Genomic DNA, 47,097 nt, shown 5'->3' on the forward strand with positions numbered 1-47,097 from the left:
ATACAACCTATGTTAATTCTTCAAACTGTCACAAATTTGTTATCTAAAGACATTTTATCGTAATTTTCATTTGGAAAACTAATCGGGTGATCAAAGGGATAAAATATTTCATTAATAAAAAAATACTCTTTGCGTTGGCATTATTATCGGCAATCTGTGTATCAGCTAATGCACAAGCAGCCAGCAGCCAAGGCACAACGCAAGTAGCGCCTATCTACTTCGCATCGGATAAAAAAGCTGTTAATCAATACCTGCGCAGAGCTAGTGATGCTGCAAGTAAGAAAATAAGAGATCAGCAGCAGGCTAAAGAGCAGGCCGCTAAAAAGGCCGCCGACGAGAAAAAAGCCGCTGATCAAAAACAGGCTGAGCAAGCAGCGTCTGCACCACGGCAGATAGCGTTTCATAACACAGCTGTAATGAACGGCAGCAACAATTACGTTTACGGCACTTGCACTTGGTACGTAAAAAATATGCTTCCCTGGGTGCCATCTAGCCTAGGAAACGCTTCTAATTGGGCAGCAAGTGCAGCTGTACGGGGATATTTAGTCGATAACTCCCCAGCTGCTGGGGCAGTCGTTGTGTTCGCCCCCGGACAAGCAGGAGCTAGTGTTTACGGCCATGTAGGCGTTGTCCTTTCAAATAATGGTGATGGCAGTATTACAATTTCCGAAGGGAATTTTTCAAGTGCTGGACCAGATATTCGCCGCGTGTATGCTGCAAGCAGCTATCTTTATATCCACCCCTGATAAAAAGCAATTTAAAAAAGATCTGCAATCGCAATGATTGCAGATCTTTTTTACTTAATCCTGGTCCTCAGAATCAAAACCGCTTTGCGTCGACTTACCAACTTCATAATCGCTATCAGTCAAATTTTCAACTTCACCCAAGCGATAACCATTACCCACCTGACTGAAGAAATCATGATTGGCAGTTGATGTAGAAATACCATTCATAACAACTGGGTTTACATCTTCAGCACCATCAGCAAACATAGGCTCCAAGCCAAGGTTCATTAAAGCTTTATTGCCGTTATAACGTAGAAATACCATTACATCGTCAAACCAATCAATATCGTCATACAGTTCGTGTGTATAGGCCTCTTCGTTGGCATACAAATCATAAAGCAGATCATAGGCCCACGCAGTTAAATCCTGCTGTTCTTTTTCTGTCAATTTTTTATAGGCAACTTGAAATTTATAACCAATATAAGTACCGTGGACCGATTCGTCACGAATAATCAATTTAATGATTTCAGCGACGTTAACCATCTTGTTATGCCCGGCAAAATAGAGTGGCGTATAGAAGCCCGAATAAAACAAAAATGTTTCCAAAAAGACAGAAGCGATTTTACGTTTTAATGGATTTGGATCATGATAAATTGAGTTGATTTTGTTCGCTTTATATTGCAAACGTTTATTTTGTGATGCCCAGTCAAAAATTTCATCAATCTCAACTGGTGTGTCTAATGTTTCAAAGATACTAGAATAACTCTTAGCATGGACTGATTCCATAAATTTAATATTATTCAGAACAGCTCTTTCATGCGGCGTAACAGCAGCTTCTAGCAAACTGGCCATACCATCTTGACTTTGCAAGGTATCCAGCATCGTCAAACCACCAAAAACATGATCGTAAAGCCTATGTTCTTTCTTACCAAGCGAACGCCAATCCTTCAAATCGTTAGAAATAGGAATTCGTGTATCCAACCAAAACTGTTCAGTCAGCTTTTCCCAAGTGGCTTTATCAATTGGGTCGATTACCTTGTTCCAATTGATCGCATCATAGTGTGTAAATTGATTTTTCTCTTCCGACATCTCTTACCTCTAAGTCTATTTTATGCTAGCAAGTCAAATGGAACATGATTCGCATTCGTTAACGCCCTGTTCGGTATTGTCATCCGTAAAAGTCCGGATGTAGTAAATTGATTTGATCCCCTTGCGAAAAGCGTAATGCCGAAGAATCGTCAGATCGCGCGTGGTCATCTTTTCTGTGTGACCTTTTTTCCAATCATAGATGCCATCAGGAATCGTGGAACGCATAAACAAAGTCATTGCCATCCCCTGGTCAATGTGTTCCTGAGCTGCTGCATAGGTGTCAATGACCTTTCTCTGGTCCAGATCGTAAGCAGAAACATAATAAGGCATCGTTTCGTTATTCAGACCACTGGCTGGATAGAAAACACGCCCCGTCATACCTTCAGCACGGGCCTCAACGCGGGATACGATTGGCTGCAGACTAGCGGTTGTGTCATTAACGTAAGAGATGGAACCTGTTGGCGCGACTGCTTGACGGTAAGCATTATACAGACCATCGGTCATGACTGATTCCTTTAATTGCTGCCAATCAGCAATCGTGGGGATGTGATAATTAGTAAAGAGGTTCTTAACTTTTTCAGTTTTTGGACCCCAATCTTTGGCTAAATACTTGTCAAAATAACTGCCATTAGCGTAATCTGATTTCTCAAACTCAAAGAAGGTCTGTTTTCTCTCTTTGGCAATTTTATTAGATGCCAGCAATGTGTAATAGTTCGTCATCAAAAAGAAAGTGTTGACGAAGTCCAAAGCAATATCATCACCGTAGTAGATCTTATTCTTAGCCAGAAAGGCTGCTAGCCCCATAGCTCCTAAACCGATCGCGTGTTTCTGCTGATTACCGTTTTGAACCGAAGGAACGACCGAAATATCAGAACTTTCGGACACAAAAGTCAAGGCACGCGTCATCGCTTCGATTGACTGAGCAAAATCAGGCGTATGCATCATATTATCAATGTTGATAGAACCTAAATTACAAGAAATGTCGGCTCCCAAAAGCGTATATTTCTGTTCGTTATTAATGTGCGAAATAGTCTGAGTCTGTAAGATCTCCGAGCATAAATTCGAAGAAACAACTTTACCAAAAATAGGATTGGCCTTGTTAACGGTATCCAAATTAATGATGTAGGGATAACCTGACTCTTGTTGAAGTTTTGAAATCTCCGTCTCTAAAGTACGGGCATCGATCCAGTGTTTGGTAATTCGATCGTCAGCCACCATGTTGTCATATTCTTTGGTTAAATCGACATAATTAAAAGGCACACCGTAGACTTTTTCAACATCTGCCGGTGAAAAGAGCGCCATCTGCTCGCCCTTTTCTGTCAATTCATAGAATTTATCCGGTACAGTTAGGCCAAGTGATAAAGTCTTAACACGAATTTTTTCATCCGCATTCTCTTTTTTTGTCGATAAGAAACGAACAATATCCGGATGAAAGATGGATAAATAGGCAACACCAGCGCCTTGTCGTGCGCCGGCTTGATTACTATATGTAAAGACATCCTCCATCAATTTCATAATCGGAATCACGCCGGCCGCCATGTTGGCAATGCCCATAAAAGCGGCACCTGCCTCACGAACATTCGACAAGTTAATGCCGACACCGCCGCCGATCTTAGATAACTGCATGGCAGAATTAATAACGCGGCCGATCGAATTCATGTCGTCGGTTGTTTGCAAAACAAAACAACTTACCAGTTCGCCACGGCGCGCACGACCAGCATTCAAAAAACTAGGTGTCGCCGGTTGGAAACGCTGATGAATCATTTCATCAGCAATGCGCATAGCCAAGGTTTCATTGCCATCGGCGTAATAAAGTGCATTGATCGCAATCCGATCCTCATAAGACTCGACGTAATAGTTGCCGTCATTTGTTTTCAGTGCATATTGCGTGTAAAACTTGTAAGCGGCCATAAAACTGTGAAACTGGAAATGAACCGCATCCAAAAAGTCATACAGTTTCTCAATAAATGAAAACTGATACTTATTGATGAATGTTGGATCAATAAAATCATTTTCAATCAGCCAATCAAAACGCTCTTTAAGCGAAGCAAATTTCAGGCGGTTCGGTTCAACGTTTTCTGTTAAAAATGCTTTGAGTGCTTCTTGGTCTTTTCCAACTTGAATTGTATTATTCTTCGGGATATTGACCTCATTATTCAAGTCATAATAATGCACTTTTTCAAGATCGATTTCTTTTAACGGCATAGAATCCTCCTAGTTATTTTGATTAAAAAACACCGAGAAAAACCCGATGCTTGCCTAGATTATTTTGTAAAAGACAGTTAAGCAGCGGCTGAAGAGGCGAGTGCTTTTTTCAAAACATTCGGACGAAAACCGGAGAAAGCATCAAGACCATCGATTTTGACAACCGGTGTTTGACGATAACCGGCTTCTTTCAACTGAGCAACAAATTCTGGATGCTGATCGATGTTGATTTCTCGGAAATCGGCTCCCATTGAAGTCAAAAACTTTTTAGTCATTTTGCACTGGACGCAATCATTTTTTGTATAAACCGTAATATCTGTCATCTTTTACCTCCTAATGTTTGTTTTTAGCGCTTTTTATTTATTGGATGTTTATTAATATAAACGCCTTGAAAACAAGATACAAGGGCAATTTCACATGCGAACAAGCGGTCGCTGCCCCAAAAGCTAGAACTGGTGCGGATCGAGCCGAAATATTACAATTTATTATCAGATCGTTGTCTTAAACAACTTGCAATAATTTAAAAAATGTTGCAAGCTTAATAGCGTCTAAATGCCTATTTAAGGGCATTTTTGAAAGATTAAGAATATTAAGAAAAGGTAATGTTAGGATTTTCGTTCAAATATCTGAGAAGAAAAAACCACGGAACGTTATTTCCTGATAAAGAGGTATTTTCCATGAAAAAAGTTCGTGTTTTATATGTATCTATTGAGGGAAATTCACGAAATTTTATGCAGCGTTTAGCAGCCTATGCAAAAACGCAAATACAGGAAAATCCGAACAATGTCGAAATTGAGGCCGTCGAAATTAGCGATTCTACTGATTTCGCTGAAGAAAAGGCACCATTTTTTATAAACGTCCCGACTTACCTAGAAGGAGGCACTGGTATCGGACCAGAAATTCACGAAATTTTTACTAACGCTTTAGGCGACTACCTTGACTACCATGAAAATTACAAAAAACTGCTTGGCGTTTTCGGGTCCGGCAATCGTAACTTTAACGTTCAATACGTGCTGACTGCCAAGCGTTATGCAGCCAAGTACAATAAGCCATTACTCTATAGTTACGAATTATCCGGCATTCAATCGGATTTACAAAAATTATACACAAGAATAATTGCTAATCTGTCTAAAGCTGGCCAATAAGTGTGTTTTCTGTACTCAAAGCTTGATATAATAGCAATTAGACTATTTAAGAAAGTAGATATCAAACATTAATGGACTCCGACCCCTCAATATTAGTTTCAGTGATTGCCTTACTCATTTCCCTTATCTTAGCTGTGATGTTCACACTCACAGAATACTCCCTTATCCGTTCGCGTCCATCCGCTCTAAAAGCGATTCAAAAAGATCAGAAAAAGCCAAATAAGCGGGTTGCCTTAGCAATTCACATGACAGATCATCTTAATGAATATCTGTCGACGGCACAGACTGGCGTTACACTCACTTCATTAATTATCGGGTGGTTAGGTGAAGGCGCGGCTTCCCAATTTTTACAGAATTCCGGTGCTTTTGCATTTCTGGGCAGGGAAAGTGAATTAGTAGTTTCATCTATCGTTGGTATCCTTATCTTTACCTTTGTGCATGCCGTATTTACCGATTTAGTACCAAAGAACATTGCGATTGATGAACCAATCAAGGTATTATTGAGCATCGCGCGCCCAGTGCGTTTTTTTCATGTTGTTCTTTTCCCTTTGATTTGGTTATTCGACCGTACGGCCGCAGCGGTATCTAATCTACTAGGTTTTAAGACTGCAACTGATGAGGATATTTATTCACCGACCGAGATCATTAGTTTAACGAAAAATTCGGCCTTGGCCAGCGACTCTGAGGTTGACGAAGAAGATGCCAACTTTATGCAGCGTGCTTTTGAGATGAATGATAAAGTCGCTAGCGATGTGATGGTAGATCGAACTTCCATGAGCGTGATCGACGTTGAAGACAAAATTGCCGATGCTTTAAAGCTCTATCTGGAAGAACAATATTCACGTTTTCCCGTAACGGCTGATAATGACAAAGATAAAATCATTGGTTATGCCTATAATTACGATATTGTTCGTCAGGCGAGAATTGACGACCAAGCTAAAGTTTCCACGATCATGCGTGATATCGTTTCTATTCCAGAGAATATGAAGGTTCCTGATGTCATGGACGAAATGAGCGCCCACCGTGTGCCGATGGCAATTGTCATTGATGAATACGGCGGAACTTCAGGTATCATTACTGATAAAGACATCTATGAAGAATTGTTCGGTAACTTAAAAGATGAACAAGATGATGAAGATGATGAGATGATTAAAAAACTTGGTAATAACCGTTATCAAGTGGTTGGCAAGATTTCATTGTATGACTTGGAAGATTTTTTCAAAACTAAAATTCCTGATTTTGATGAAGACGAGGCTGTCACTTTAACCGGATACATCCAAAATAATTACCCCGATACCAGAAAAGGCGATACCGTAACCGTTGAAAATGATGATTTTCGTTTCGATATCACTGCCAATGATTATGAAGATGCCTACATCAATTTTTTCACAGTTAAAAAGATAGAAAAAGAGTACCAGCCGAACGGTGATTTTGAAGAGAAAACAAGCGAAAAATAAAAGTCTGATTTATATCAGGCTTTTATTTTTTGATCTGCCAAAGATATAAACAACGCCATCAAGAATCAGCAACAAGAAAAAGCTGCTCATAAAAAGAGCAAAAATCCACCCCCGATCCATAAAAATGCCCGCGTAAACTGGCCCGATCGCACGTCCCAAGCTGATCATAGCGCTAATAAAAGCCATGCCTTGCCCTTGAAACTGTGCAGGCACCAAATGAGCAATCCAAGCTGTTGTTCCGGGCGAAAATAACATTTCGCCAACGACCAGCACGATTGTAATCAAGATCATTTGCCAAAAACGATTGGCCCAGATCAAAGGCGGAAAACTCAGAGCAAAAATAAAAGTACCAATGACTACCGTTTTCATAAAGGACCAATTTTTTGTTGCTTTCGTGACCAAATTTTGGAAAAAGATAATGACCAAGCCGTTAATTGTCCACAAATAACCATATTGTTCGATTGACATGCCCAAGCTGACCATGTGCGGGCTCATAACTGTTTCCCAAAACTGATAAGTTAAGTAGGTCATCATCGTCAAGGCGCCAATCGCAATTAATAAGCGTGAAAAAGCCAAACGGCTCGGTTGTTTTGCGGCAAGCACCATAGACGCAGGCCGGATTTGGACGCGAAAAAATAAAATAGCCAGCCCAAGCATTTCCAGATAAAAAACGATAGCAAGGAGCATCATGCCCTGGATTTTCATTTTGTCAAAGATCCAGGTACCGAAAAAAGTGCCAATGACTGTGCCGATATTCAAAGTAATGGCCATGTTCGAGAAAAAGTGCTTTGGATTATCTGTTGAGAGGTAGGCACCATATGAGTTTATCAGCGTTTGAAGCATGCCAATACCAATATTCAGAATCATGAGCCATGGAACATATATTGGCCAGTCATGAAAACAGAGCATCATCAATGATCCAAACAAGCAAATGGATAAAGCAATAATAAAGCTGTGGTAAGGCCGCCAGCGATCAAATAAAAGTCCCGCTCCCCAAGCGGCCAGCATTGAAACGAGGGATCCCAGCATTAAAATCACGCCAATAATTAAAAAAGACTGATGCAGATAATTATGCAGATACAAAGAGGTCACCGGCCAGGTCATTGCAGCAGCCGCGTTGCTGATTAAATTTTCTGCATAAACGTAAATTGGGCGGATCGTGCTCGTTTGAACATGCAAAGGCGGTCTGCGACGCGGTTTTTTGTCTTCCGAATATTGATCCATATGAAAATAGTAACATCTTCACAAACTTAACTAATCCGATAGGTTATACTTTTATATGTAAAAGTTTGGAGTGAATATGGATAATAAACCTACTGAATTACCTTTAGTTCTGCTGCTGTTTGGCGGCACCGGGGATCTTGCCAAGCGTAAGTTATACCCCTCATTGTTCAATTTATTTAAAAAGGGCTACCTGCAGGATCGTTTCGCCGTGATCGGGACTGCGCGTCATGATTTAGATGATGAAAAATTCCAGGAAATAGTTCGCCAATCTATCGCCAATAACGGTACAGAGGGGCAGTTTAAGGCTTTTGCCGCTCACTTCCGTTACCGCAGTCATGATGTGACCGACTTAAAGGATTATGGCAAGCTGAAAGATCTTCTGGCTCAACTGGATCAACAATACAATGCCAATGGCAACCGCATTTTCTATATGTCAGTTGCGCCACGCTTCTTTGGACAGATTGCACAAGCAATCAAGTCTGAGGGCTTAATGTCAGATAATGGCTATAACCGTTTAATGGTTGAAAAACCCTTCGGTACGAGTTTTGACACAGCACAAGAATTACAAAACCAGCTCGAATCAGGTTTTTCTGATGACCAAATATTCAGAATCGATCATTATCTTGGCAAGGAAATGGTTCAAAATATCCCAGCGCTGCGTTTTGGCAATGCCTTTATTGATGCAACTTGGAATAATAAATACATTAAAAATATTCAAGTAACACTAGCTGAGGAGTTGGGTGTTGAAGAGCGCGCCGGCTACTATAATACAGCCGGAGCTTTGCTTGATATGATTCAAAATCATACCTTCCAAATTGTCGGTTGGCTCGCTATGGAAGAACCAGCTTCATTTTCAGACAAAGATATCCGTGCCGCTAAGAACGCTGCTTTTTCAAAACTCAAGATGTACAAGGGTGAGGAAGTTGCCGCGAACTTTGTGCGTGGTCAATATGGCCGCGGCCGTGAAGTTTGGCAAAAGGCCTATACTGAAGAACCAGATGTGCCGGCCGATTCCAAAAATGATACTTACGTAGCTGGCCGTCTGCAATTCGACACAGACCGCTGGCAAGGTGTTCCTTTCTACATTAGAACCGGTAAGCGTTTGGCTGCTAAGCAGACGCGTGTCGATGTGGTCTATAAGAAATCCACTTTCGATTTTGGTACTACGAATGATGACAAACTGACCGAGCCTGTCCTAAGTATTTTGATTGATCCAGTCGGCGGCATTCAATTCTCTTTGAACGGCAAAGATGTCACAACCGAATTCAGTACCCGTTCTGACTTGCTGGCTTGGTCCATTTCTGATAAAGATAAAGCCCAGACGCCGGATCCTTACGAAAGAATGCTGCATGACGCGATGAATGGAGACGGTTCGAACTTTGCCGATTGGACTGGTGTTTCCATTTCTTGGAAATTCGTTGATCAGATTGCTAAAGTCTGGGCTGAAGATAAAGCGCCCCTTGAAAGTTACGAGTCCGCTACTATGGGGCCGGTTGCTTCCGACCGTCTATTGGCTGAGACTGGTGACCGGTGGATTTACCGCGGTTAAAAAATTAATCCGTGTTTTCAAACACAGCAGACGCTGTGTTTTTTTGTCTAATAGCAAAGGAATTGTTTTTAATCTGAAAGATCGAGCACTTTTCTTATATCATGGAAAGTATGGAAAAAAAACAAAAGAGTCAAGCTAGAAATATAACACTTATCGGCGTTGTTGCCGCTTTATACATTCTAATCGGTATGATCCCGCCTTTTAATCTGCGTGGCGGTGCCATTCAGATCCGTCTTGGGGAAGGCTTCAACAACCTAGCCATTTTCAATAAACGTTATATCATCGCCCAAACAATTGGTGTTTTCGTCTTTAATCTATTTTTTGGTTTGGGAATCGTTGATGCAATTATCGGTGGTTTGCAGACTTTAACCATGACTTGGGTAGTTTATCAGGTTACGCGGCGCATTCCTAACACAATTCTCAAATTCGTTGCTTCAACATTGATTGTCAGCATATTTATGTTTTGGATCGCAGCTGAATTAATTATTTTTTATCCTAAATTTGCTGATGGCGGCTTTTGGCTGACATACGGCATGCTCTTTATCAGTGAACTTGCTTCAATGATTGTCGGATCGATTGTCATTTACGCTGTTTCCAAGGGCATTAATTTAAAAAAATAATGAGATACTAGAGACATGAAATTTACATCCTTTCTCCATCGGGTCATTATTGGAAAAAACGACCGCGCCGAACAACAATTACAGCCTAAGCCTGTTTCACCTTCACGTGTGCAAATTTCTCTTCCGGAAAATAAGACGACTCCTGCTGCAGCTACGAAGCCAGATCTTGTCACTAATTTAAAAGCTGAAACACCCATAGAGCAAAATGACAATTCTGTACCATACAAGTCAACGCCAACCGACAATGGCACAGCTGCCTCGCTGTCTCATTTAGACATGATGATCAGCCAATTAAACCCTAGCCAAAAAATCTTGTTAGAAAATTTCGCCCAACAGTTGATTAATCGGCAGCATACCACTGACGCGGTCCCTAACGTTTCCTCAAGCAGTCCAAATAGTTTGCCATCATCACTCCGATCCGAGGCCGCCAGCATTCAAGCAGAGGATCAAACTTCTCAGGCCGCACTAGAAGAAGATAGTCGGCAAAGGGTCGCGCAAGCCAGCGAGTTCATCAATTCATTAGCACAAGATGAAGAGAAACAGACCTATTCCAGAGCAAACATCGATTTCTACAAGAAAGAATCTGCTCAAGAAGAGATTCGTATTCCGGAACGGGACGTCCGTCTAGACAATCTGCGACAGTTACTAGCTTCATCCGTCAAAGATCCTCGCGGTTTAGGCCGGATTCTTGCATCAAATCATTTTTAGATAAAAAAATCCACTTGATTTCTAACGATCAAGTGGATTTTTTAAATTACTTAGCAAGCAATTCTTTATTTGTAACTTTTAAATCCTTATCAAAATCATAAACGATTGGCTGCCCGTTGGCGATTTCAAGGCCCATGATATCAGCATCGGAAATGTTTTCAATATACTTGGACAAGGCACGCAACGAGTTTCCGTGAGCAGCAATGATCACGTTCTTGCCGGCGCGCAAATCTGGCGCAATTTTATCTTCCCAGAAAGGCATAACGCGTGTCAGAGTTACTTTTAAGTTCTCACCCAAAGGCAGCGTCTTAGGATCCAACTCAGCATAACGACGATCTAAGGCAGGATAAGTCCGACCATCTACAGTAATTGATTTCTGAATTGAGTCTTGCAATGGCGGCAAAACATCATAGGAACGGCGCCAAATATGCACCTGATCATCACCCCATTTTTCAGCTGAAGCCTTCTTATTCAGCCCTTGCAAAGCGCCATAATGGCGCTCGTTCAAGCGCCATGATTTTTCTTCAGGAATCCAAAGCTGGCCGATTTCTTCCAAAGTGATATGAAGCGTTTGAATTGCACGCGTCAGCACAGAAGTGTAAGCCTGATCAAACTCAATACCTTTTTCCGCGAGCAGTTCACCGGCCTCTTTTGCCTGGCGAATGCCCTCTTCAGATAGTTTTGTGTCGACCCAGCCATTGAATAGATTTAAAGCATTCCATTCAGATTGACCGTGACGAATAAATACTAATTTAGCCATTTTTCCTCCAAAGTTTCCTAATTTATCATAGCGCAAACGTGAACAAATTCGCTAGTCTAATGAGTTAGCCAACGCCAATATCTGACAAAAGGATTGAGTTGCCAGACGGCAGACCTCATGGTTTTTAAGTACAGTTTGCCCACCGGCTTTTGACCATATAAATAATCAAAATCACGTAAATTATTGATCCTGGTAACTAAAATACTATCCTTGGCAATATTGGCAGACCGCCGATCATAAGCAATGTGGTTTGCTGAAACCTGTTTCCTCTTGCCAGAGGTCCAAAAATTAATGCTTGAGGCATTTTGTAAAGCAATCCGGCTAGGAGATGTCTTTTGCAGATAAAGGTTTTCAGCACCCGAAATCTGTGTATTTTTAGGTATCGATAAATAGCTGCCTTGCCGTGACACCTGTGCCGCAGTCTTCGCCGTCAAATCCCAAGTTGGCCAAAGATTAGTGTAATCAGAAGCATGCATCGTCAAGACAATATAGCGATGACCATTGGGCATTTTGTTTGTCAGCGCGAGCAAAACCGATCCGGCCGCCTCAGAAGCACCGCTTTTAACGATAGAGAAAACTTTTGCATCTTGAGGAAATTGTTTGTTAAAACGCGTTAAAACAGAATCTCCGCGAAATGCATAATCGCTGGCAGGAAATGGAAAGAATAATTCCGGTGATTGCATTTCTTTGATAACTTTTGGATATTTTTTAAATAAACGGTTCGCAATTGTTGTGAGTGCTTTAGCCGAGGCCACATTCTCATCGTTATCTAAAGCCTTAGGTATTTTATCTTGGCCTGATAGGTAAACATTGTTGATGCCCACTGCATTATAAAAATGATATTGCGAACTAGGGATACCAAAGGAAGCCGTTGTACGATTCATTAAATCGGCAAAATTTCTCTGGTTGCCAGAGATGGCATCTCCTAATAAAATGCCTGTCGCATTACTCGAAATCAGCAAAGTCGCATCCAATAACTCCTTCACTGTATATGCCTGGCCTGCCTGCAAGGGTATATTCATAAGTTCGCTATTACGGGAAAGTGCTTGAATTTGCGGCGTTACTTTTATGCGCTGCTGCCAAGACAATTTCTTTTGCTGGACAGCTTGATAAACTAAATAAGCCGTCAGCAACTTGCTAGTAGAGGCGATAGCTAAATTTTGATTCGGATTCTTCTCTGCAATGATTTGTCCACTATCGAAGTCGGCAACCAATGATGCGGCAGCCTTGTTTTGAAGCTGAGCCGGTTTCCCACTAATGACCGGTAATACTCGGCTAGGTACTTTTTCGTTGATAAAAACACCAACTACACAAGAAGCGACCAGAAATAAACACAAAAGGCCGAGCAAACACGCCATTATTTTGTGTCGAAACCTGTGCTCTTTAAACATATAATTAGACCGACGATTAACCACGAGGCATCCCCAAAGAAGCGTCCAAGGGAAGTTCGATCACAAAACTCGTCAACTGAGAATTGGATTCCGCTCGAATTGTCCCGTGATGCTGTTGAGCAATGCCTTGTGCAATGGCAAGGCCCAAACCGGTACCAGAGATATTTTTGTTTCCCGATTGGTCAACACGATAAAAACGATCAAATAGCTTGCTCAAACTCGACTTAGGGATCTGCTCGCCATCATTTTGCACTTTAATCTCGACCTTGTCTTCCTTTGTGGCTGCGGTCAATTTGATAAAAGTCATGGTTTTGCCATATTTAAAAGCATTATTGATCAGATTCATGAATAAACGAGCCAATTTTTCCGGATCAGCCACGATCTGAATCTGGTCCGGGTGAGTCAGACTAGACATTGTAATAGCGTGTTTGCGAGCCTCCAACTCAAACTGCACAATCAGCTGGTCAAAAAATTCAGAGATTTCCATCGGCTGGAAATGCAGATTTTCGCCGCTAGTCTGTGTTTGGGAATAGGAAAAGAGATCTTCCACCATCGATACCAGCTGCTGTGCTTTGGTATAGGCAGTTGAGGCATGCTTACGCATCTGATTAACCGGCATATTCGGGTTCGATTCAATCAGACCCAGATAACCAATAATTGATGTCAGCGGTGTTCTCAAATCATGGGAAACATTAGTGACCAACTCCTGCTGCTTGCGTTCATTTTGACGTTCTGTATCAAGGATTTTCTGTTTTGAGGCTGTCATTTGATTGATTTGCAAAACGAGGCTCGTGACCATAGGATCAATCGATGACATTTTAATCTGATCATTATCTTCTGTTTGATTAATTTTCGTAATTTCAGCCGAAAGCCGTTTTAGCTGAATTTGCTGATATTCACGTAAAAATAAAAATACCCACAGCGCAATACCCAGCAGCAAGATCAAAACAAAGCCCCACCATTGGTAATTTGCTGGTGTAAAATTTTTGCCATTAAACAAAATATATGCCGTCGTTTCAAAACGCCCGCGGCCAACTTTAAAATCACCGGATATGAGTGCTGCAATTAAGCCAAAAACAGCCCAGTCTAAAAGAAGCAGTACGAAGGCCGCGACTGCTCCAAAAAGAATCAGATGAATAATTTCTCTAGCTGTTAGTTTCATAGGCTAATTGATTTCGACTTTGTAGCCAACACCCCAGACGGTTTGAATGACTTCATCACCGTTTGTACTCTCCTTGATTTTGTCGCGTAGATGGGAAACATGAACCATCACCGTCTTTGCTGAAACGACAGATTCGGTCTGCCAGACACGTTCAAAAATTTCATCTGCAGAAAAGACCCGATTCGGGTGGCTAGCCAGCAAATAGAGGATGCCGAACTCCAAGGCTGTCAATTGAATCACTTCACCAGCAGCTGTTTTCACCTCATGAGAATCTTTATTGATTGTCAGAGCGCCGGCATCAATAATTTCAGGCGCTTCGTCTCGGACTGCATTTGACGACCTGCGCAGCAAAGAGCGGACACGAGCCATCACTTCCAATGGATTAAAGGGTTTTGTCACATAATCGTCTGCACCGGTAATCAGGCCCTGAATCTTGTCCATATCGCCCGTTTTAGCAGAAACAATCAAAATAGGAATATTTGTATCCTTGCGAACGGCTTTGACCACATCAAAGCCGTTCATCCCCGGCATCATCACATCCAAAATCATAAGTGCGATATCTGGATTAGTATTGAGTTTTGAAAGCGCCTCTTCGCCTGAATAAGCCAAAATAGGGTCATTGCCCTCATTTCGAATATAAATCTCCAGTAATTCAGCAATTTCTTTATCGTCGTCAACCACTAGAATTTTTGTCATTACTTCTTCGTCCTAACTTTTTTCGCTTTCGGATATTTCTCGCGATACTTAAGTGCTGCATTTGTTGCCAAGCTGCCAATAATTAAAATTCCCTTTGGCAACGGTGACTGCCTGCGCCAAATATAATAAACTGCCGCACCAACCACCGCAATCGTAAATAGCCATGCTGAATTGAGTGCTGGATTTATAACAGGCGGAATAATCAAAGCCAAGCCGGAAAACGCACCAACCCAGACCACACCGGCAACTAAGGTGAATAAGACCCGTTGCCAAACAGGGCGCCGCTCTTTTTTACTAGGATTCGGGCTGACAATTCTAAGAACAAAGACATAGGCTGCACCGGTAATAATCGCCCAGATAAACAACGTCACAACACCTACGCCTTGGTTTCGGCCATTACTGGTCAGCATTGTCAAGCCATACAACGCTGCCAGTATAATCAAAAGCGTCCAGCTGGTATCAATGAATTCCAGCCAAAAACTAAAGTCAAATAGCTGCTCACTGATTTTTGGACGCGCACGTCTATCAGCGGGTGCAGCCTTTTTCCCTTGCTGCATCTGTGCAAGTTTTCTTCTACGTTCAGCTGCGCCCTTAGGGTCGACTAAATCCTGGTAATATTCACTGGGAGTGCCAAAAAGTTGACGAGCCGTTTGACCAGTTTTTTGTCCTGCCAAAAGTTTTTCAGTGACATTGCTGATTGTTGAATTTGTTTTATCATCATCAAAACTTTTCGATTCGCCGAGAAGTTTTGTTAAATGAAAAACAAATTCCTGATTTCGTTTAGAAAGTTCGGAATTTGCCATGAAGCCTCCGTGTAAAATTATACTAAAAAGGCGAACAAATTCTTAAGATTGTTCGTCCGCGTTTGAATTTGATTAAACATTGAAACGGAAATTGATAATATCGCCGTCAGCGACCAGATATTCTTTGCCTTCAGAACGAAGCTTCCCAGCTGCTTTCACAGCAGCCATCGAACCCAATTGATCCAGATCCGTATAGCTGACAGTTTCAGCTCGGATAAAACCTCTTTCGAAGTCGGAATGGATAATACCGGCTACTTGCGGTGCCTTCATGCCTGCTTTAAAAGTCCAAGCACGGGTTTCTTTACCGCCAGCCGTAAAGAAAGTCCGCAGGCCCAGCAAATGGTAGGCCGTTCTGATCAGACGATTTAATCCAGCCTCTTGTACGCCGGCCATTTCCAAAAAATCAGCTTTATCGCTTTCAGCCATTTCAGAAATTTCTTCTTCTGTTTTCGCCGCTAAGCCAATAACTTCCGCGTGATCTTTGGCCGCATAATCAGCGACTACTTGGTAAAGAGGTGATTGAGAAGGATCGGCCATGTCATCCTCAGCGATGTTAGCTACATAGAGCATGGGCTTGTCAGTCAAAAAGAAGAGGCCGTGCACAATTTTAGCTTCATCCGTATCAAATTCGAGGCTACGGACCGGTTCTCCAGCCTCTAAAACGGGTTTGATTTTTTTTAATAATTGATATTCAGCAATGGCTTCTTTATCTTTAGAATTGACAGCTGCCTTTTCAACTTTGCTATAACGATTATTGACATGATCTAAATCAGCAATAATCAATTCTGTATTCAGTGTTTCAATATCTTCTAAAGGATCAACCTTACCAGAAACATGTGTAATTTCTGAATCTTCAAAAGCTCGGACAACTTGGATAATCGCATCAGTCTGGCGGATATTTTCCAAAAACTTATTGCCTAATCCTTCGCCTTTAGATGCGCCTTTGACAATACCGGCAATATCTGTAAATTCAAAAGTCGTGGGCACGACCTTATCGGCTGGCTCGATTTCTTGAATTCTGACCAAACGTACATCTGGTACTTCGACAACCCCAACGTTTGGTTCAATTGTGGCAAACGGATAGTTGGCCATTTGAGCACCAGCTTTCGTGATCGCGTTAAAAAGGGTCGATTTACCTACATTGGGCAGACCAACAATTCCTGCAGTTAATGACATATTTACTCCTGATTCCTTATTTATTCTACTATTTAATTTCCGGCAAACAAAAAGGCCTCTTCAGCCCTTAATAATTTTGCTCAAGCGTTTTTCAAAATCTTGGCGGGTCATCATAATCACACGATGGCAATTCGTACATTCAATCTTAATATCAGCACCCATTCGAACGATTTTCCAAGCATTCGCCCCGCAAGCGTGTGGCTTTTTCATTTCAACAATTGTATTTAGCGTGTAGTTCATTAAATTTAGTCGGCATTAACACCGAGTATTTCCAAAATACGATTTAACTCATCTTGATCCGAAAAACTGATTTCAAGTTTCTTTTTAGATAAGGAAACTTTCGTTGAAAACTTATCTTCAAGTCGTTTCTCGATTTCCTCGGCATAGATATTAGTCTCACTATGTTTTTTCGTCAACGAAACCGGCTGCTTTTGGCTCTGCCCGCGAACTAATTCTTCGACTTGACGGACAGATAATCCTTCTGACACAATTCTGTTGGCCAGCGCCACCATCTCGGCTGGTGTATCCAAGCCCAGCAGAGCTCTGGCATGCCCCATAGCGAGCCTGCCATCGATCATAAACTGCTGAACCGCTTCTGGCAGATTCAATAAACGCAACGTGTTTGTAATTGCTGCTCGTGACTTGCCCAGTTTTTCAGCTACTTGAGACTGCGTCAGAGCCAGCTCCTTCATATACGAATTAATGCCCTGTGCCTCTTCAATCGGATTTAAATTCTCCCGCTGAAGATTTTCAATGATAGCCAATTCAATCATGGCACTATCTGAAAGCGTCTTTTCAATAACCGGCACTTGAGTCAAACCAGCTAACTTTGCCGCACGAAAACGACGTTCTCCAGCAATAATTTGATAACTGCTGCCGTGTTTTCTGACAATCAAAGGCTCGATCAAGCCAGTTTGCTTCAGCGATTGTGCCAGCTCAGCCAAAGCCGTCTGATCAAAAGTCTTTCTGGGTTGATATGGATTAACTTCTAATGACGACAGTTTTAATTGTAGTAACGATTGGCCAGCCGTGTCTTTTGGAGCAACTTTTGCAACAGCCTGCAGCGTCTTTTGATCATCCTCATCAGAAAACAAAGCATCAATACCACGGCCTAAGCCGCGTTTATTCGCCATCTATGGTCGCCTCAAACTCGATAACCGTATAAAAATGGCCGGGTTCATGACGATGATTAACATCTGGTGTTCCTACAAAAGAAGCAACAACATGTCCACCAGAATATGCCAGATAGTCATTTACCTTCTGCTCGTGAAGGTGATAATCACCAGCAGTATGTATAATTTCAACTTGGTTCACTTTCTTCTGTGCCATCTTTGCTAATAATTTCCTTTACTAATTTATTGTATGCCCGTGCACCCGATGAAAAACCGGCAAAGTCAAAAATTGACTGCCCAAAACTCGGAGCCTCTGTTAAACGCACATTGCGAGGAATCGTAATCGAATATGTTTCCTCTGGAAAATGCTTTTCAACTTCCGCCACCACTTGCCGGCTTATTTTTGTGTGTGTAGTCATTGTCATCAAAATACCTTCGATCGTCAAGCCTAAATTACCATGTTCTTTAACTAAATCAATGGTTTTTTTAAGTTGGGCCAAGCCTTCCAAAGCAAAGTATTCTGCTTGAACAGGAATCAAGACAGAATCAGCTGCCATTAAGGAATTTAAGGACAATAATCCTAATGCTGGCGGGTTATCGATAATCACAAAATCATAATTTTCTTTTTCCTGGGCAATTTTCCGTTTGAGGATCATTTGCCGATTTTTCTTCTTGGTCAATTCAATCTCTGCACCGGCTAATTCCGGTGAAGACGGCAGGATATCAAAATTATCTGTCCGCTTGAGAATGGCAGATTTAACCGAACGATTAGAAATTAAAACATCGTAAGCATCAAAATTAATCTCTTTTTTGTCAACACCAGCGCCCGAAGTCGCGTTGCTTTGAGGATCCAAATCAATCAAAAGAACTTTCTGTCCATTTTTAAGCAAACCAGCTGCGATATTCAAGGCTGTGGTTGTTTTACCAACACCGCCCTTTTGATTTGCCAGCGCAATTACTCTAACCATTTTTCCCACCAATTGGCGATCTTTTTGGCGTACCGGCCTTCCGTGGATACTTGTTTTTCGTTGGCTCAATCTTATCGACCACTATCAAAACACGCGGATCGCCATTGGGCAATTCGAAAGAAAATGACTGTGAAGCGCGGCCGCCTAGTTCTTCGAGTGCTTTGCTGGCGTGGAAAATTTCGTTTTCATCGTGAACGGTCTTCATGAGAATTGCTTTGCCGCCGACCTTAACAAAGGGTAACAGCAGTTCTAATAAAGTATTGGTTCCCGATACAGCCCGCGCAATGGCAAAATCATATTTCTCACGAAAATTAGGATTCTGCCCAAAATCTTCGGCACGGCCATGAACGGTCTCAACGTCATCTAACGACAGTTTCCTAACAAGCTTGTCCAGAAAAACAATGCGTTTCTGCAGCGAATCTAACAAGGTCAGCTGTAAATTTGGATCGGCAATTTTTAAAGGGATTCCTGGAAATCCAGCTCCGGACCCCACATCAATCAACGAGAATTTTATAGTTGGATTCGGCACCGGCAGAAAGATCAAGGGTGTCAATGAATCATAAAAATGTTTCAGCCAAATATCCCCTGGTTCTGTAATAGCTGTTAAGTTAACTTTTTCATTGTAGGCCAGCATAAAAGTCAAATATTCTCTAAAAAGACCAATTTTCTGCTCTGAAATCGGCAGACCTTGTTTTTCCAATGCTGATGCAAATTCCTCAGGCGTCATTTTTATTCTCCTTATTAGCAGATTTTTTCAATAATTTCGCTGAGTCCGCTGAACTAACTTCGCCCACAGCATGCTGTTCATCTTTTTTTAATTGATAAATGTTGTAAACAAAAATCACGAGAGTTCGGATAATTGCATATATCGGCACGCCCAAAATCATTCCCGGCAATCCCCAAATATTACCGGCAGAAAGCAGAATGATAATAATGGTTAAGGGGTGAATTTTCAAATTACGCCCAATCACATTGGGATAAATCAGGTTGCCATCTAATTGACTAACAATGATAACGACCAAAGCCACAGCCAAAACTTGTTGTGTGCTAATTGTGATCGCAATCAACATGCTGGGTACCATACCGATAAAGGGGCCAACGTATGGTATTAAAACGCACAGACCTGCAAACAACCCTAACAAAGGCGCAAAGGGCTGCCGAATAATCAGATAACCAACCATGACACAGATCATGACAAACAGCGCTTCGATAAATTGCCCACCAATATAACGGCCGATGGTACTATTCATGCGTGCCGCCAAATCGTTGACCTCTTTAGCGCGGCTAGGAAAAATAAAATGGTTCACAAAGGGAACGAATCGATCAGCATCAGCCAGCATATAAAAGAGCATGATCGGAATTGTAATGATGTTGATCGTAAAAGTAGTCAGAAAGGACAGAGCATTCCCCAAGCTGCTGAGCGAGACTCTGAGAAAGGTTGACGAATATTTACTGATTTGCTGTTGAAAATCATTGGTCCGAATCTGCCAGCCGAGTTGTTTAAACCAAGTTGATCTTAACCAACTATTCACATTTTTCCTGATACCATTTGCAAAATCGGGCAGCGTTCCTAAGAGATTGCTTATTTGACCAATTAATTGGGGCAGAAAGGTCACAAATAAAGATGCAATAATAATCAGAAATGCTGTGAAGGTCAAAACCACAGCTAGCATGTGTTTCAGATTAAAATGTTTTTCCAAAAAATCAACTACCGGATGCAGCAGATAATACAGGAAACCCGCCGCAATAATCGGAATAAAAATTGTTCGGAAAAAAATGCCAATTGGCTCAAAAATAAAGCTCAGCGAAGAAAGAACTAAGATCAAGATTGCGAGCAGCAAAACTTCAACGGTCCAGTAAAGCAATCTATTTTTTTTGATAAATTCCATTAACTAAATTATAGCTAAGATTGCCGTCTTACTTGCTTTTTCGGGCAAAAGCACGTAAAATAAACAATTGCTTAAAATATTCCTAGAGGTATAGTAATGTCTAATAAAAATTTAACCGGCAAGTCGCCTTTCAACAGCTTCTCAACACCGCGCCCTGTCTCTCACAACCAACAAAAGAAAAACCAATTAAAGCGTACTGCTCAACTGCAGCAATGGGCTAAGGGCGTCGAAGGCGTCGAGCTTCCTAAAGCTGTTAAGATTAACGGAAATTGATTAAACTCGCACTTATCTGCGGGTTTTTATTTGTGGTAAGGACTGCCTTCGTTGATCATAAAGGCCCGATATATCTGTTCGGACAGTACAACTCGAGCCAATTGGTGCGGCAAAGTAATACGGCCAAAGGAAATTTTTTGGTCCGCTCGCTGTTTAACTGCGTCAGATAACCCTAAAGAACCGCCAATCACGAAATCAATTGTTGAAAAGCCATCTAGGGGAATCAATTTTAGCATCGAGGCTAATTCCGGAGAAGAAATAAGTTTGCCTTCAATCGCCAAGACAATTACATAATCTCGGGGACCGATTTTGTCCAACAAACGCTGGCCTTCTACTTCTAAAATTTCTAAATTTTCTGCTTGACTGGCCTTTTCAGGAGTAGCTTGATCCTTAACAACACAAATTTCCGTCTTGGCAAAACGTGAAAGCCGTTTTGTATATTCGGCCAATGCTTGCGAATAGTATTTTTCTTTAATTTTGCCAACGACGATAATCCGAATATTCAGCATATAAACAATTATACTGTTCGTCTACTTTTCCACTTTTCCACACGAACAAAAAAATTTTTCGATAATACAAAAAGCCGATTTCTCGGCCTTTAGCGTGTTCGTATCCAAAGTTATCCACAGATTTTAGAAAACCTTAATAATTTGTGGATAGCTATTCTTTTAAGGATTCACTCATTTTAACGGTGACAGTTTTTTGATCAGCACCGCGATAAAAACGGATTCTGACCGAATCGCCAACAACCATTTTGTAGATAATATCCCGCATGTCCGCTAAATCACTAACGTGCTTGCCATTGACAGCAACAATCACGTCATAACGCTTCATACCAGCTTTTTTGGCTGGTGATTTGCTATCCGAAAAACCAGCAATAACAATGCCGCCTTCGACACTATTAGGCAGTTTCAAACGATTCTGCCTATCATCAGTGGAAACCTCGCTGAGATCAACTACTTGTACGCCTAAGGCCGGACGAGTCACCTTGCCATCCCGCACTAATTTATTCACAATATCAACAACTGTGTTTGATGGGATCGCAAAACCCATCCCCTCAACAGATTCGCCGCTGGTCGTCTGAGTCAATTTTTGAGAATTAATGCCAATTACTTGTCCAGCTGTGTTAACCAAAGGCCCGCCTGAATTTCCCGGATTAATCGCGGCATCAGTCTGAATGGCGACCGAATCGCCATAATTCGTTTTACCATCCTCGGATGTATTTGAGACAAGTCTTTTCGGTGCTGAAACGATGCCTTGAGTCACAGAAGAGGCATAATCAGTTCCAAGAGGCGATCCAATGGCCAAAACAGTCTGGCCTGTCTGAATTTGATTTGAATTGCCGAATTGAGCAACGGATTTGACACTACTATTAGGAATTTGCAGGACCGCTAAATCTGTCATCGCGTCCGATCCGATTAATTTGGCCGTTACTCGCGTGCCATCATATAAAACGACTTGCAGACGGTTAGCACCTGCAACCACGTGCCGATTGGTCACAATATAAGCAGCTGCATCAGCAGAGCGGTATATAACACCCGATCCTTCAGATACGGTCTGCAGGCTATTACCGGATGAACTGCTGGAACTGGCAAAAAAACTATCAGCCGAGCTGCTGCTATTACGCTGTTGGTTAAGTACTGAAACAACAGCACCCTTTAAGTTGTTATAAACCTTACTGGCATTTGTTTTTCCAGAAATCACAGGTGCTTGAATTGTTTTTCGGCCGGACAAACTAGAAAAAGTCGGCCCATTGGTCGAGCCGTTCGTCTGCAGATAAAGATAACCAGCCCCAGCGGTAATACCACCACCAAGAATACCGGCAAGTAAAATCGTCACCAATAGGCGGCCGCCATGATTATGGTGATCATTTGTGCCTTGATCGTTTATGGTATTTTGTTTTTTTTCTTGATTTGAATCTTCAGTCACTGCAAAGAGCCTCCGTCAAATATTATCTGGATTAAAGATTAAAGGAACATTAATTGAAGTCGAGTTTTGATGCACTCATATCAACTTTTGGCAAAGTAACAAAGAAAGTCGTACCGACATCAACAGTGGATTCAACACGTATTTTGCCATTCAAAGCTTCAACAACTTCTTTTGAGATAGCTAACCCTAATCCTGAACCACCTTGCTTTCTGGCTCTGGACTTATCTACACGATAGAAACGGGTAAAGATATTATCTAAATCTTTTTTAGGAATACCAAGGCCATGATCTTTCACGCTCAAAACGATACTACGATCAGTCTCTTGGATATCAACTTCAACATTGCCACCATCTGGTGAATAATTAATGGCATTATTGATCAAATTATCGACAACTTGAATGAACTTCTCCGAATCGATTTCAACATAAGTCGATTTTGCCTGGTCATAGTTTCGAATGATGTGGTAAGTATGATTGGCGTGCATCGAATGGCCTTGTTTGAACATGACATCGAAACGATCAATCACGTAATTCATAAACTTTGTGAAATTAACCGGTTCGGTTTCCATTTTAGTCCGCCCTTGATCCATTCTTGATAATTCAAGCAGATCGTTAATCATACGAATCATACGCTGGGTCTCATCATGAGCAACACCCAAAAATTCAGTCGCAATCTCCTTTTGCGATAAGGCACCTTCCTGTAAGGTTTCGATATAAGAGTTGACGGATGTCAATGGTGTGCGCAATTCATGGCTAACATTGGAGACGAAGTTCTTCTGATCAGTTTCCAACTTCAGCTGCCGCGTGATATCACGCAAAACAACAACACCGCCGGAAATAAAACCCGATTGACGACGCACAAGGCTGGCAACAATATTTAATGTAATGCCGTTAGAGCCATCAGGCTGAACGGCAAAACCATGTGCAGACTGAAAAAGATCCCGTAGCGTGATTCTCTTATCAACAAGCTTAAGGAGATCAGAAATATTATGCCCGACTGCACTGTCCGAATTCGACAAATGAAGCAGATCCAGTGCCGCCTGGTTAATAATCGTAATCGTCCCGTCTCGCGTGATCGCTAAAACACCATCGGTCATGTTGGATAAAAGAGAATTCAGACGATCCCGCTCCATATTAGAAATCGCTGTCTCAGAAGCAATCGTATCTGAGAGATCGTTAATCTGGGTAGCCAGGATACCGATTTCATCTTTTGACTTAATCGTATTTCTCCGCGAATAATTGCCACGCGTGATTTGCCCCGTCTGATCTGCCAATTCTTTGATAGGCTGTGTCAACAGGCGTACCATCAAAAAACCAATCATAATGGCCATCAGCAGCGGAATAAACAAAGCACCAATAAACATACTGGTGATGTTTGCAATTGAAGCATAGATGGATTCCATGCTAGCTGTATAAACCAGCACACCTACAGTTGATTTACGATCACCGGGCTTTGTTTCCAGAGGTACCATCAATGTTTCATAGCGGCGGCCCAAAAGGCGCGTGCGAAAACGCCGCGTATAGGAATCGCTGCTGGATAAAGCCCGATAGATATTGTTACGTGCTCGGCTGCTCGTCACCGAAGAACTATCAATACCTTGTCCGACCAGCTGCTTCATTTCAACAGTCAGGCTGCCGCGGATAACGCCTTTTTGATCAACTACATAGACATAATCCTGATCAGTAGCGCCACCAATCGTAGACAATGTCTCGTTGATTCGCTGATTAGCCTGACTAGTATCAGAAACTTGCAGATCGGAGATCAGCTGGTTTTCAATTGTTTTCGGAATTGAGACACGCGCATCAAAAGACTGTATCAGCTGTGACGAATATTGATTGACAAAAAAAGCGCCAACTAGACCCAGAGTTATCAGCGTAATAGATGTGAAGATCAAGGCAATTTTAAAATGGACTGATCGAAAGAATCTGGAAATAGAGTTGGAAATATTATTCATATGTTACTTATTTATTTATGGACACTATCTGGTTTGATGAAATAACCAACTCCGCGTTTTGTAATTAGAATTTCAGGACGGCTAGGCGCGTCTTCAACCTTTTCGCGCAAACGGCGAACGGTCACATCAACGGTTCTGACATCCCCAAAGTAATCAAATCCCCAAACCTCGGTCAGCAGGGCTTCACGAGTTAGCACTTGTCCTGGGCGACGGGCTAAATAATGCAAAAGGTCAAATTCACGGTGAGTCAAATCCAGATCAACACCATTTTTTGTGACAGTATAAGCATCAGGTTTAATGACAAGATCAGCAACCTTAATTTCTTTTTGCGACTTGCCGTCAGCAGCGTCAACACCTGGCAGCGTTGCATCTTGTCGGCGTAAATTAGCTTTTACCCGCGCTACAAGTTCGCGATTAGAAAAAGGTTTGGTTACATAGTCGTCAGCGCCCATCTCAAGGCCGACAACTTTATCAATCTCGCTGTCTTTGGCGGTCACGATAATGACAGGTGTCGATGATTTAGAACGGATCTGACGCAAGACTTCTGTACCCTCTATTTCCGGCAGCATCTGGTCTAAGAGCACCAGATCTGGATTTTCTGCGGCGAAAACATCCAAGGCTTCGCGCCCGTCAAAAGCAGTTACGACATCGTAACCCTCTTTTTGCAAATTAAATTTGATGACATCAGAAATCGGCTTCTCGTCATCAACAACTAGAATTTTGCTCATATTTAATATTATACCAGCCAAGAAATAATTTATTTAGAGAAAGGCGGTTTGTGCTTGTATATTCGCAGGCAGTCGTGATAAAATATTAACTTGTTCGGATGCTTAGCTCAGCTGGCAGAGCAACGGACTCTTAATCCGTGGGTCCAGGGTTCGATCCCCTGAGCATCCAGAGCTATATGTTAGCAAGGCGCTTTAACCGCAAGGTTAGGCGCTTTTTGTTTGTTTAAGGGGTGTAGATAAGTTCCTTGGTTACTTAAAAAAGGACCCAAAAAAGTAACCACGTTTTTTTAAGAAAGAAAGGAAAGTAGATGGCTTTACACACACCATCGGTAACTTAACTAAATTAGAAAAGAGATGAACACATGACTGAAGCAATTATGATACTTTCGCAACTATAAGGATACTTGGCAAGCACTCAGAGAGTGTGCCAACGTGATAGATGGTTCAAAAACAGTTCTGAACCTACATTCAGGTAACGCCGATGGTTTTCCGCCTATTGACGATACAAAAGAGCTTTACAAGCGCTGGGAAGATTATCAGGTACTCAATGCCCTTGCCAGTTCATTAGTCCATCTCACAAAACAAGCCAGCCAGCTTATTGGAAAGATTGACTCAGGCCACTTAATAACACCAGTCTATTCGCTGATTCAAAGACCACTCTGACCCACCTACTTTATCTGATAACGTAAAATACGTCCAACAAGCAACGGCGAGCTAAAGGTTGTGATGAAAAAATTAAATAGTAAAAATTAAGCCCATCGAATTTATTCCCGTGGGTCTTTTTCATTCGAGACATTTTTAAAATTTAAAAAAGAAAAATGAAAAACCAACCACACAGCCATCCTTAAAAGTCGTTTAATATTGTTAGATATATATCTTATAGGGAGCTGCCATGGATTTAGACATTTTACTAAATAATTTTTTTACACGACCTTCTTTTAGGAGGATCATTTCAGAAAATAAGTTAAATCAATATCATCATCTGGTTTCAAAAATCAACTTAGATGTTAGCGACAGTTCTAATAACTTGAATGTGATTGATTCTATCTACAAATACATGGGCAAGAAACACAGAAATGAATATTTTTACAAAAATGATTTATTAAACAAGATTGTTCTCGGTCATCACAGCATCAATACATCAGTGGCCTTGCGAGAACTGCCTATCTCTAAATCTATCGCTGATTTTATTGTGATTAATGGTGTTGCAAAGGTCTATGAAATTAAAACAAAACTTGATAATCTTGACAGGCTTGAGAGCCAATTGCAAGACTATTACAAGGTTTTCGATCTTGTTTATGTCGTAACTGATGAAAGTCATTTATCAGGTGTCATTGAAATTGGAAAAGGCCTGCCTATTGGTATTTATACATTAAGCGAGGCTAATACGCTTCGTACGGTCAGAGAAGCGAGATCGTATCAAACACTATTTGATCATGAAGCAATGTTTAAAGTCTTGCGTAAAAAGGAATACGAGACGATAATCAAAAACGTGTATGGAGAACTACCTCGCGTGTCTGATTTTGAGTATTTTCGGGAATGTTTCAAATGGTTTTCTCAAATTGATCTCGCTGATTGCCATGACAGGCTGGTGAAATTATTGAAAGCAAGGATCACTATTAAGAAGCACAAAGATGCTTTTCTCAGGGTTCCGGTTAGTTTGAGAGAAATAGTTTATTTTTCGGAGTATACCGAATCCGACTACTCTCGCTTACATGATTTTTTAGAATCTAAATTTTGAAAGAAGAAATTATGTATTTTCCCTATCTATATGGCAAGAAGAATGAACTTGCCGCGCTTAAGGAGCTAAGTGATTTAAACAATCTTTCTAAATCAATAGTTCCTGTGATTGAACCAGTTCCCGCAAATTTTGCAACAAAGGAAATGAACGGTAAAAAGGTTAATAAGTCACACGTTTTAAATAATTTAATCAGAAAATTCGTAGAAGAGAAAAGAAAGATCGCGATTGTACAAAATCCGAGAAATCTCGGAGGAGTCTCGTATGTAAATCAAAATGATCCCGAAATTTTTGATCTTGTTTCATCACCTTTCTATATTCCGGTGTATGCCTATAGGTACAAAAATTCTCGCAACGCTTTCAACCTTTCTCCTGATCAAAATGGCATTGCAATTTTTGATAATCAGATTTCCAGTGATGATATTGACGATTTCAAAGAGCTACAAAATGACTCTCAAGTTTGGAAAATGTTATCCATTGCTTCGGAGATTGCACCATCAATTTCAAGTAAATTTATTGTATTTGAAGACAAATTTTTAAAAAGAGCAAAAAACGCTGAATATATCAAGTTCCCCGACGAATTTTTCTCTTCGGACTATCTGAGATATACAGATCCAGAATATATTGGTTTTGGCGACTATTCGATGACTGGTTCGGAACTGACGAAGGGTTTTAGAGCTCGTGCTGTTGCGATACACATTATTTATTTTGATAAAAATATGAAATTAAGAATTAAACATTTTGTCTCTGACAGCAATGAAGATTATTCAGATCAGGCGGGTAAGTTACAAGAGGCAACTGATAAGATTTCTCTTTGGCTAAATTCATCTGAATTCAGCACTTTACCTGTAATTAATAACAGCCCCTTCCTTCATCAAATAATTAGTTTAGATCATTACACCGGCTTGGGATTTATAAAGAAGTTGTCGCTTGAACATCATTTAGACATTATCAGTAGGTATTTGGATAATAATTTTGATGAAGTTGTTGCAAACTAAATAAATAAATTAAGGGTGTCTGGTCTTAATTGGCTGGGTGCTCTTTTTTTCTTTTTACAAACCATGCAAATAGACAGCTATTTAAATTCATTAGTCATATCTTCTTCGACATCCGCAACACCGCCGAGTTGGCCCGTTGAAAGAGATTTTTTGACATGCGCCACAACTTGTTGATCTTCATTAGGACCAAAATCCTTCTTGTATTTTTCAGAACCACTACAATAGTTTTTTATTTGAGGATCATCATTTGAAAATAAAAACGGTATCACTTCTTTAGGAACACCTGCTTGATACCTTCGAAACTGAATCCTTTTTCCAATTTTCATATTTTATAAGCCGATATGTTCTGTTTAAGTTTTATCTAATGCTGAGATTTTTGAGTAACTGATTTGCTCTCTCCGATTAGACTTTTTACTAGTCCAGCTAAAACCAAAACTATAACAATTAATAATATGATCATTACAACATTGAGCTCCAGTGGATTTCTATACATATATCCATTCAAATTCAATAAATGTATTAGTGCACCCAGCAGCAGAACCACTAACGAAAATGAAACCCCATAGAAGAAAAAAGGATATTTTTTGTTAAATTTGTGCCCACAATTTTGATCTTTACAGCACGATTTTAACTGCCTACCAGTAATTATGCAGATCCCGTTTAACAACAAAAATATTAAAGATAGTAAGCCGATAAAAAAAAGAGAAGAGACAATGAGAATCTTAGAAATATTCGATCCCTTTGCAATTAAAGATATGGAAGTTGAAAAAGCATTGAACCCCCCCAAACAGACCAAAGATTAGGGCGGAAAAAATACCCAAAATAGCTATAAAATCAGAATAGATATGATCTCTTGATTTTTTGATACTCTGCAAAACAGAATTTGATTCGTTTGCTTGTCTGGAAATAAAAGCTCTTTGTTCGATTGACAACAAAATCGAATCTTTTAGGCCATCAAAGAATTTACTGCTTTCAGTGCTAATACCATCAATGGCAGAAACCTCAAAGAAAAACCCCTCTCTTTTGGATTCCCTTTCGAATTTTTGAAATTCTGTATCATTTGCAGAATAAATGATGTCAGCAACAGTTGAATGAACAGAACCCTTAAATTTATCAGTACTTGTATTTAAAATACCAATATTCCTGATAAACGTAGGGTCTTGCAGTAGGTCGGTTCCCATAGGGTTTAATAGCTGCAAAACAGAATCCCTTAAAACATTTTCTTCAGGTAATACCATTTCTATCTATTTTCTCTATTCCAAATCCTATCTTGTTGATGGTTCTCAAAAAAATTGATGATTTGGCCTTCTGTATAGTTAGGAGCAACCTGCTCTTCAATTTCTGGCAAATAATCAGACCAAATTGATTCCCGATGTGTTTCTTGAACTAATTCATAGGTTCTTATTGCTAAAAGATTATTGGTATATCTTATTAACAAGCTAATGTCCTCTTCAGGATAACTATCTACGGCTAGTTCAGGCGTCACAAAAGTAAATTTTTCTAAATCAAATATCTTCTCTGGTTCAGTGATCACCGATGAGCCGTGGTGATTAAACTCGTGATAAACATCAGATTCCACTGGCCCCAATTTCCATCGTGAAAACTTAGCATCAATTAAAGGATGATGTCGTTCAACAAGCCAGGCAGCTTGAAGAAAAAACAAAATTTTCTGTAATTTTAAATTTGTTAAATTACCATTATTTGTTGTAGAAAGAACTACAATTTGATTTGCTATTTCAAATTTATCGGCATTATTTAATTCTAATGTTGGATTATCCATATTGAACTACACAAATTATATATTGTTTTTCCACCAAATACACAAAAAAAGCCCGCCAGAATAGATCCGATGAGCCAATGTCATTGACCATTTTAAGTTTTTTATCTTCAGAAATTAGTCAGTTATTTACAAAGGAAGAACTATTAAAGGCGCTGTGCTACATATTTCGTCGTATCCCCAAATAGAAACATTTACAAGTACTAAAGCACGAGTCACTGAATTGACCAAGGCAGGTTTTGGAATATGAAAAACCGAAGAACACTGAATAAGCAAAAAAGATACTTATGAGGATGTTATTTAACATTTTTTGAGTGAGGGCCCAGGCACGCAGAACGTTAACTTTTCAACACTCTGTAGATATATACGCCAAGGTAACAAAGAAACAGAAAACAGCTAGTATTTTGCTAATTTCGTTAATCAGAGTACCAAAAAAAGTACCTAAGAAAACAATTAAAAAGCTAGTACTCGGTCACACAAGCGTTTCAGCGTTTAGAGTTCGCGCCCTGAGAATCCAGTGCTATATGTTAACAAAGCACTTTAACCGCATGGTTAAAGTGCTTTTTGTTTGTTAAGGTGTTACATAAATTAAATCTATAAGAAAACAGCCCGATTTATTTAAAAGCAAATCAGTTGAGGCGGAAACCCTCGAATATAAAAGCAATATTCAAGATTTTCAGTAACCATAATGCAAAACCAAGTCGTGGTTCAGGCAAATGGCTTCAATTTAGTTAAATCAGTACCACGCTTAGACTTAAAATTGTTTGTTCTGATAACTCAACATTTAACTTGATCTAATATAAAATCAATTTAAGCTTTGAATTGTGTATACTTCAATTTAGTACACATAAGATTGGACTTTTATCTATTATGTATGATTAAAGTTACCGTAAGGGTATAACTACCAATTTAAAAAATAAGGACAGGATTCCAAAAAGACATAATGAAAAAACTTTTGAGTTTATTTTTAGTACTGGGTGTGATCATTGTGTTATCGCCAGGGCAAAATACAGATGCAGGTCCAGATACTAAACAAGTCAATCAACAACAATATGTACACTTCCAATGATTTTTCGTTTCAGGACTAGTGTTTGAGATCACATGGCACTAATTAAGCTCTTTTTTCTGAGATCTTTTTGATTTTGTCATATTATTTATGATATGGAACTTTCTCTAGTTGAAGTAGGAAAAAGATTTAAGGAAATCAGACTGTCAAGAGGGTATTCAAGAGAAATAGCCTCAAAGGATATTGTTTCGACATCTTTTTTGAATAAATTCGAAAGAGGTGAAACCAATATATCTTTCATCAAAATGGTCGCGCTTTTAAAAAGATTAAATATAAGCACTAGTGAGTTTCTGCAACCGCTGGATCCTGATTCAAACGTTAGCTACACCGTTTTTTTAAAGCGCTTAATGGAAATATATACACATAACGATGCTAGAACGCTTAAAAAAATGCTGTCTGAAATTCAAAACCAAACTACTATCAAGAACAGCAAGCTAGATACAGTAAAACAAGCCACACTCATCTCATTAATTAGTGATTTGGATCCAAGCTTTAGTATTGATATTAGCCTGGAAAAAGAAATTAGATATTATTTCATGACTATTGATGATTGGACTGGATTTCAAATTAGTGCTTTTTCAAACTGTTTAACTGTTCTAACAACTACTTCAATCCGTTTAATAATCAAGGAACTCATATCGAAGTTTAGAGACCTCAAAAACATTAATAATAACGACGATACCTTTCTAGGTACACTTATCAATGCAGCAGAAATTTTGATTAACAGAGGAGAACTAGACGATGCTAGAAAAATAATTGGTCTACTTGATGATTTTAATATCTCGCATTTGAAGCTGTTACTGCGCTTCAAGAAAACTTTTTTGTATAATCTACTTTTTCTAGATTCTGCGAAAGCCGTAAAGAAAAATAATCTCATGTTTCAAACATTAAGGGATATTGGTTCAGGCCAACTAGCTTCATCCTACGAAGACTACCAGGAGAAATTTTATCATTCTGCTTAGATTAGCCATATATGGCTAAAATACAGGATGCTAACGAGGGAAATGATAATAAAAGGGCATAGTGCTCTTTTTTTCTTTATCGCCTTTATTATTAGGCTAAAGAAAGGAGGATCTAAATAATGACAGAAAACTTAGCAGACTCGTTGGAAAAAATTGTTTCTAAACAATCTAAAGATGATGATCAAGAGTTTTTAGACAGTTGGTCAACTATTAGCAACAACTGTATGAATGGTAACGTAAACAATTAAAGTTAATTAGTATCACAACGAAAAAGGGAAATGAATTATCCCTTTTTTGTTCATTCTTTGTTGATTTTTAAAAATCCTAAAACAGAGGGGGGTGAGGAAGTAATCATGTATGAACTCTACAATATGAACTACGACACAAATAATAATGAAGGGTTTCTAATTAGTGGAAGACCATTCCCAGAAAAATCTATAGTTCACGAATTGGATCACTCTCACCTTCGATATTATGCAAAGGGTATTTATACGTATGTTTTCAACAGCAGTAGCATTCTGCCACGGCAAGGGTGGAAAATACATATATCACCAACTATCAAGATGTACACTGCTACTCTATTGTGGATTATTAAGTGGGCTTATGAAAAGAAGGTTGACTTTAAATTTATAACCAATTATCGTGTTTTTGAAGCAGCAACAGACAAACGCATGAACGTTTCCCAATTTGGGAAAATTATCACCATTTACCCGATGAATGAAACTGAGTTTATAAAATGTGTTAAAGAATTAAATTCCCATTTCTCTACTGAATGTGGTCTTAATGTTCCTTCGGACCAGGGTTACTCAGGTAGTAACATAGTATATTATCGTTATGGTGGAATAAATACAAAAGTTTTCTTAGATAACGAAAACGACCATATATCTCTGATTCAGTTGCCCAACGGACAAAGAATAATAGACCAAAGAAAGCCATACTATTTTTTACCTGCGGGTTTAGAAGATCCTTTTACGAGATGTGCATCTGAATATTCCGAAACCAAAAAGAATGTACTAATTACTGGCAAAAAAGGGAATTATGTTTTGGATAATATAGTCAGAAGGCTTTCGACGGGAGATATATTTTCTGGATACAGAACAAAAGATTCTTTTCCTGTTCTAATTAAGCAAACCAAGCTGGGCGCATATTCTGATCTAAAGCATCCTTTGGGAAAAGGCAAACTTCTCAGGATTAATGAGAGCCACTTATTTCAAAAGTTTGCTACTAGTGGCGTGTTTCCCAAATTCATTGAACAAATTAATTTTCTTCAATTTAATTTATTTGTCTTTGAAAAAATTAATGGTGAGAGCATTCAGAATTTTGCCAAAAGAAATCCATTATTTGGCCCCAATCCTTCCAGTAGCCAAGTATCTAAGTTTTGTAAAAAATTAACTTGGAGTTACTTTCGGGCGAAAAGAATATTATGTTTCCTCCATAAGAATGGATATGCGGTTGGAGATGTGTCAACAGATAATTTTGTAATCAGTGAACGAGATCACTCAGTGTATCTTGTGGACGCCGAGACAGCATATACTCTTCAAGGAAAAAAATCATATTTGCACAATCCAATTTTCGAAATTGGAATGTCGGAGGGTTTAACGGATTTTGAGAAAGATTTTTACCGTTTAGCAATGTCGTTCATCTACGCAATTACCGGAAAGAACAGAGAGCTTTTAATAAATCACGAGTCTATAGAATTTGAGTTGAGCTACTTCAATAATTTATCCAGGGCAAAGTTTGACACTTTAATTTTAGATATTAAGAAAAATTTACATTGGCCCCAAAGCCATATTAGTTTGTACGAGAAAAAGTTTGATGATTTGAATCAGGCACAAAAAGTGGAATTTTCATATAAATTAATGTATGAGAAATACCAACACCTGCTGAAAAAGAAGCTGGTTCCACCTAAATCTATGAGGGGCAGTGATTTTAGAGTAAACAACATTTCTCTATTTTATGGGTGGCCTGGGTCTTTATTGGGCCTTTCAAAAATAGGTTTCAATATACCTGCTCACAATGCAACTGTCCTGAACAGAAAGGCAGCTAATTTAATATCAAGAGACAAAATTTCTTCAGGTCTATCTTTTGGATTAGCCGGGATAGCTTTAGTTGTATCTTCTTTGTCCAATAATAGAATGGAACAAAATATCGCCTTCATTGAATTAAAAAAGAGATTGAAAAACGGTAAATATCGGTTACCTTATGACTTCGCTAATGGCTATGCTGGTATTGGGTATGCTCTTCTTAAATTAAATGACTTACACCCAGACAAAAAACTAATTATATATATATTAAATATAGCTGATATGATGATTACGAACCAACAGCAACTTTTAAACGAAGTTAATTGTTGCGGATTTGAATATGGCTTGTCTGGTATTGCTTACTTTTATATAGAACTCTACCAATCCACAAAAATTGATAAATACCTACAATTTTCAGAAAAATTATTGGATCGTGAAAAAAACAATGTTGTTTATCAAGATTCTTGTTATGGTATGAGACTGCATCAAAATAGTGGTCCTTTGTACCCATATTTTATGGTGGGCATAGCGGGCTATGTGTATTCACTTTAAAACTAAATGACTGTCTGAACAAGAACTCTCAAAGAGATGTATCAATATACTTAAGGTCTCTATGCATTAATAATAGTGTGTGTTACGGAGCTTTTTATGGCTTGTCTGGTGTAATACTCGTATTAATGATGATGCTCGAAAGTAAGAGCACCCGTCCTAGCCAACAAAGATTAATTAAAAATCAGATTGAAGAACAAGTATTTTATTTAGAATCACATTTTTTGCCACAAAACCAATTACAGGGATTTCCAGGAAGAAAATTATCAAATTGTGAAGATGATTTAGGCTTCGGCAACGTTGGCATTATGTTAGTTCTTAAAAAATACATGTCATTGCATACCAAAGGAGTGCTGTGATATGTCCTTAACTAGGTTTATTAATATATAAGTTCGTTTATCTTGAACAAATGAAATATGAGTAATTTTTACAAAACAATCAACAGAGAATGGCTTGATGCTCAAATTCCAGATCGCGATCAAATGTATGGTGACATTCCTAATATAAACAATATTGTCGAGACCTTGTCACATAAGTATGAATATATGCCTGAAAAAAAACAAATTATCGAAATGGATGTTGTTTTGAAACAAAAAATGTATATAGATCAATATGCTATTCAGCAACTCTTTGATTTATGCAAACAAAACATGGTGACATCTTTAGAACGCTTTGCAAGAAACAACGATACGTTGAAACAAGAAAAAGATATTTTGGCAACTGTTGAAATAACGCTCAACTTATTTCAAGACCAAAACGGGAATACGTTTCATTCATTCGTAACCCCTAGATACAACAAAACCAGTAACGTAATAGTATTACCTAGCATTTTTTTTGCTCAATACACTTTTCTTAACACGTTAGGAAACAATGATCTTGCGAAGAGTATTGTTGTTTTTTATCTCTGCCACGAGTTGACCCATGCTGTGATGATAAGATATAAGCAGTTTTTTAAGGCAAATACTTTAGAACCATTGCTTTTATTTGAAAAGAATCTCTATAGCCAGAGTTATATTGAAACGAATTTCTTAAGAGTAGGTATAGAAAGTATATGCGATTTTTTTGGTTCAGTATCGGCTGTATTTTTTTTAAGGCAACAACATTTTGAAGATCCTGTGAATTGTTTCTTCAAGTCTTGGGCTAAAACTTCGCGATTTTATGTAAACAGCAAATATATGGATCTAATTAAAAAGAAGGATCCCCATGGCACTATCGAGGCCCGGAATCAACGTTACACGCCAAGCAGTGCTGGAATTGAATATTTTTTAATGGAAGGATTAAAAATGAAATCAAAAGAAAAGAACAAAAATCTTGATTTGAAATGGGTAATGAGCAATCTTCCGACATGGGTTTTGTTGCTCGTTATTTTATTTGCCCTAGGCGGTTCATTAGAAGGAATCATTTCCGGATACAGCTTTGGCCAAATAACTCAACTTGCAACACACGGTGTAAATAATATATGGCTTTTTGTCGGGCGCTTTGTCCTGTTATACCTTTTCACTTATACCAGTCTTTATCTGTTTATTTGCTTGCAAAATTTGGCAATCAGATATTTAAATGTAGCTTTGAAGTCAGCTTTGATTAAAAAAGACTTTTTGGTTCCTTACAAGGAAGATGACAATAATTATTTCTTGAATCAGATTGTAGCCGATGCTAAGCAGATTGAACAAAAATACTTTTCTAGCCTATCGATGATCCTGCAATCGTTTTTTACAGCTTTGGTGTCGGCTGTCTTTGTTTTGAAGATAAACTTTGTTCTTGGCATTGTGAGTGTCCTTTTTGCTTCAATGAGCATGATCCCTTCAATGCTTGGTGGAAAGATGATGAATGAAGCATCAAGCAGCTGGTCGAAGAGCAATCAGACTTATTTAGGCCATTTGAAGGAAATCTTGGCAGGTTTGGATATCATTAAGAATTATCGTGCACAAAAATCTATTTTAGATAAATCGGGTCATGATCTATTTAACAGCGAAAATCACTACCGGATCATGAATAATAAACAATTTTTGTTTCAGTACTTCTCTTGGATTTGTTCCACTGTTTCTTTCCTAGCTCCCTTAGCTATCGGTCTTTACTTTCATCAGAATGGACTTTTCAGTGTTTCTATCAGCGTGATTGTCACATTATTATTGAGTAGTGACAGTGTGATTGGCAACTTAAGAAGTGTGATTCAATATTCCTCGGCAATCAAGTCAACCAAATCTCTTAGAGCAGGTGTGATTCCAGTTATCAATGTTGACAGCAAACAAGAAACTACTTTAGATCCTGCCATGAATAAGGATTTAATTGTTCGAAATCTCTCTTTTGCCTATAAAAGCCATGAGATTTTACAAGGAATATCTTTTTCTGTGCCCTATGGCGACAAGCTCTTGATTAGTGGCGATTCAGGAAGCGGTAAAACAACCATTTTTAATTTATTAACCAAGAAGTTACCGACAACAGAGGGAAAGATTACTTTTGGTGGTCGTCAGATCAATGAAAATGACTATGCATATATCACTCAAGAAAATTGGGTTTTTGATGGCAGCATCCAAGAAAATCTTGATTTAGGCCAACACTTTTCAAAAACCGATTTGTTGCATAGCTTAAAAGAGGTGAATCTTGATCTGGAACTGGGCGATACTCCTTTAACCTATGAATGTGGATCCGAAGGCAAAAATCTTTCCGGAGGTCAAAAACAACGTTTGTCAATTGCTAGAGCCTTATTAAGAAATCGACCATTGTTATTATTAGATGAAGTAACAGCATCTCTTGATGTCAAGAACTCTAATAAACTCAGAGATATTGTTTATCAGCTTCCACAAACAGTGATTGAGATTGCTCATCACTATAATCAAGAACAAATTAAAGAATACAAGGTCAAACACCTAGTTCTGTCTAACGGCTATTTAAAAGAGCTTCATAATTAGCCAATTTGAGTTTTCTGGTTTAATGAGCAATTGAATGGTATGCTGCTTTTCTGAATATGGTCAGCTATATTGTTTGAGACATTAATTCATGAATTAGACAAGATTCTCAAGCAAGCTTTTTTATCTAGACAACCGCCTCTAAATTAATTAACTTAGATTAAATATAGCCAAAAAAAATAAGTTAATTGAAATACGTTTCTACCGGCCACATTATGAAGATAGTTTCAGAGATAGATATTAAGTAGAAAACCTAAATCAAAAAAACTGAAATTAAATACTGAATTACTTTTAAATTTGATATATATTTATGTTGTATTTTAGGGAATTTATTACAACAAAAGAGGACTAGATCATGGGTTTATTTGAAGATTTAAATACTGAAAGTATCAATAAACAAAGGCCAACTAAACCAGATGAAGTTTTTTCGTCTTTAAATCAAGAACCAGGCTACGACTATCTAAGGAGTATTCAAAAAAGTTTCTTAGACCAATGGTACCAACGCAGAGACGATAAAGATTTAATTGGTATCTTAGGGACTGGTACAGGCAAAACGCTCATTGGGCTATTAACATTACAATCTCATTTAAATAGCGGCGATGGTCCATGTGCATATGTTTGCCCCACTTAAACAATTGGTAGAACAAGTTGTAGACTCAGCTAAGAGCTTTGGTATCAAAGTGGTAACTTTTTCAGCAGACAACGGTCAAATTCCATTAGAATTTCTAAATTCTGAAGCTATTTTAGTAATGACTTTTGATAAATTGTTTAACGGCAAGTCTATTTTTGGAGTAGACAACGCCGATTATATAAAAATTGGTTCTTTGACAATTGATGATGCACACACCATTATTAAGAAAGTTCAAGCAGCTTGCACGCTAACGATACCGAAAAGATCCGATATCTATAAGACTTTACTTAGTCTTTTTGCAGAAGGTCTAAATGCTCAAAAACCTTTTAAGTTAAATACAATCAAAAATGAAGAAAACTCAAATGCCGTTATGAAGGTTCCTTATTGGGTATTAGATGAGAAAAAAACAATATTTTTAAAGTTGCTATCCGATTATGCTAAAGAGAATACCAATTTATTTCAGTATCCCTTTATTCTAGAAATGCAAGATTTGTTGAATGTTTATGTTAGCGGCCAACAAATAGATATTAGACCCCAGCATATGCCGGTCGCCATGATTCCATCTTTCTCGATTGCCAAGCATCGTCTTTTTCTGTCTGCAACATTGTCCAATGCGGGCGCCTTCATTTCAGAGTTAGGTGTTCAAAAGAAAGCTGTAGATCAACCTCTTCGTATAAATGCGCTGACTGATACTGGGGAAAAATGGTTACTTGCGTGTCAAAAGATTAATTCTGCTTATTCAGATGAATATATGCGTGGTATCGTCAAAAAAATTAATAAATCTCAAAATGTCTTGATCTTGGTACCATCGACTCACGCTGCTCTTATTTGGCAGGAAATGGGTGCGAAATTATATAATGCTAGTAATATTGATCAACTAAAAACAGATTTAAGACTTAGCAAGCCAATGATGGCTGTGCTAGCAAACAAGTATGATGGTATCGATTTACCAGAAGATTTATGCCATCTAACAGTCTTAGATGGTGTACCATTTCAGAGCTCATTAGCTGATAGAGCTGATGCTCAAAGATTCCCTGATGCCATAATAACTAGTAGTCCTATTATCCGAGAAGTTGAACAAGGAATGGGTAGGTCTGTGCGCTCAAAGGCAGATTATTCATTGATTTTAGTATTAGGAAATAAGCTACAAGATTTGATGTATACACACAGTACCTTGTTAACTCCCGAAACACTGGCCCAGTGGGAATTTTTCAAAGAAATATCTCAAGATATCAAGAACAAATATCCTGTTTTTCAGGAATCTAACCATGCACTTAATGAACTTATTCAGGCCGTCTTCAGCCAAGACGCTTCATGGTCTGATTTATACAAAAATAAGGTACAACATTATTATGAAAAAATACTGTTGACACAACCAAAACCTGATTATTCTTTTGAGCAAGTAAAGAGAGAAGCATGGGATGCAGCATGCGAAAATGATTATGACACTGCTGTAAAAAAAATTCGAAATTACTTAAGTCAAAATTCCCCAAAAGATATCGGCAGCGTATATGAACTTTTGGCTAGTTATGCATATAAATTTAATAAGCAAAGGGCTTTTGACTGGCAAAAAAAAGCTCATTCAACATCGCCATTTTTATTTAAATCGCCATATGGTTCTTATGCTAAGAGAAGTAGAAAAAACGGAGGTGAAGGCATTAATTATTATCAATACCTTCAGACGGTTTCTTTCACCAGTAGTAACGACGTTGCCACTCATATTCGTTCTATAAACGACGATCTAGTTTATGCCAATTATGCTGATGAAAACAATTTTAGATTGGGTATTCAAAGGCTAGGACAATTCTTGGGATTTGATTCTAGTCAACCAGAATCAGAAACTGCACTTAAAGAGGGTGGTCCAGACAACCTTTGGCTGAGTGAAGATGCTGCAATCGTCATAGAAGATAAAAATCAACGCACAGAAGATAAAATCTATAAAGATGACATTGAGCAAATAACCACTTCTTCCAGCTGGTTTACGGACTCATATCAAGTAAGAAACTTTACCCCTTTGCTCTTTCACCGTTCAAAATTGTCTGCCGTAGATGCACACACTAATTTGAATATTCGTGTAGTAAATGATGAAAAACTTTCAGATTTAAAATTAGCCGTTAACAATTTCGCAGATAGAATTAGTCAAAAGCCATTGGATCACTGGACGGAAACAACATTACAGCAAGTATTCCAAGACACTAACTTACTCCAAAAGACATTTATCGATACTTACACAGTCCCGTTAAAAAAATATAATAACTAAGTATTTTTCTATGCAATATTGACGGAGTATTTCGTCTACTTTTCATCGCTAATGTTTAGTAAGCACCTTCAATTTTAAGGAATTTTCTGTTTTTTGCTAGAAATTATATACCTAACGATACAAACACAAAAAGCTATTAAAGCCTATTAACAAGGCTTTTTTGTTTGTTATAAGTCATGTATCATAAAGAAAAATGGGTTTTTCCTTGTTATTTGAGTTGACTTTTAAATGGTATCAGCCAAGCGGATCAAGAAGGGCTTTATCGACTAGAAAAGTTCAATAATTGACAAATTTATACATAACCATCTAAAAAAATCTCATCAATTTGAGATTTTAGGGAAACAAAAACAGAAAATAATCGTTAAACCGTAAAAAATCAGATAACCCGCCCCTTGGAATGACAGATACCATTAATATTTCGGTAAATACGGACAACTGAAATCGGCTGCAAAAGTCAATTCTAGTGGTATAAACAACCGGTCTAATTCTAGTACCCACTCATTTCTGTCATAATGAGTTTAAATTATCAAATAGCCATACGTGAGACTCTAAATATGAATTTAAATGACGCACAACAATTACTAGCTAATGTAAGCCAGAAAATGCCAATTTGGGAGGAGTATCGCGCGAACATCTCCAGCAGTAAAATCTATTATGACGCACAGCACCAGCCATCGGCTCTACTTGTCTTCTCGACAAATCAATTTCATCCCCACGCACTTGGCATAGCGGTTTATGCACTCTCTTCAGACATGTTTTCGATCATTTTAAATGATGCAATCCAAGAAGTTGGCCGCCAGCATAAAGATCGGCTCGTCATTTGGGAATACCGACCCTTTAGTCCCTTCACAGAATGGTTGCTGACTCAAGGATTTTCCGTGTGGCGAGAAACTGTCAGCCCGAATGCTCAATTAGCAGACATTGCCTTGCCAACGTCAAACACGACAGAGGGCCAAATATTAACAACAGCTGATATTCAAGCCAATCATCCTTTAAAAACACAACTGATTGAGATGAGCCTAGCCGATTACCGTCAAGTGCATACAATCAATCCCATGGCTGTAACAACCCCGGCTCAATGGGAACAGATAGTATTTCCTGATGTTTTATCAGATGCACCCATGGCTTTTATCAAGCACAATCAAATCACGGCTTATACTTTTCCCTTTGAAGACATTCCGGGAATTTTCACATTTGGCTGGCTGGGCGCGACTGATTCGACCGCCTTATGGACATTGCAAGCTGCTCAAATACAATGGGCTAAAAATAGAGGTATGGTTGGTCTAAGCGGCGAATTTGATGGTACTGATCCGCTCGCTTTAGCCACTTATCGTCACTGGCCTTTTGCGCCCGCACCCGTCTACACCATGGTCGGCAAGAAAATAAAAAATTAATCCAGGCTGCTTTTCGGCACAGCTTCTGTACTGAAAATGATTTTTATAAAGAATTTTTATCATTTTAGTAGATAACAATCGTTGACAAACAAAATCATCCGTGCCATACTTTCGACATGCTTACTAGATAAAACACAATCAACCAAATCTAAACGAAAAGAGTTTATTGTCTTGCAGACAAACGATTATTGTATTTTATCTTATCTTTCATCTAACCAACTTGATCAGCCTATCGACCAAGTTGGACGCATCATTCAAATTTTTAATCAAAGCAATATTACGATTGCCGATCGTCATGGTACGATTCACCATTCGCTACTTTTGACCGGTCTTTTAAAACAACAAATAAGTCAAGCATCTGATTCGCTCACGGTTGGCGATTTTGTCTCCTTTGAAAATAAAGCGGGTCAATTAGTTATTTCAGATGTTTTGCCAAGAGTTAATCAACTATCAAAAAATATTAGTTCAGCCAGAAAATCTATTCATGTTAAAAGCGGTGTTCAACTATTAGCTGCAAATGTCAGCGATGTTTTTATTGTGGTTGCCTGCGATCAGCGTTTTACGATCGCCTTATTAGAACGCTATTTGCTGGCTTTCAGCTTGAATCATGTCCAGCTGCATATCTTATTAACCAAGCGGGATTTTCGTCAAGGATTCACACAAATCAGTCAGCTGATCGAGCAAGCCTATCCAAAATTATCTTGTCTGTCCTTGTCGATTTATGATCAAACAGTTTTGCTGTTTTTGACACGCTTTTATCAGCCCAAAGTACTTCGATCTTTATCGGCGCTTCTGGAGCTGGTAAATCGACGATTATCAATCAGTTAGCCGGCCGCCAGCTGCAAAAAACTGGTGCCGTTCGGCTAGGCGATCAGCGTGGCAAACATACAACGACGAGCTCTCATTTATATTTCATCAGCCCAGAGTTCGGTTATCTGATCGACACACCTGGTATCAAAGAAATCGGGCTCGTCAACAATGATCAGTCAGGTTTATTCTCTGACATTGATGCTCTAGCAGCTCAGTGCAAATTTCGAAACTGCCGTCATGAAAACGAACCAGGCCGCGCCGTTCAAGCAGCGATTACTTCTGGACAGCTGGATGCTGAGCGTTTTCAACGCTATCGCAAATATCAGCGCGAATTACAGCGTCATCTTAAAAGAGACGGGAGGTAATTGATGGTTAAGACTCAGAAAAGCTTATTCACTTATTTAAACGAACACAAAAGCAAGGCTCTTGGATTGGCGGCAATTAATTTTACCAATTCAGCTTTGCAGACTTTAGGCGGGATTGCCAGCGCCAATACGTCAATTCGAAGAGACATTACAGAACGGATTGCCAAAAGCAGTTACGGAAATTATCATCAGCGGCAAGCTGGCGATTATAGTTCTTGGATGTCCAACGATCTTTCGATCATTGACTCGGAAGGGATTGAGAATTTCTTTGCAATTGTGACAGCCATTACCGATGTGGTCTTAGCCAGCTTGACTCTAGCTTATTTCCATTATTCGATCCTCATCACAGTCTTCGTTTTGAGTATTGTCATGATGGTTCTGCCTAAGATATTCCAGAAAGCCCTTAGTCAGACCTCGTTAAAGCGGACTCAAGCCAATGAACGGTTAATGTCTCGAATCGAAGATCTGTTAGAAGGCTTCAATGCCCTGTTTATGTTGAATGCACGCTCCTTGATTGTTGCTAAAACAGTCGCGGCCTCTAAAGAGGCGAATCATGCTTTTGAAACCCGATCCAAAGTGTTTGGCAAAATGATGGCCACGGTCAATGGCATGAGTATTATCAGTCAAGTGATTGTCCTTGCCCAGGCTGGTTTTCTGATCTTTCTCAAACTCACTCCGATTGGAGCCGTCTCAGCGGCCCAATATTTTTCCGGGACCATCTTTTCTCAGCTAACTGGTATTAGTGCTAATTGGGCCGAATTGAAAGCCACCGCATCGATTATGACGAAATTTACAGACTTGCCGACCGCTGACAAAACAGCGTCTTTACCTACAGCCGCTCCCTTTCACACGGCCATAACCATTCAGCAAGTAGATTTTAGCTATCAAGGCAAAAACATCTTGCGTCACTTAAATCTCACGATCAAAAAGGGAGCAAAATACGCCCTTATCGGTCCGAGCGGTGCCGGTAAATCCACGCTCTTAGCTTTATTAGCTACCAAACTGACAGATTATCAAGGCAGAATTACTTTAGACGGTGCTGATTACAAAACCCTTGATCCGGGTTCTATTCGTAACCAGCTTTATGAATTGGATCAGGATCCCTATATCTTTAATGACAGTTTGAAAAACAATATCACAATGACTCGGCCAGTCAGTCAAGACCTTTTGCAAAGTGCCATCGACCAAGCTGGTTTGGCCGATTTAATCAAAAGTCTCCCTGATGGTCTACAAACGCAGCTTGCCCATAACGGTTCCGATCTATCTGGTGGGCAAAAACAACGCATTGTCCTGGCACGCGGCCTTGTTTCCGGCCGATCAATCTTTCTAGTCGATGAAGGCACTTCGGCTTTGGACCCGGCTTCAGCTGATCAAATTGAAAACAGTCTGATTAACGATCCGGCTATTACCCTCTTAATGGTGACACACCACTTAAAACCTGAGATCGCCAACCGTATGGATCGAGTTTTCACAATACAAAATCAGCAGCTTCGCCCAGCAGCAGATTGAAATGATCATGTTCAAAATAAAAACGTCCTAAAAATAAAGGGCGTTTTTTCATGAATGAAAGCATTTTATTGTTCCCAATAAGCATCATCGCCAAAGCTCAAATGCGTTGCATCCTCTTTATGAGCCTCGAACTCGTCTAGTGCTTGCCGGTAAGTACTTGTCGCTGTGCGGTAAGCATCTTTACCAAACAGATAATGCATGGGCTGCTTTTCCATGTTGGCCAATTTAATAAAAGCCTTAGCCGCCAGTTTCGGATCACCATCTTTTGAACCGGAGCGTATTTCTGAAGCTGATCTGGCATCATGAACAGCTTGATAGTCATCAATTAAATTCGTAGCACCTTTATGACTTTCACCAGCCCATTTGGTTCGGAAAGCACCAGGCTCGACATTGGTGACTTGAATCCCGAATGGCGCCACTTGTTCACGCAAAGACTGGAATAAACCTTCCATCGCGAATTTTGTCGCATGATAATAGGCAAAAGTCGGAAAAGCGGCTAATCCGCCAATTGAAGTCACATTCAAGATGCGGCCAGATCGATGTGCCCGCATCTTTGGCAAAAGGGCTAGCATCATGTCGTTAGCGCCCCAAAAATTAGTTGCCATCATACGCCTGACCTCAGCCTGATCAGACTCTTCGACAGCACCAAAATAACCATAACCCGCATTATTTACCAAAACATCAATAAAGCCAAAATACGCTTCCGCTTGAGAAACAGCATCACGAATCTGCTCTTGGCTTGTAACGTCCAATGGCAGTTTTAAAACATCGGCTTCTCCTGTTGACAAATCAGCAAGGCTGGCAATTTTTCTTGCCGTAGCGACGACCGGATAATTTTCATGAATTAACTCTTCGACCAATGCTCGTCCGAATCCGGATGAAGCACCCGTTACAAACCAAACTTGATTCTTTTTACTCATGTTGATACCACCTTTCATCAGTTGCTATGGTGATACTAGCATGTTAAAGTTACTTTAAGTCAACTTTAGATTTGAGGTAAAGATTTGGTATCCATTTCAGAAATTGCTAAACAGCATAATTTAACCGCGTCGGCTATCCGCTACTACGAAAGCCAGGGGCTGATCAATATTCAACGCGACCGTGCCGGTAACCGTTTATTTGATAGTAAAAGCGAGGAACGGATCCGTGTCCTTTCTTATCTTCACCAAGCGGGTCTGTCGCTTAGCGAGATGAAAGATTATGTGAATCATTTAATGGATCACAACTACGAGGTCCGCTTGCTGCAAGCAAGCAGGCGGCGTCTAGAAAACAAAATAAACCAACTCGATCGCACACTTCAATTTCTGGATTATAAAATCGTTTATCACGAAAATTCTCGAAATAGCTGAGTAACACAACTAAAAAAGAGCGTTTCCGCCCTTCGATTTTTTTAAAATCATCAGCAGTAGTAAAGCATCAATGGTGGATGAGAAGTGGAAGAGAAAAGTTACATAGAACCATAAAAGCTTACGACTGCTTATCGAAACTATAACGCATCATGCACTCTTTGCGACAAAACGGTAAAAATAGCGGTTTTTTAGTTGATTTCAACTCTTTTTCGGAGTATTTGAGAGCTTTTCAGGAAAATCATATTTACGCATATATACTTCATACGAAGAAGCTAAATTATTGGATCCAATCATGCGCAGTGATTCAATTAACTTATTATTATCGATAACAGCTTGTTTCCGACTGGACGAAAGCAGATTTTTCATAAACGTTAATTTAAAACGGATCATTAATTTTGTTTGGTCAGAAAAAAGCGTTTCACATTTAAGCATAATTTTTCGAGCTGCCTCATAATCTTTGCGGCGATAAAAAATATCAGCCGCATTACATAGCAACGATAAGATCCGGTCCGAAGCTTCGACACCATCCAGAGAATACAAAATTTCTTTCAGCAGATTTTTGATCATGACAGATGTAAATAAAATCAAGCAGTTGTTAAATAAAGAAATCTCAAATGGATCCCAATACTCAATAGCTAGTAAGTGGCTGGCAATTTTTTCGATCATTTTTGTATCAACCGAATATTGCTGATCAATTCCTTTGATTAAAGAAAACAGCGTCACTAATTGACCTATTAAATCAAAATCGGGATTATGAGCAACTTCGAGTGCTTTCTTCTGAGCTATTTTTTTTAATGTCGGCAAATCGTTACTTTCATAAATTGGCTTGATTTTGTTTAAAAAAATCGTGTAAGCAGAACCTTCTTGCTTATAAATTTCCTGAAAAAAATAATCTGGTCGCAAATTCATCCGTCTCGATAACTCAGCTAGGATCGTAAAAGATAATTTAGCGTGTCCGTTTTCAAATTTATTAATCGAAGACACAGATAATAAGCCAGCAGCTAGTTGCTGAGTCGAAATTTGCCGTTGTCTTCTTATTTTCCGGAATATTGCACCGGCCTTTTTTGCCGTATCACGATTCATTTGAAAAAATTATGACACAAAATTTGGATGATATGGATTATTTTTTAATCGTTTATCAAAAATTTATTCTTGCAAACAGGGACTTTCTTGCTCATATTAAAAATTTAATAGTT

The 47,097-nt window shown here is 39.3% G+C and carries 47 protein-coding genes and 1 tRNA gene; 23 read left to right on the forward strand and 25 right to left on the reverse strand.

Annotated features, from left to right (window positions below):
• The first annotated feature begins 134 nt into the window (after window positions 1-134).
• Window positions 135-746, forward strand: coding sequence for a CHAP domain-containing protein (locus tag ABF487_RS05880; RefSeq protein WP_241778151.1), 612 nt, complete (start codon window positions 135-137; stop codon window positions 744-746).
• 54 nt (window positions 747-800) lie between these two features.
• Here the strand turns inward: ABF487_RS05880 and nrdF are convergent, their stop codons facing one another.
• From nrdF to nrdH, 3 genes are all read right to left on the reverse strand, one after another.
• Window positions 801-1,814 carry a class 1b ribonucleoside-diphosphate reductase subunit beta gene (gene nrdF, locus ABF487_RS05885; protein WP_007744794.1) on the reverse strand — a complete coding sequence of 338 codons (1,014 nt, stop codon included), beginning with the start codon at window positions 1,812-1,814 and terminating at the stop codon, window positions 801-803.
• Between the two features lie 33 nt (window positions 1,815-1,847).
• The gene (gene nrdE, locus ABF487_RS05890) at window positions 1,848-4,019 is read right to left on the reverse strand and encodes a class 1b ribonucleoside-diphosphate reductase subunit alpha (RefSeq protein WP_007744796.1); all 2,172 of its coding nucleotides are present in this window, start codon (window positions 4,017-4,019) and stop codon (window positions 1,848-1,850) included.
• 77 nt (window positions 4,020-4,096) lie between these two features.
• The gene (gene nrdH, locus ABF487_RS05895) at window positions 4,097-4,342 is read right to left on the reverse strand and encodes a glutaredoxin-like protein NrdH (RefSeq protein ID WP_415634805.1); all 246 of its coding nucleotides are present in this window, start codon (window positions 4,340-4,342) and stop codon (window positions 4,097-4,099) included.
• 354 nt (window positions 4,343-4,696) lie between these two features.
• Here nrdH and ABF487_RS05900 point away from each other — a divergent pair, with 354 nt between their 5' ends.
• On the forward strand, window positions 4,697-5,164 hold the full coding sequence (locus tag ABF487_RS05900; protein ID WP_007744800.1) for a class Ib ribonucleoside-diphosphate reductase assembly flavoprotein NrdI: 468 nt from the start codon (window positions 4,697-4,699) through the stop codon (window positions 5,162-5,164).
• 71 nt (window positions 5,165-5,235) lie between these two features.
• Complete coding sequence (locus tag ABF487_RS05905; RefSeq protein ID WP_415633930.1) at window positions 5,236-6,621, forward strand: hemolysin family protein; 1,386 nt, start codon at window positions 5,236-5,238, stop codon at window positions 6,619-6,621.
• A gap of 9 nt (window positions 6,622-6,630) precedes the next feature.
• On the opposite strand, the gene ABF487_RS05910 is transcribed toward ABF487_RS05905, so the two are convergent.
• On the reverse strand, window positions 6,631-7,845 hold the full coding sequence (locus ABF487_RS05910; RefSeq protein ID WP_007744803.1) for an MFS transporter: 1,215 nt from the start codon (window positions 7,843-7,845) through the stop codon (window positions 6,631-6,633).
• Window positions 7,846-7,921: 76 nt separating this feature from the next.
• Between ABF487_RS05910 and zwf the strand changes: the two genes are divergently transcribed.
• The 3 genes from zwf to ABF487_RS05925 all read left to right on the forward strand — a co-directional run bounded on the left by zwf (window position 7,922) and on the right by ABF487_RS05925 (window position 10,722).
• The gene (zwf, locus tag ABF487_RS05915) at window positions 7,922-9,394 is read left to right on the forward strand and encodes a glucose-6-phosphate dehydrogenase (protein ID WP_415634806.1); all 1,473 of its coding nucleotides are present in this window, start codon (window positions 7,922-7,924) and stop codon (window positions 9,392-9,394) included.
• Window positions 9,395-9,504: 110 nt separating this feature from the next.
• Window positions 9,505-10,014, forward strand: a complete 510-nt coding sequence (locus ABF487_RS05920) for a QueT transporter family protein (RefSeq protein ID WP_007744805.1) — start codon at window positions 9,505-9,507, stop codon at window positions 10,012-10,014.
• Between the two features lie 15 nt (window positions 10,015-10,029).
• On the forward strand, window positions 10,030-10,722 hold the full coding sequence (locus tag ABF487_RS05925; RefSeq protein WP_007744807.1) for a hypothetical protein: 693 nt from the start codon (window positions 10,030-10,032) through the stop codon (window positions 10,720-10,722).
• Between the two features lie 46 nt (window positions 10,723-10,768).
• On the opposite strand, the gene gpmA is transcribed toward ABF487_RS05925, so the two are convergent.
• The 12 genes from gpmA to ABF487_RS05985 all read right to left on the reverse strand — a co-directional run bounded on the left by gpmA (window position 10,769) and on the right by ABF487_RS05985 (window position 20,679).
• Window positions 10,769-11,482, reverse strand: coding sequence for a 2,3-diphosphoglycerate-dependent phosphoglycerate mutase (gene gpmA / locus ABF487_RS05930; protein ID WP_007744809.1), 714 nt, complete (start codon window positions 11,480-11,482; stop codon window positions 10,769-10,771).
• 56 nt (window positions 11,483-11,538) lie between these two features.
• A complete protein-coding gene (locus ABF487_RS05935; protein ID WP_415625896.1) occupies window positions 11,539-12,831 on the reverse strand; it encodes a D-alanyl-D-alanine carboxypeptidase family protein in 1,293 nt (430 codons plus the stop codon).
• Between the two features lie 58 nt (window positions 12,832-12,889).
• Window positions 12,890-14,035, reverse strand: a complete 1,146-nt coding sequence (locus ABF487_RS05940) for a sensor histidine kinase (RefSeq protein WP_007744814.1) — start codon at window positions 14,033-14,035, stop codon at window positions 12,890-12,892.
• 3 nt (window positions 14,036-14,038) lie between these two features.
• Window positions 14,039-14,731 (reverse strand): response regulator transcription factor, encoded by a 693-nt coding sequence (locus ABF487_RS05945; RefSeq protein ID WP_007744816.1) that lies wholly within the window; start codon window positions 14,729-14,731, stop codon window positions 14,039-14,041.
• The gene (locus ABF487_RS05950) at window positions 14,731-15,534 is read right to left on the reverse strand and encodes a DUF1129 family protein (RefSeq protein WP_007744817.1); all 804 of its coding nucleotides are present in this window, start codon (window positions 15,532-15,534) and stop codon (window positions 14,731-14,733) included. The genes ABF487_RS05945 and ABF487_RS05950 overlap by 1 nt, the downstream gene beginning before the upstream one ends.
• A 72-nt stretch (window positions 15,535-15,606) precedes the next feature.
• Window positions 15,607-16,710, reverse strand: a complete 1,104-nt coding sequence (ychF, locus tag ABF487_RS05955; RefSeq protein ID WP_007744818.1) for a redox-regulated ATPase YchF — start codon at window positions 16,708-16,710, stop codon at window positions 15,607-15,609.
• Window positions 16,711-16,770: 60 nt separating this feature from the next.
• Window positions 16,771-16,950, reverse strand: coding sequence for a DUF951 domain-containing protein (locus ABF487_RS05960; protein WP_007744819.1), 180 nt, complete (start codon window positions 16,948-16,950; stop codon window positions 16,771-16,773).
• A 5-nt stretch (window positions 16,951-16,955) separates the two neighbouring features.
• On the reverse strand, window positions 16,956-17,843 hold the full coding sequence (locus ABF487_RS05965; protein ID WP_007744820.1) for a ParB/RepB/Spo0J family partition protein: 888 nt from the start codon (window positions 17,841-17,843) through the stop codon (window positions 16,956-16,958).
• On the reverse strand, window positions 17,833-18,039 hold the full coding sequence (locus ABF487_RS05970; RefSeq protein WP_007744821.1) for a hypothetical protein: 207 nt from the start codon (window positions 18,037-18,039) through the stop codon (window positions 17,833-17,835). Before ABF487_RS05970 ends, ABF487_RS05965 begins: the two co-directional genes overlap by 11 nt.
• Complete coding sequence (locus ABF487_RS05975) at window positions 18,011-18,790, reverse strand: ParA family protein (protein WP_007744822.1); 780 nt, start codon at window positions 18,788-18,790, stop codon at window positions 18,011-18,013. Before ABF487_RS05975 ends, ABF487_RS05970 begins: the two co-directional genes overlap by 29 nt.
• Complete coding sequence (rsmG, locus tag ABF487_RS05980; RefSeq protein ID WP_007744823.1) at window positions 18,783-19,517, reverse strand: 16S rRNA (guanine(527)-N(7))-methyltransferase RsmG; 735 nt, start codon at window positions 19,515-19,517, stop codon at window positions 18,783-18,785. The genes ABF487_RS05975 and rsmG overlap by 8 nt, the downstream gene beginning before the upstream one ends.
• A complete protein-coding gene (locus ABF487_RS05985; RefSeq protein ID WP_007744825.1) occupies window positions 19,507-20,679 on the reverse strand; it encodes an AI-2E family transporter in 1,173 nt (390 codons plus the stop codon). The genes rsmG and ABF487_RS05985 overlap by 11 nt, the downstream gene beginning before the upstream one ends.
• A 96-nt stretch (window positions 20,680-20,775) precedes the next feature.
• Between ABF487_RS05985 and ABF487_RS05990 the strand changes: the two genes are divergently transcribed.
• On the forward strand, window positions 20,776-20,952 hold the full coding sequence (locus tag ABF487_RS05990; RefSeq protein WP_007744826.1) for a hypothetical protein: 177 nt from the start codon (window positions 20,776-20,778) through the stop codon (window positions 20,950-20,952).
• 26 nt (window positions 20,953-20,978) lie between these two features.
• Here the strand turns inward: ABF487_RS05990 and rlmH are convergent, their stop codons facing one another.
• The 4 genes from rlmH to yycF all read right to left on the reverse strand — a co-directional run bounded on the left by rlmH (window position 20,979) and on the right by yycF (window position 25,563).
• A complete protein-coding gene (gene rlmH / locus ABF487_RS05995; protein ID WP_007744827.1) occupies window positions 20,979-21,461 on the reverse strand; it encodes a 23S rRNA (pseudouridine(1915)-N(3))-methyltransferase RlmH in 483 nt (160 codons plus the stop codon).
• Between the two features lie 151 nt (window positions 21,462-21,612).
• Window positions 21,613-22,881, reverse strand: a complete 1,269-nt coding sequence (locus ABF487_RS06000) for a S1C family serine protease (protein ID WP_415634807.1) — start codon at window positions 22,879-22,881, stop codon at window positions 21,613-21,615.
• A 49-nt stretch (window positions 22,882-22,930) separates the two neighbouring features.
• Complete coding sequence (locus tag ABF487_RS06005; RefSeq protein ID WP_007744829.1) at window positions 22,931-24,835, reverse strand: ATP-binding protein; 1,905 nt, start codon at window positions 24,833-24,835, stop codon at window positions 22,931-22,933.
• Between the two features lie 11 nt (window positions 24,836-24,846).
• Window positions 24,847-25,563: a response regulator YycF gene (gene yycF / locus ABF487_RS06010; RefSeq protein ID WP_007744830.1), complete on the reverse strand. Its 717-nt coding sequence runs from the start codon at window positions 25,561-25,563 to the stop codon at window positions 24,847-24,849.
• 96 nt (window positions 25,564-25,659) lie between these two features.
• Between yycF and ABF487_RS06015 the strand changes: the two genes are divergently transcribed.
• The 4 genes from ABF487_RS06015 to ABF487_RS06030 all read left to right on the forward strand — a co-directional run bounded on the left by ABF487_RS06015 (window position 25,660) and on the right by ABF487_RS06030 (window position 28,299).
• Window positions 25,660-25,732 (forward strand) — tRNA-Lys (locus ABF487_RS06015).
• A 263-nt stretch (window positions 25,733-25,995) separates the two neighbouring features.
• Window positions 25,996-26,226 carry a hypothetical protein gene (locus ABF487_RS06020; RefSeq protein WP_415634808.1) on the forward strand — a complete coding sequence of 77 codons (231 nt, stop codon included), beginning with the start codon at window positions 25,996-25,998 and terminating at the stop codon, window positions 26,224-26,226.
• Between the two features lie 229 nt (window positions 26,227-26,455).
• The gene (locus ABF487_RS06025; protein WP_415634809.1) at window positions 26,456-27,304 is read left to right on the forward strand and encodes a sce7726 family protein; all 849 of its coding nucleotides are present in this window, start codon (window positions 26,456-26,458) and stop codon (window positions 27,302-27,304) included.
• Window positions 27,301-28,299: a sce7725 family protein gene (locus ABF487_RS06030; protein WP_415634810.1), complete on the forward strand. Its 999-nt coding sequence runs from the start codon at window positions 27,301-27,303 to the stop codon at window positions 28,297-28,299. Before ABF487_RS06025 ends, ABF487_RS06030 begins: the two co-directional genes overlap by 4 nt.
• 77 nt (window positions 28,300-28,376) lie before the next feature.
• On the opposite strand, the gene ABF487_RS06035 is transcribed toward ABF487_RS06030, so the two are convergent.
• The 3 genes from ABF487_RS06035 to ABF487_RS06045 form a co-directional block, all read right to left on the reverse strand.
• A complete protein-coding gene (locus ABF487_RS06035; RefSeq protein ID WP_415634811.1) occupies window positions 28,377-28,625 on the reverse strand; it encodes a hypothetical protein in 249 nt (82 codons plus the stop codon).
• A gap of 396 nt (window positions 28,626-29,021) precedes the next feature.
• A complete protein-coding gene (locus ABF487_RS06040; RefSeq protein WP_415634812.1) occupies window positions 29,022-29,537 on the reverse strand; it encodes a hypothetical protein in 516 nt (171 codons plus the stop codon).
• Between the two features lie 2 nt (window positions 29,538-29,539).
• Window positions 29,540-30,079, reverse strand: coding sequence for a Panacea domain-containing protein (locus ABF487_RS06045; protein ID WP_415634813.1), 540 nt, complete (start codon window positions 30,077-30,079; stop codon window positions 29,540-29,542).
• Window positions 30,080-31,237: 1,158 nt separating this feature from the next.
• On the opposite strand from ABF487_RS06045, the gene ABF487_RS06050 reads away from it, so the two are divergent.
• The 11 genes from ABF487_RS06050 (at window position 31,238) to ABF487_RS06100 (ending at window position 44,552) form a co-directional block, all read left to right on the forward strand.
• Window positions 31,238-32,104 (forward strand): helix-turn-helix domain-containing protein, encoded by an 867-nt coding sequence (locus tag ABF487_RS06050; RefSeq protein WP_415634814.1) that lies wholly within the window; start codon window positions 31,238-31,240, stop codon window positions 32,102-32,104.
• Window positions 32,105-32,223: 119 nt separating this feature from the next.
• Window positions 32,224-32,352 (forward strand): hypothetical protein, encoded by a 129-nt coding sequence (locus ABF487_RS06055; protein WP_415634815.1) that lies wholly within the window; start codon window positions 32,224-32,226, stop codon window positions 32,350-32,352.
• A gap of 105 nt (window positions 32,353-32,457) precedes the next feature.
• Window positions 32,458-34,680 carry a lanthionine synthetase LanC family protein gene (locus tag ABF487_RS06060; protein ID WP_415634816.1) on the forward strand — a complete coding sequence of 741 codons (2,223 nt, stop codon included), beginning with the start codon at window positions 32,458-32,460 and terminating at the stop codon, window positions 34,678-34,680.
• Window positions 34,681-34,805: 125 nt separating this feature from the next.
• Entirely contained in the window at window positions 34,806-35,036 is a 231-nt protein-coding gene (locus tag ABF487_RS06065; RefSeq protein ID WP_415634817.1) for a hypothetical protein, read from the forward strand.
• A gap of 57 nt (window positions 35,037-35,093) precedes the next feature.
• Window positions 35,094-37,586: an ATP-binding cassette domain-containing protein gene (locus ABF487_RS06070; protein WP_415634818.1), complete on the forward strand. Its 2,493-nt coding sequence runs from the start codon at window positions 35,094-35,096 to the stop codon at window positions 37,584-37,586.
• Between the two features lie 352 nt (window positions 37,587-37,938).
• Entirely contained in the window at window positions 37,939-38,214 is a 276-nt protein-coding gene (locus ABF487_RS06075) for a DEAD/DEAH box helicase family protein (RefSeq protein WP_415634819.1), read from the forward strand.
• Window positions 38,215-38,218: 4 nt separating this feature from the next.
• The gene (locus ABF487_RS06080; RefSeq protein ID WP_415634820.1) at window positions 38,219-40,474 is read left to right on the forward strand and encodes a helicase C-terminal domain-containing protein; all 2,256 of its coding nucleotides are present in this window, start codon (window positions 38,219-38,221) and stop codon (window positions 40,472-40,474) included.
• Window positions 40,475-41,028: 554 nt separating this feature from the next.
• Entirely contained in the window at window positions 41,029-41,868 is an 840-nt protein-coding gene (locus ABF487_RS06085) for a hypothetical protein (protein ID WP_415634821.1), read from the forward strand.
• 171 nt (window positions 41,869-42,039) lie between these two features.
• On the forward strand, window positions 42,040-42,696 hold the full coding sequence (rsgA, locus tag ABF487_RS06090; RefSeq protein ID WP_028291834.1) for a GTPase RsgA: 657 nt from the start codon (window positions 42,040-42,042) through the stop codon (window positions 42,694-42,696).
• Window positions 42,684-43,043 (forward strand): GTPase RsgA, encoded by a 360-nt coding sequence (gene rsgA, locus ABF487_RS06095; protein WP_415634890.1) that lies wholly within the window; start codon window positions 42,684-42,686, stop codon window positions 43,041-43,043. Before rsgA (ABF487_RS06090) ends, rsgA (ABF487_RS06095) begins: the two co-directional genes overlap by 13 nt.
• Before the next feature lie 3 nt (window positions 43,044-43,046).
• The gene (locus ABF487_RS06100) at window positions 43,047-44,552 is read left to right on the forward strand and encodes an ATP-binding cassette domain-containing protein (protein WP_415634822.1); all 1,506 of its coding nucleotides are present in this window, start codon (window positions 43,047-43,049) and stop codon (window positions 44,550-44,552) included.
• 65 nt (window positions 44,553-44,617) lie between these two features.
• On the opposite strand, the gene ABF487_RS06105 is transcribed toward ABF487_RS06100, so the two are convergent.
• Window positions 44,618-45,472 (reverse strand): oxidoreductase, encoded by an 855-nt coding sequence (locus ABF487_RS06105; protein WP_415634823.1) that lies wholly within the window; start codon window positions 45,470-45,472, stop codon window positions 44,618-44,620.
• 84 nt (window positions 45,473-45,556) lie between these two features.
• Between ABF487_RS06105 and ABF487_RS06110 the strand changes: the two genes are divergently transcribed.
• Window positions 45,557-45,901, forward strand: a complete 345-nt coding sequence (locus ABF487_RS06110; RefSeq protein WP_007744896.1) for a MerR family transcriptional regulator — start codon at window positions 45,557-45,559, stop codon at window positions 45,899-45,901.
• 198 nt (window positions 45,902-46,099) lie between these two features.
• Here ABF487_RS06110 and ABF487_RS06115 read toward each other — a convergent pair whose 3' ends face one another.
• On the reverse strand, window positions 46,100-46,984 hold the full coding sequence (locus tag ABF487_RS06115) for a helix-turn-helix domain-containing protein (protein WP_007744897.1): 885 nt from the start codon (window positions 46,982-46,984) through the stop codon (window positions 46,100-46,102).
• Window positions 46,985-47,097 lie beyond the last annotated feature (113 nt).

It is taken from the genome of Oenococcus sp., assembly GCF_047725585.1.
GTDB lineage: Bacteria > Bacillota > Bacilli > Lactobacillales > Lactobacillaceae > Oenococcus > Oenococcus kitaharae_A.

Bases quoted from the DNA above. Each gene is read 5' to 3' on its own strand.
- nrdF (WP_007744794.1), bottom strand. From the start codon at position 1,814: ATGTCGGAAGAGAAAAATCAATTTACACACTATGATGCGATCAATTGG.
- nrdE (WP_007744796.1), bottom strand. From the start codon at position 4,019: ATGCCGTTAAAAGAAATCGATCTTGAAAAAGTGCATTATTATGACTTG.
- nrdH (WP_415634805.1), bottom strand. From the start codon at position 4,342: ATGACAGATATTACGGTTTATACAAAAAATGATTGCGTCCAGTGCAAA.
- ABF487_RS05900 (WP_007744800.1), top strand. From the start codon at position 4,697: ATGAAAAAAGTTCGTGTTTTATATGTATCTATTGAGGGAAATTCACGA.
- ABF487_RS05905 (WP_415633930.1), top strand. From the start codon at position 5,236: ATGGACTCCGACCCCTCAATATTAGTTTCAGTGATTGCCTTACTCATT.
- ABF487_RS05910 (WP_007744803.1), bottom strand. From the start codon at position 7,845: ATGGATCAATATTCGGAAGACAAAAAACCGCGTCGCAGACCGCCTTTG.
- zwf (WP_415634806.1), top strand. From the start codon at position 7,922: ATGGATAATAAACCTACTGAATTACCTTTAGTTCTGCTGCTGTTTGGC.
- ABF487_RS05920 (WP_007744805.1), top strand. From the start codon at position 9,505: ATGGAAAAAAAACAAAAGAGTCAAGCTAGAAATATAACACTTATCGGC.
- ABF487_RS05925 (WP_007744807.1), top strand. From the start codon at position 10,030: ATGAAATTTACATCCTTTCTCCATCGGGTCATTATTGGAAAAAACGAC.
- gpmA (WP_007744809.1), bottom strand. From the start codon at position 11,482: ATGGCTAAATTAGTATTTATTCGTCACGGTCAATCTGAATGGAATGCT.
- ABF487_RS05940 (WP_007744814.1), bottom strand. From the start codon at position 14,035: ATGAAACTAACAGCTAGAGAAATTATTCATCTGATTCTTTTTGGAGCA.
- ABF487_RS05945 (WP_007744816.1), bottom strand. From the start codon at position 14,731: ATGACAAAAATTCTAGTGGTTGACGACGATAAAGAAATTGCTGAATTA.
- ABF487_RS05950 (WP_007744817.1), bottom strand. From the start codon at position 15,534: ATGGCAAATTCCGAACTTTCTAAACGAAATCAGGAATTTGTTTTTCAT.
- ychF (WP_007744818.1), bottom strand. From the start codon at position 16,710: ATGTCATTAACTGCAGGAATTGTTGGTCTGCCCAATGTAGGTAAATCG.
- ABF487_RS05960 (WP_007744819.1), bottom strand. From the start codon at position 16,950: ATGAACTACACGCTAAATACAATTGTTGAAATGAAAAAGCCACACGCT.
- ABF487_RS05965 (WP_007744820.1), bottom strand. From the start codon at position 17,843: ATGGCGAATAAACGCGGCTTAGGCCGTGGTATTGATGCTTTGTTTTCT.
- ABF487_RS05970 (WP_007744821.1), bottom strand. From the start codon at position 18,039: ATGGCACAGAAGAAAGTGAACCAAGTTGAAATTATACATACTGCTGGT.
- ABF487_RS05975 (WP_007744822.1), bottom strand. From the start codon at position 18,790: ATGGTTAGAGTAATTGCGCTGGCAAATCAAAAGGGCGGTGTTGGTAAA.
- rsmG (WP_007744823.1), bottom strand. From the start codon at position 19,517: ATGACGCCTGAGGAATTTGCATCAGCATTGGAAAAACAAGGTCTGCCG.
- ABF487_RS05985 (WP_007744825.1), bottom strand. From the start codon at position 20,679: ATGGAATTTATCAAAAAAAATAGATTGCTTTACTGGACCGTTGAAGTT.
- ABF487_RS05990 (WP_007744826.1), top strand. From the start codon at position 20,776: ATGTCTAATAAAAATTTAACCGGCAAGTCGCCTTTCAACAGCTTCTCA.
- rlmH (WP_007744827.1), bottom strand. From the start codon at position 21,461: ATGCTGAATATTCGGATTATCGTCGTTGGCAAAATTAAAGAAAAATAC.
- ABF487_RS06005 (WP_007744829.1), bottom strand. From the start codon at position 24,835: ATGAATAATATTTCCAACTCTATTTCCAGATTCTTTCGATCAGTCCAT.
- yycF (WP_007744830.1), bottom strand. From the start codon at position 25,563: ATGAGCAAAATTCTAGTTGTTGATGACGAGAAGCCGATTTCTGATGTC.
- ABF487_RS06025 (WP_415634809.1), top strand. From the start codon at position 26,456: ATGGATTTAGACATTTTACTAAATAATTTTTTTACACGACCTTCTTTT.
- ABF487_RS06035 (WP_415634811.1), bottom strand. From the start codon at position 28,625: ATGAAAATTGGAAAAAGGATTCAGTTTCGAAGGTATCAAGCAGGTGTT.
- ABF487_RS06040 (WP_415634812.1), bottom strand. From the start codon at position 29,537: ATGGTATTACCTGAAGAAAATGTTTTAAGGGATTCTGTTTTGCAGCTA.
- ABF487_RS06045 (WP_415634813.1), bottom strand. From the start codon at position 30,079: ATGGATAATCCAACATTAGAATTAAATAATGCCGATAAATTTGAAATA.
- ABF487_RS06050 (WP_415634814.1), top strand. From the start codon at position 31,238: ATGGAACTTTCTCTAGTTGAAGTAGGAAAAAGATTTAAGGAAATCAGA.
- ABF487_RS06055 (WP_415634815.1), top strand. From the start codon at position 32,224: ATGACAGAAAACTTAGCAGACTCGTTGGAAAAAATTGTTTCTAAACAA.
- ABF487_RS06060 (WP_415634816.1), top strand. From the start codon at position 32,458: ATGTATGAACTCTACAATATGAACTACGACACAAATAATAATGAAGGG.
- ABF487_RS06065 (WP_415634817.1), top strand. From the start codon at position 34,806: ATGATGATGCTCGAAAGTAAGAGCACCCGTCCTAGCCAACAAAGATTA.
- ABF487_RS06070 (WP_415634818.1), top strand. From the start codon at position 35,094: ATGAGTAATTTTTACAAAACAATCAACAGAGAATGGCTTGATGCTCAA.
- ABF487_RS06075 (WP_415634819.1), top strand. From the start codon at position 37,939: ATGGGTTTATTTGAAGATTTAAATACTGAAAGTATCAATAAACAAAGG.
- ABF487_RS06085 (WP_415634821.1), top strand. From the start codon at position 41,029: ATGAATTTAAATGACGCACAACAATTACTAGCTAATGTAAGCCAGAAA.
- ABF487_RS06100 (WP_415634822.1), top strand. From the start codon at position 43,047: ATGGTTAAGACTCAGAAAAGCTTATTCACTTATTTAAACGAACACAAA.
- ABF487_RS06105 (WP_415634823.1), bottom strand. From the start codon at position 45,472: ATGAGTAAAAAGAATCAAGTTTGGTTTGTAACGGGTGCTTCATCCGGA.
- ABF487_RS06115 (WP_007744897.1), bottom strand. From the start codon at position 46,984: ATGAATCGTGATACGGCAAAAAAGGCCGGTGCAATATTCCGGAAAATA.